Genomic DNA, 54,152 nt, shown 5'->3' on the forward strand with positions numbered 1-54,152 from the left:
GAACTTGATGCCCAGCTGCCGCCCACGGAGGCGCTGCCAGAGCTTGCGTTCGGCGTCGGTCAGGGTTCTTGCGCAGGTGGGTGGCGAAGACCTTGGTGTCGGGGGTGGTTTGGCCGTGCATGAGGGCGCCGGATCAATGCATGGAAATGCGTTACGCATTGTGTTGTCTCCGGCGACCGTAAGTCCAGTAGCGCGCCTGCCTTCAGGCCCCGCTACCCAGCCTCACCCCAGCACATGCTCATACACCAGGCGCAGCACGTCGCGCTCGGTGTCGGGGAGTCCGCGGATCTCGGTGAGGGTGACGAAGCGTCCGTCGGCCGCAGCGACGGCGTCGAAGGGCGGGTCGATGGTGGTGAACTCGCCCAGGCGGACGTCCAGTGTGCCGCCGGGGGCGAGCAGGTCGGCGTGGAATTCACCGTCCACGCGCACCGCGCCGGCCGGCAGGCCGAGGCGGGCAGTGGCCTGGGTGGCGAGCGGGCCGGGGTGGGGCAGCACGTCCCCGCCGTCGCCGGCTGCGAGCCGGGCGGCGAGGACGGTGTTGCCGAAGCGCGCGAAGCGCACCATGCCGCTGGTGGACTGCTTGTGGTACAGGATCAGCGCGAGGTCGTTCATGCGCGCACTGCGCCTCAGGCGGCGACCGGGGCGGCGCCGTGGGTGTGGCAGCTCTTCGGGCACACCCGCGCACAGGCGCCGCAGCCGATACAGTCCAGCGCGTCGGCGAGGGTCATGACCATCATGTTGTCGTCGTCGAGGTCGTCGTCCAGCTCGTCTTCGTCGCGCTCGACGAGGTCGAAGACATTGCGCGGACAGACCTTGTAGCAGCGCCCGCAGCCGATGCACTTCTTGGCGTCGAGTGCGAGGACGAACTGTGGTTCCCAGGTGGCGCCGCCGCGGGTCAGGCCGGTGATGTTGCTCATGATGCGTTCCTTAACTGTTTACGGATGCGGAGAGTTCGTTGAAGCGCTTGTTGGCGTCCGCCCATGCCTTGCAGGCGTCGTAGGTGGACTGGGCGATGGCGGGGATTTCCTCGTAGCCGGCAGGCAGGCGGTCTTCCACCAGGTCGTGCAGCTGCGAGGCCCATTCGCTGGAGATGCGCTTGAGTTTCCTGACTTCCTTCTCGAGCGCCTTGAGTTCTTCTTCGGTCATGGTCGTGTTCCTTGGCTCACCGTTCGCCCTGAGCCTGTCGAAGGGCGATTGTGCGGACCGGGCTTCGACAGGCTCAGCCCGAACGGAGGGGCGTTACAGGCCGGCGACTTCCGGGTACTTGCCGATGATTTCCAGGGCCACGGCGAGGTGCTTGTCGCAGTCGTCCTTCATCTTCGAGTAGCTGTCGAAGCCGAAGCGATGCACGTCGCGCAGGGTGCGGTCCATCACCACCAGCTTGCCGACGGTGATCAGTGCGCGGCCGAAGCCTTCGTGGGTGATGTTGATCAGCGGCACGGCCATCAGCCCGCATTCCTTCTCGATGAGCGCGGCGATGGCGTTGTGGTAGGCCTTGACGCGCGCGAGGATGATGTCGTCGGGGTCGCCGATCACCGGGATCTCGCGGCGCTGTTCCTTGGTGACGATGTAGGGCGCGAGCAGGCGGTCGGTGGGCCAGCCGTCGTAGTTGCCGTAGCTGTCCACGGCGCGGGTCTGGCGCACCATTTCCTTGATGAATTCGGTGCCGGCCAGCTCGGGGCTGATCTCGGGGACGATGGCGGTGGTGCTCATGGGTGGGTCTCCTGGTCAGGTATGGAGGTGCCCGGCTCAAGCAGCGCGGGCTGGAGTTGAAGGCCGGGGCGGCGGGCGATGTGGCGCAGGGCCACGAAGCCGCCACCCAGGCCGGCAAGGCTGGCGAGGACGATGGCGCCGTCGGCAAGCCCGGCGGCGGCGGCGGCGAGCATGGCGAGGACGAAGCCGGCGAGCGGAATCAGGTAGGTGACCAGGGTGGCGCGCAAGGCGGCGTCTTCGGCGACGCCGACTTCGACGAGGTCGCCGGTGCAGTAGCGCGTTCCGGGCGGGTGGGCGAGCACCAGTTCGGCAGACGGTGTGTTGCCGGCGCAGGCCTTGGCGGCGCGGCAGGCGCTGCAGGCGGACTGGCGCTCGAAACGTATGGTGAGGTGGTTGTCGTCCACCTTCACGATGCGTCCGCTGCGCGCAATCATCGGGGTGGCGGTGTTCATTCCTGCCAGCCCTCGGCTTCCATGGCGTCGAAGCGCGTGTTGTCGGCAGAGGCCTTGCTGCGGATGGCCTTGGCCAGCCAGCCGCCGGGGCCGGAGGCGAGTTCGGCCTGGATGTCGGCGATCAGCGCCTCGATGCAGGCGCCTTCTTCCACCCGTACCGGCTGCACTCCGGCGGCGAGCAGCTGCTTGACCGCCGAGGCGCCCACCGCCAGGCAATACACCGCGCCGCAACCGGCCAGGGTGGCGATCTTGCCGGGCAGCTTGTTCTCGTTGCCGTCCTGGGCGGTGTCGATGAATTCGCATACTTCGACGAGCTGCGAGGATTGGGCGCCGACCTCGAAGATGGCAAAGGCCTCGGTGGCGCCGAAGTGCTGGTTCACCGTGCTGCGGTCGGTGCTGGCGAAGGCGATGCGCACGCTTTCCATGGGGCTCTCCGTGCCGTCAGTGCCGGCCACCAGCCGCAGCCTGCGGCTGCGCGGCGTCTTCGCGCACGACGAGGCGTGAGCGATAGGGGGCGATGTGCTCATGGTTGTGCACCACCAGGTTGGCCAGATCGAACAGGGCTTGCCGGGTTCCGCGGTAGCCCACCCAGGTCTTGCAGTGGCCGCCGATGAGGTCGTACTGCGGCATGCCGGCGCGCAGCAGGGGCACGCCCAGGCGCGCGGCGGAGGCGGCAAGGTGCGAGTTGCCGAGCAGCAGCTCGGCGCCGGCCGCGCGGGCGAGGTCTTCGAGGTCTTCGAGGTCGCCCACGTGTACGCTGGCGGCGGGGATGTCGGCCAGCACCGCGGCCTTCACCGGCGCCACCGCGGCGACGATTTCGCTGCCCATGCCGGCCAGCCAGCTCGCCAGCTGGTGCAGCAGGTCGGGGTCGCCGGCAATGCCGACGCGGCGCAGGCCGGTCATGAAGTGGGTGTCCACCATGGCGTCCTGCAACTGGGCGCGGTGGCGTTCGATCTTCTCCGGCACCTTCTGCCCGGAGAGTTCGGCGAGCAAGGCGGTGAAGCGGTCGCAGGCCTCCAGGCCCATCAGGCCGTCGAAGCGCCACTCGGGCACGGCGGTACGTTCGGCGAGCAGGTCGGCGGCGCCATTCAGCGCACGCCCGATGACGACAGTGGCGGCGGCTTCGCCCAAGGTCGCCAGTTCGCCCACCGGGGTGCCGCCCAGGGTGACCGGCAGGAAGTCTTCGGCAACGATGTGGCCGTCCAGCGAGTCGGCCAGGTCCGGCACCGCGACCGGGCGCAGGCCGAAGGCCTCGACCCATTCCTTGATCGCTTCCACGTCGCCCGGGGTGAGGTGGCTGCCGAGCAGCAGATTGACCTGCTTCTTGCGCCGCCCGGCGTGGCGGGTGTGCGGCACGGTGGCCTCCAGGATGCCCTTCACCGTGGCGGCGTAACCGCTTTCCAGGCAGCCGGAAAAGTCCGGGGTGTTCACCGCGGCGACCGGGATGTGGTCGAACTCCGGGTGCTGGGCGCGGAATTCGCGCAGCAGGCGGGCGATGTCGGTGCCCTGGGTCTCGGCCAGCGCGGTGGTGGCGAGCGTCACCAGCGCGGGCTTGCTCTTGCCGCATACCGTGGCAAGCGCCTGGATGACGTTCTCGTCCGCGCTCATCACCGTGGCGACCTGGTCCATCGCCGTGGTCTGCAGCGGGATGGGCTCGCGGAAGTGGCGCACGAAGAACACCTTGGCGAAGGCGGTGCAGCCCTGCGAGCCGTGGAACACGGGCATGCCGCGGTTGATGCCCAGGCAGGCCAGTGCGGCGCCGGCGGGCGCCGAGGATTTCAGCGGATTGACCGCGAGAGCCTTGGGGTGACGGATGATCTCAGCCATGTTCGCGCTCCTCAGGCTGCGGCCAGCGGGTCGAAGGATGAATCGCCTACGGTGGGGGCGGCCGGCTCGTCGTCTTCCGCGTCCGGGCTGTCGCCCATCTCGGGACCGGCCACCACCATGGCCTTGGCCGACCACGGCGCCGGGCGGCGCACCGCCTCCCATACCGGCGATTCGAGGGTCAGCGCGAGCTGGCGGACCAGCTCCTTCATGCCCTCGTAGCCGGCGTAGGCGAATTCGCGTTCCTGGTTGATGTCGAGGAAGGGCAGGCGCGCCTTGAGCGCGGTGTACAGGTTGCGCCCGCCGGCAATCAGCAGGTCCGCCTTGAGCTCATACACCGCGTTGAGCAGGTCGCGCGCGCCTTCGCTCTTCAGCATGATGGCCTTGTCGCCCATCAGTTCGAGGATGCGCGCCTTGTCTTCCTCGGTGGATTTCTTGGTGCCGCTGGCGACCACGTTCATGCCCAGGTCCTGCAGCGCGGAGACGACCGACCAGCTCTTCACGCCGCCGGTGAACAGCAGCACGCGCTTGCCTTCCAGGCGCGGGCGCCACACTTCCAGCTCGGCGCGCACGCGCGCTTCCTCGCGGGCGATGAGGGCCTCGGTGCGTGCGATGAGGTCGGCGTCGCCGATGATGCGGGCGATGTCGCGCAGCGCCTGGCTGGTGTCGGTGATGCCGTAGAAGCTGCCTTCGAACCAGGGCACGCCCCAGCGCTCCTCGATCTTGCGCGCCACGTTGATCATCGCCTTGGCGCACACCAGCATGCTCACTTCGGCGCGGTGCATAGTCTGCACTTCGTGAAAGCGCGCGTCGCCGGACAGCGTACACAGCACGCGGATGCCCAGCTCGTCGAACAGCGGCATGATGTGCCAGAGCTCGCCGGCGATGTTGTATTCGCCGATCAGGTTGATGCTGTGCACGGTGATGCCCGGCGGCACCGCGTCGGCGGGCAGCGGGTCCGGCTCGCGGGTGCCGATGACGTGCTTGAACATCGCCTCGCCGGCGATGCGGTTGCCGAGGTTCTTGGTGCCGTAGAAGCCGGCCGAATCCACCGGCACCACCGGCACGCCCCAGCGTTCGGCGGCGGCCTTGCACACCGCATCGACGTCGTCGCCGATCAGTGCGGGCACGCAGGTGTTGTAGACGAACACGGCGGCCGGGTTGTAGCGGTCAATGGCCTGCTTGATGCCGTGGAACAGGCGCTTCTCGCCGCGCCCCATGATCACGTCCTGCTCGGAGAGGTCGGTGGTCATGCCGATCTTGTACAGCGTGGGCCCCGAGGAGCGGGTGCCGCGGTTGTCCCAGGAGTTGCCCGCACAGGCGATCGGCCCATGCACGATGTGGGCGACGTCGGCGATCGGCAGCAGGGCGATCTGCGCGCCGTCGAAGGCACAGCCGCCGGCCGAGGCGCCGGGCTTGGGGCGCGCGCAGCCGGACTTTTCCTTCTTGTTGTGCGCACAGGCCGGCTCGTCCAGCAGGGCGGCGATGTCGGAGGCTTTCACGGTGGGGCTCCAGGGACGGTTCGCTGGGGGTGGTGCAAGGGTTGTGCCAGCGGGGAGGGTCGGCCTGGAAGCGCCGTGCGCCGCGGTTTCCAAGCGTCGCGCCTATGTACGGAAACCGACAATGTGCGGCAGTGATGTGGGGTTTGTCGCGCGCCCATGGGCGCCGGTTTCGCGTGTGTAGGAGCGGCCTTGGCCGCGATGCGGCGTACGGAAAGCTTGCGGACGTATCGCGGGCAAGCCCGCTCCTACAACTTCATCGCCCGCCGCATCAGCACCGCGGCATGCACCGCGTGCCGCCCCACGCCGTCGTGGATCTGCTGCCGGCACGAGAACCCGTCGGCCACCACCGTGGCTTCCGGTGCCGCGCGCAGCGCCGGCAGTAGCTCGGATTCGGCCATCTGCAGGCTCAGCGCGTGGTGTTCGGCCTCGTGGCCGAAGCTGCCGGCCATGCCGCAACAGCCGGCTTCGATGATCTCCAGGTCGAGCTGCGGGATCAGCGCCAGCGCCTTCTTGAGCGGTTTCATGCCGCCATAGGCCTTCTGGTGGCAGTGGCCGTGGACCAGCACTTTCTCGCCCGCTAGCGGCCCGAAGGCGAGCTTGAAGCGGTCGGCGGCGTGCTCCCTGGCGACGAATTCCTCGAACAGGAAGGCCTGTTTGGCAAGCTTGTCCACCTCCGCGCCCAGCCCGAGGCTGTAGTACTCGTCCTTGAGCATGTAGAGACAGGAGGGCTCCAGGCCGACCACCGGGATGCCGGCGACAATCGCCGGGGCGAGCGCGGCCACCAGGCGTTGCGCCTCGGCGCGGGCCTCGTCGATCAGTCCGTTGGACAGCAGGCTGCGCCCGCAGCACAGCGCGCGCTGCGGCGTGGCATCGTCCGCAACCGGTGCGATGACATCGACCGCGTAGCCGGCGGCGGTCAGCACCTCGATGGCGGCGGTGGCGTTGCCCGGCTCGAAGTGGCGGGTGAAGCTGTCCACCAGCAGGGCGACGCGCGGACGCTCGGTCTCGGCGGCTGGTGCCGGCGGCGCGGTGAACGGCTGCGCTGCGGGTTCCGGCAGGCGGCGTGCAGCGGCCAGTCCCAGCCAGCGCTCGCCGAGCGCGGCGGCCAGCGGCAGGCGGTTGCGCAGGCGGATCAGGCGGCCCAGCCACGGCCAGCGCGCCAGCCAGCGCGTGCTGCGGGCGAACACGCGCTCGCGCGGCGCGAGACCGTGTTTCTGCGCGCGCTGGGCCAGCCATTCGGTGCGCAGCAGGGCCATGTCCACGCCGTTGGGGCACTCGCGCTTGCAGCCCTTGCAGCCCACGCACAGCGCCATGGCGGCGGCCAGCTCGGGGCTGTCGAAATCGATCTCGGTGCCGTCGGCGTTGAGCACCGCCTTGAGCGCTTCCACGCGCCCGCGGGTCGAATGCTGGGCCTCGCCGGTGAGGCGGAAGCTCGGGCACATCACGCCCTTGCGCTCGGTGCGCTGGCACTGGCGATTGCCGATGCACACCGCCACCGCGCGGGCGTAATGCCCGCCGCGCGCCGGGATGCCGGCGTAGGCGTCGCCTTGGCCATAGCTGGCGTAGGCGGACCAGTCCAGTGCCGCGCTCATGCCGTCGGCCGCCGGGTCGGGGGCGGGCGGGGTTGCAGGGGCGGCGCTGGCACCGGGATTGAATCCGAAGGCGTCGATGGAGAAGTCGGGCGTCTGGCGATGGTCGGACATGGTCGTCAAGCCTGGTGAGCAATGGATGAGGCATAGCAAATTTGGCGCCAGCAGGTTGGCATCGTGTTTGCTTGGAAGCCTGCAGCGATCACGCGCTGATCAGTGCTTCCGACAATTCCCTTCCTGGAGTGCGACATGCTCAAGCCGAAGAAACACGTTCTCGTCTGCGTACAGGGCCGCCCGCCCGGCCATCCGCGCGGTTCCTGTCAGCAGAAAGGTTGCAACGAGGTCTACCAGGGTTTCCTGGAAGCCTTTCAGGCACGCAACCTGTGGAACGACTACGCGGTGACCAATACCGGCTGTCTTGGCCCCTGTTCGGCCGGCCCCAGCGTGCTGGTGTACCCGGAAGGGATCATGTACACCGGCGTTGCGGCGGCCGACGTGAGCGCCATCATCGACGAGCACCTGATCGGCGATACGCCCGTGGAGCGCCTCAAGGCGCCCGCGGATCTCTGGTAAGCAGGAGAAGACCATGGACGGTGCAACTTACGGTCTGGGCGAAGTGGTCTTTGCCAGTGAGGACCTGTACAACGACGGCAGCCTGCCCGAAATCGAGGACGGTGCGCTGGTGGCGGCGGCGGGCACGCGCGGGGTGGTGGTGAAGGCTGGCCACCTTGATGGTCAGCCGCAGATGGAGATCTTCGCGGTGCGCTTCGAAGGCGCGGATGACGTGCTCGGCCCGCCGGTGGGTTGCCTCACCGACGAGCTCACCCAGGAATACACCCCGGCGCCGCGTGCATGAAGATCGCCGTGGCCTCCCGCGACGGCTGCTGCCTTGACGGCCATGCCGGCAAGGCGGCGCACTGGCTGGTGTTCGAGTGGGATGAGAACGATCCCGACCGGCCGCTGACCGCGCCGCAAAGCGTGCGTCTGGAAAAGGACCAGATCTTTCACTACTTTGACGATGGCGGGCCGCATCCGCTCGACGGTGTGGCCTTGATCATCGCCGCCAGCGCCGGCGACGGTTTCCGTCGCCATATGGGCAAGCGCGGCGCCGAGGTGCTGCTCACCGGCGAGCGTGAGGCGCGCGTCGCGGTGGAGAAGCTCGTTGCCGGCGAGGCGCTCGACGGCGTGCGCTTCGACCCGTTGCGCCTGGTGTGCAGCGTGCGGGATCTGTTTGCGCGGCATTGAGGCGGTATTGCTGCGGTCTGTCTAAAGTTGGCGGTGCGGTCGTTCATGGCGACTGCTCACCGGCAAGTCGTCGGCCAATCCAGACATCGGCAGTAGCCGAGACTTTACCGCTTCAACAAGTCTCCCTGCAGGGTTATTTGTCTACGCAACTTTTATCCCTACCGGGATATTATAAATATCTGCATATAGCCATTTATGGATAATTTGAGTTCTCAGAAATATCCCTGTGTGGCGTATTCAGTGTTGTATTATTAACCCTGCAGGGATAATATATAGCCAGATATGTCGCCCTGCAGGGAGATTATGATGGACAAGTCCTACCGCTGGCTGCAACTGCACCAAGCCGATAAGCAGCTGAAGCCCTGGATCAAGAAGACCTTCCCGCCGCGGCCGTCCTGCGGCTGGATACGGACCATCCGGGAAGCCCTTGGCATGACTGCTGTGTCGCTCGCTCAGCGCCTGCACGTGAGGAACTCCACGGTGCATAAGCTTGAGAAGAGCGAGGCCGACGACGGCATCTCACTGGCCTCTCTGCGCAAGGTTGCCGCGGCGCTCGACTGCGAACTGCACTATGTCCTCGTGCCGAAGACGCCCCTGGAGACCAAGCTGAAGGACCAGGCCAAGGCCGTGGCTCGGAAGCACATGCTCCCCGTGGTGCATACCATGTCGCTTGAGGATCAGGCCGTTGGCAGCAAGGCGCAGCAGGCCCAATTGGAGCTCATAGCGAAAGAGCTGCTCGACGGCAACTGGCGCGAATTGTGGTGATGGAGTTCACGTACCAGCCCGGGCAGACACCGCTCGACCCGGATGAAAAAGAGGGCCTGAAGCCCAAGCACGTGTCGACGCAGGGCGAGCTCAATGAGTGGGAACAGCTCAACATCATCAAGGGCGCCCGGTGGGCTCAGCGCCAGCTCAAGCACGACATCCTGGATGATGTGTTCCTGCGCGAGTTGCACAAGCGGATGTTCAGCGAAACATGGACATGGGCCGGCACGTACCGCAAGAGTGACAAGAATATCGGCTGCGATTGGCGTCAGGTTTCCACGCGCGTCCGGAACTTACTGGAGAACACCAGGTATCAGGTCGAACTCCAGGTCATGCCCCCGGATGAGCTGGCGGCACGGTTTCACCACCAGCTGGTGCTCATCCACCCGTTTCCGAACGGCAATGGGAGGTGCTGTCGCTTGATAACCGACCTCATGCTCAGGAAGATGGGCCAGGAGCCATTTTCATGGGGCGGCGGGGGATACGCTTCCCTCCTGAGTCAGAGCGAGCTGCGTGCTGAATACCTGGCCGCCCTGCGAGCAGCTGACCAAGGCGACATCGCGCCACTTCTTGCCTTCGCGCGCAAGTAACTCAATCCTCGCAACGACGCTAGCATGCATGTGCTACGACAAGCAGGATTGGATCGGTGGGTAAAAGGATGACAGGTACCTGAAGGGGCACTTTTCGTATTGCTGACTGAACTCACAGCTGGCGGCGCGAGCGAGCACGGCGTGCCACGGCGAGCGTACTTCGCTCAGCCCGAACGGTATTTGTATTTGTTGCCGGGTTAATGGTCAGATGCTGTAGGGCGTTTCCACCCAGGCCTTGACCAGTTCGATGTCGCGCTGCGGCAGGTAGGCGAGGTCTTCCTGGAGGTCGGCGTAGACCTTGCCCGGGAGGGTGCGCGGGACGCGGCGGCCGCTGACCATGTGGAAGTACCACGCAAAGCCGTAGCCGGCGGCGCGGTCGAAGTCGTGCAGCTGCTGCGCCAGGTCGGTGCCGCGGGCGTCCTCGCTGCCTTGCCAGGTCGGTGCGTGGGCCGCCACCGGCACGGCGCCGTAGCGGGTCTGGCGGTAGCGGTCGAGATGCTCGGAGAGCGCCAGCACCCAGTGGTCGCTGAAGTGGCGGTGCTGGCCGGCGCTGGAACGCGCCCAGTCGTCGAGGAAGCGCATCACCGGGGCGGGGTTGCCGGCCTGGTTGGCGATGCGGGCGATGTGGGCGGAGACGTCGGTGAGGCGGCGGCAGCTGTAGCGCGGTTTGCCCAGGCGCTGCGGCGGCGGCAGGCCTTCGGGGCGTTCGAGCAGGGCTTCGACGGATTCGGCGGACATGTTGCGGCAGCCCAGCGGGTGGCTGATCACCTCCTGCAGTTCTTCCACTTCCAGTTGCAGGTAGTCGGCCGGGGCCTTGCCGCGGATGGCGACCAGGTAGTGGGTGATGCCCTGCTCGCGGGTGAGGCTGTAGCCGCACGCGCAGAGGCGCTCGGCAAGCACTTCGCCGTCTTCCCCGGCCTCTTCCCAGGCGGCCTCGAGCCAGCCGAGGGCGTCTTCGGCCACGCAGCGGCCGTCGCGGTCGATGATGCGCCCCGGGCGGAACCAGCCGCCGCGCGACAGGCGCGGGGCGAAGTCCGGCCCGCCTTCGCGACGCAGGGCGTCGAGGAGGGGCGCATGGCCGGGCACCGGCGCGGTGGACACGCAGAGGCGGAAGGCCAGTTCGGCGAGGTCGGCGGGGCTGAGCAGGGTCATCAGGGCGTCCTTGGCGGCGGAGGGGCGGCGATACCCAGGCGTTCGGCGGCGAGTGCGCGCACGTCGGGTTCGGGGTCGTCGAGCACGGCGTGCAGGGCTTCCAGTGGCGCCTGCGCGACGGCGGCGGCGCGTACTGTCCATTCGGGGTCGGCGAGCAGGGCTGCGGCGGCCTCGGGCAGCATGCGGGCGGCTGCGATGGCGCGCACCTGAGGGTCGGGGTCGGTGGCCATGCGGGCGAGCGCGAAGGCCGGCAGGCGGCGGGCGACTTCCTTGCGCACTACGGCGTCGGGGTCATCAGCCATGCGCGGCAGGCGGCCATGGGGCAGGCGGCGGGCGACCTGCAGGCGGACGGCGTAATCGGCGTCGCGCATCATGCGTTCGAGCAGTTCCGGCGGCAGGCGGCTGGCAACGGTGATGCGCACCTCGCGGTCCTCGTCGCGGGCCATGCCGAGCAGGGCTTCGCCATCGAGGCGGGTGGCCACCGAACGGCGCACTGTCTCGTCGGCATCGCGGGCGAGGCGGCCAACGCGTTCGGCGGGCGCCCACTTGACGGCGATGGCGCGGCGTTCCCAGAACGGGTCGTCGAGGCAGCGTTCGGCCCACTCGCGGTTGCGCGCCATGAAGCGGTCGATCTGGCGGCCGCTGTGGGCCACCAGACAGGCGTCGCCGGGAGCGCAGGTGCCGCGCGCGAGGGTGTCGTTGCGCAGCGCACACTGGGTACAGGGGTTGGGCGCTGGCGTCGGCGGGAGCTCCGCGGCCGGCTCAGTCTTCGTCGTCACTGTCACGCCGGGGCACCTGGGTGGGGTCGCAGATGATCGCGCGATAGACCTCCACGCGATCGCCGGGCTGCAGTGCGGTGTCGAGCTGAACCACCTTGCCGAACACGCCCACCTTCTGTGTTTCGAGGTCTATCGTCGGGTACATGTCGAGCAGGCCGGAGCGTTCGATGGCGTCCAGCGCGGTGGCGCCGTCGGCGACGTCCACGCGCAGCCAGACCTGACGACCGCCGTCGGCGTAGGCCACACCCACTCTCATTGCAGCGTCCTCCGCGGTGTCATGCCGATGCCCCCGCGCCCGCCGCCGCGCTGCGCTGGCGGGCGCTCTGGCGGGTGTCCCAGACGCGCTTGCCGGCGATCAGGAAACCCAGGGCGAGGAAGCCGCCAGGGGGCAGGATCATCAACAGGAAACCCTTGTAGTCGCGGATCAGGGTCAGTTCCATGAAGTGGAAGGGTTCGCCGAGGAGCAGGCTGGCGCCGGCGAACAGGGTGCCGGCGCCGAGGATCTCGCGCACCGCGCCGAGCACCACCAGGGCGATGGTGAAGCCCAGGCCCATTGCCAGGCCATCGACCGCCGCGGCGCCGACCGGGTTCTTCGACGCGAAGGCCTCGGCGCGCCCGAGGATGCCGCAGTTGCAGACGATGAGGGCGATGAACAGGCCCAGCACCTTGTAGAGGTCGTGCAGCCAGGCGTTGATGCTCATGTCCACCAGAGTCACCAGCGAGGCGATCAGCACCACGAATACCGGGATGCGCACGCTGGGGCTGACCCAGTTGCGAATCAGCGCCACGCCAACGTTGGCCAGCAGCAGCACGGCGGTGGAGGCCAGCCCCATGCCGAGGCCGTTGGTGGCGGTACCGGTGACCGCCAGCAGCGGGCACAAGGCCAGCATCTGGGCGAACACCATGTTCTCCGACCACAGCCCGCGGCCGACGATGCCGCGGTAGTCGATGGCCGGCGGCGGCGCGGCGGGGGCGCTGTCGGCGGGCAGGGTGGCGTCGGCGGCGGTGCTCATTGGGCGGCTTCCTCGGTGGTGGCGGCCGATGCTGCGCGAGCTGGCGCCGCCGGTGCGTCGTCGCCGAGCATCGCGCTGCGTTGCGTGGCGTACAGTTCCAGCCCCTGCCTGACGGCGGCGACCACCGCGCGCGGGGTGATGGTGGCGCCGGCGAACTGGTCGAACTCGCCGCCGTCCTTCTTCACTGCCCAGCGCGCGGGCAGCGGCTCTTCGAGCGACTTGCCGGCGAAGGCGAGCACCCAGGGGTGGCGGGCGACTTCGATCTTGTCGCCCAGTCCGGGGGTTTCGCCATGGCCGGTGACGCGCACGCCGGTGACCGTGCCGCTGCGGTCCACCCCCATCACCAGGCGGATCGGCCCGGCGTAGCCCTTGCCGGTCATCTGGTAGATCACCGCCACCACGGCTTCGCCCTGGCGGGCGCGGTGCACGGTGAGCGGGCGGCCATCGGGTCCGGCGATGCTGACGGTGTCGGCGAGGAGATCGTTGTCGTGGAAGTTCTCCGGCAGCACCTGGGCCAGCGAGGCGGCGACGTCGCGCGCCTCGGCGGCGGCAATGGCCGGGCCGGTGGCGGTGTGGGCGAGGGCGAGGGCGGCGCCGGCGAGCAGGGTGACCGTTCCCAGCGAGACGGTCTGGTACCACAGGGCGTCGAGGTGTTTGGCGGCTGACGTGCTCATCGCTCAGTTGCCCTTCGGTGCGGCCGGGACCATGCTGCGGCCGGCGCGGGTGCGGCCGAAGATGCGCGGGCGGGTGTAGTGGTCGATCAGCGGGGTGGCAGCGTTCATCAGCAGGATGGCGAAGGCCACGCCCTCGGGGTAGGCGCCCCAGGTGCGGATGATCCAGGTCAGCAGCCCGCAGCCGATGCCGAACAGCCACTGCCCGAGCGGGGTCGACGGCGAGGTGACGTAGTCGGTGGCTATGAAGAAGGCGCCCAGCATCACCCCGCCGGCGAGCAGGTGGGCGAGCGGCGGCAGGTAGCGGTCGGGGGCGATGAAGTGGGCGATCGCGGCCGGTATGGCGATGCCGAGGATGAAGGCGAGCGGGATGCGCATGCCGATGACGCGCATGAAGATCAGGAACACTCCGCCGGCGGCGAGCAGGAGCGCGGTGGTTTCGCCCAGACTGCCGGCACGGTCGCCGGCGCCCAGGGCGAGCGGATCGAACTGGCCGGTGAGGCTGGCCGACAGCGGCACCCCCTGGGTGGCTTCGGCACGCACGTGATCGAGCAGCGAGGCGCTGGTCATGCCGTCGGGCAGGCCGGCGCCGAAGGTGATCGCCAGCGCCCCGAGGGCGTCCGGCGCGCCGGCCGAGCCCAGCGGCAGCGGGGCCAGCCACTGCGTCATCTCCACCGGGAAGGAGATCAGCAGCATCACCCGTGCGGCCATCGCCGGGTTGAAGAGGTTCTGGCCGAGGCCGCCGAAGGCATGCTTGCACACCACCATCGCAAAGGCGCCGCCGACCACGCCGACCCACCACGGTGCCCACGGCGGCAGGGACAGCGCCAGCAGCCAGCCGGTGAGCACCGCCGAGCCGTCGGCCAGTGCCGGGCGGGCGGGGCGGCCGGCGAGGCGCACGCAGAGCACCTCGGTGAGCGCACAGGCGAGCACGGTGACCAGCCAGAGGTAGATCGCCGGCCAGCCGAAGCGCCAGAAGCCGGCCAGGGTGGCGGGCAGCAGCGCGACCATCACCAGCAGCATCACCTGCCCGACCGGGCGGGCGCCGTGGGCGTGGGGGGAGGAGACGATGTTCATGCCGCGCTTTCCTCGCTGGCGGGTTGTGCGGCGGCTTTGGCGGCGGCCTCGGCCTTGGCGCGTTCGCGCTCGGCCTTGCGGCGCGCGGCGGCTTCGGCCTTTTCACGCGCTTCGCGTTCCATGCGGGCGTTGCGGGCTTCGACCAGTTCGCGGATGGCATCCTGCTTGAGCTTGTTGCGGTCGCGCGCGGCCAGTTCGCCCTTGGCGTGGTTGAAGTACTGCACCAGGGGGATCTTCGACGGACAGACGAAGGAACAGGTGCCGCAGCCGATGCAGTCCTTGAGGCCCAGGTCCACCGAGGCGGCGAGGTCGCCGGCACGGATGCGCGCGGCCATCTCCAGCGGCAACAGTCCGATCGGACAGGCGCCGACGCAGGACGCGCAGCGGATGCACGGCCCTTCGCTGGGCTGGCTGGCGCCGATCTCCGCGGCGGTGAGCGCGAGCACGCCGCCGGAGCCCTTCATGATCGGCAGTTCGAGGGTATTGACCGCCATTCCCATCATCGGCCCGCCCATCACCAGGCGTGCCGGGGTGGCGGTGAGGCCGCCGCAGAACTCGACCAGCGCGCTGGCCGGGGTGCCGATGCGGACTTCGAGATTGCGCGGGGTGCGCACGGCACCGCCGGCGACGGTGACGATGCGCCGGGTGAGCGGTTCGCCATGGCGGATGGCGCGGTGGATGGCGGCCGCGGTGGCGACGTTGTGCACCATCACGCCGATGTCGGCGGAGCGCCCTTGCGAGGGCACCTCGCGGCCGGTGAGCCAGGCGATGAGCTGCTTTTCCGAACCCATGGGGTAGCGGCTGGGGACCGCGACGACGGCGACCTCGTCGTGCGCGGCGGCGGCCGCACGCAGCGCGGCGATGGCTTCGGGCTTGTTGGTTTCGACGCCGATCAGCGCGCGTTCGCCGCCGATCGCCCGCAGGATGATGCGTGCGCCATCCACCACCTCGGCAGCGCGCTCCTGCATCAGGCGGTCGTCACAGCACAGATAGGGTTCGCACTCGCCGCCGTTGAGGATCAGGGTCGGGATCGGCGCACGCACGCCGAGGCCGAGCTTGACCGCCGCAGGGAAGGTGGCGCCCCCCATGCCGACGATGCCGGCGGCGGAGACGCGGCGGGCGATCTCCGCCGGTTCGAGGGTGAAGGGGTCGGCGCCGTCGAATTCCACTGCCTCGTCGGCGCCGTCGCTCTCCAGCATGATCGCCGGGCCGCCGAGTCCGGAGGGGTGCGGTACCTGCACCTCGCCGATGCCGGCGATGATGCCGGAGGTCGGGGCGTGGATGGGGGCGGAGACCGGACCCGCCGCCTCGGCGAGCAACTGTCCGCGCAGCACGCGCTCGCCGGCCTGCACCAGCGGGCGCGCGGGAGCGCCGATGTGCTGGGTGAGCGGCAGGGTGAACAGCGGCGGCAGCGGGATGGGGGCGATTGCAGTGCCCGCGGCGGGCTGCTTGCGGCCATCAGGGTGTGCGCCCCAGCGCTTCAGCGCGCGGGTGAGCTTCAACAGCAGGGAGGTGTCGGCGGCGCCCATGCTTGCGTTCTCAGGCTGCTTTTGCGGCGGCCGTGGCCGGCACTGCCGCGGGGTAGGGCTGGGCGGCCGGCTTGGGCCATACCCAGGTCTGCAGGGTCATCGGCACCGGGGTGAGGGTGATCGCCCCGGTGGGGCACAGCGGCTCGCACTTCGCGCACCCGGTACAGGCTTCGCGGATCACCGCGTGGATCTGCTTCATCGCCCCCATCACCGCATCGGTGGGGCAGGCGCGGAAGCACTTCGTGCAGCCGATGCAGATTTCCTCGCGCACGCCGGCGACCAGCGGCACCTCGTCGGCCACCGCGCTGGCGTCCAGGCTCAGCCCCAGGCGCGCGGCGAGCGCCTCGGCGAGCGCCTTGCCGCCCGGCGGGCAGCAGGTGGCGGCGGCTTCGCCGCGCGCCAGTGCGGCGGCGGCGCCGGCACAGCCGGGGTAGCCGCACTGGCCGCAGTTGGTGCCCGGCAGCATGGCTTCCAGCTCGGCCTCGATGCCGCTGGCCTCGACGCGGAAGGCGCGCGCGGCGACGCCGAGGATGAGCCCGAAACATACGCCCAGCAGGGCGAGACTGAGGATGGCGCTGACCATGGGGTTGTCCTCCGTCAGTGGTTGGTGAGGCCGGCGAAGCCCATGAAGGCGAGCGACAGCAGGCCGGCGGTGACGAAACCGATGGGCGCGCCGGCGAAGGCGGCCGGCACGCGGGCCAGCGCGAGGCGTTCGCGCAGGCCGGCAAACATGATCAGCACGAGGGTGAAGCCGGCCGCCGAGCCGAGCGCGTAGAGCACGCTGGTGACGAAGCCGGCGCCTTCCTGGATGTTGAGCAGGGCGACACCGAGCACCGCGCAGTTGGTGGTGATCAGCGGCAGATAGATGCCCAGTACCTGGTAGAGCTCGGGGGCGTTCTTCTTTACCGCCATCTCGACGAACTGCACCGTGGCGGCGATCACCAGGATGAAGCCGAGGATGCGCAGGTAGCCGAGCTCCAGCGGCACCAGCAGCCAGTGTTCCAGCATCCAGGTCAGCGCGCTGGTCAGCACCAGCACGAAGGTGGTGGCCAGCCCCATGCCCACCGCGCTGTCGACCTTGCGCGACACGCCCATGAAGGGACACAGGCCAAGGAACTTGACCAGCACCACGTTATTGACCAGCGCGGTGCCCAGCAGCAGCATCACCCATTCGTTCATTGCATCGTTCTCCACGCGTACGGGCTACCGGCAGCAGAACCCGTGCCACGCCGTGTGCTGCGTCTAAGCAGATGATTTTTATGGATTGGTGCGCCGCGACGAGGGTGTTGCGCTGTTTCGATTGCGCCATCCGCAAAGGGATTGTCATGAACGCGACAGTCGGTGCGCGGCGCTAGCCGGGGTCCTGCCCGGCACCTCCGTGGCACATCGCTTGCTTTGCTTTGTCCGACTACGCCGCGAGACAATCATGATGGCCATACCCGCTTCCGCCCCCGCACAGCCGGGCCCCTTTCCGGCCCACATCACCGATGCGCTGTTTCACCATGCCATCGACCAGTCCGCGATCGCGGTGTCGATCACCGATTCCGCTGCCAACATCCTGTACGTCAATCAGGCCTTCTGTGCGATCACCGGCTACAGCGCCGCGGAAGTGGTGGGGCGCAACCAGTCGCTGCTGTCCTACCGCTCCACGCCCAGGGCGGTGTATCAGGAGCTATGGCGGGCGCTGACCGCCGGGCGGCCGTGGAGCGGGCGCCTGCTCAACCGCCGCAAGGACGGCCGGCCGTATGTGGCCGAACTCACCGTCACGCCACTGGCGCCCCAATCTGGTGCGGAAGGGGGCAGTCATTACCTCGGCATGCACTGGGATGCCACCGAGGAGCACCGCCTGGCGCGCCAGCTTGCCAACCACAAGCAGCTCATCGAGTCGGTGATTTCGGTGGCGCCGGTGGCAGTGGCACTGCTCAACAGCGACGGTCAGGTGGTTCTCGACAACCCCGCCTACCGGCGCATCTCGGAGGAGATGCGCGTCGTCGAGCCGGCCCATGAGGTCATGACCGCGCTGCAGCAGAGCCTCGGCGAGGCCTTCCACCATGCCGTCACCCATCGCCGTGCGCTGAGCAACCACGAACTGCGCTTCGAGCGCGCCGGCGGCGGCGAGGCGCGCTGGTACTCCTGTTCGCTGACCTGGTTCGAGGAGCGCTCGACGCTCCCGGATGCCTTCTACGGCGACGACTGCACCGACTACCAGTTGCTGGTGATGCACGATATCAGTGCATCGAAGCGCCAGGAGGAGGCCCTGCGCCTGGCGGCGATGCGCGCCATGCTCTCCGAAGGGGAGCTCAACCAGAGTCTGCGCGAGACCCTCGCCGGTGCGGTGTTCCAGCTCCAGGGCCCGGTCAACCTGATCGCTGCCGCAGCCACGCTGCAGCGTCGCCGGGCCGGCCAGTCCGCTGCTTTCGACCCGCTGGCGCAGGCACTCGCCGACGCCCAGAATGCCGGCGAACAGGCCATCGCCACGCTGCAGGCGGCGATGCCGCCGGCCCCCGAGGAGCCCAGCGGCCCGGTCAACCTCAACGAAGTCCTGCGCGACGTGCTGATGCTGGAAACCGAAGCCCTGCTCAGTGCCGGGATCACCGTCGATTGGCGGCCGGCCCATGTGTTGCCTTCGGTGCAGGGCGATCCCGCGGCGCTGCGCAACCTCTTCCGCCAGCTCGTCAGCAATGCCGTCGAGGCGATGAACGTGCGTGGCTGGAACGAGCGTGGCCTGTTCCTCGGCACCGTCGCGCGCGACGGCCAGGTCGAGGTCGAGATCGTCGATACCGGCCCCGGCATTCCCGAGGCGCTGCGCCTGAAGATCTTCGAGCCTTTCTTCTCCACCAAGCCCTCGCGCGGCGGTGCGCGCGGCGTCGGCCTGTCGCTGGCGCAGGAAATCGTCAGCCGCCACCGCGGCGTGCTGGAGATCGACCCCCGCCATCTCGGCGGCTGTCGCCTGCTGGTCAGCTTCCCGGCCTCGCGGGTGGCGGCCAATGGCGCGGAGGGACGCGGATGACTGCGGCCCTGCCCCCCGATGCCGGTGAGGCCCGTGCGGCCTGGCTGGAGTCCGCCCTCGAATCGCTCTACCGCGTCAGCCGCGTGCTGTCGCGTTCGCTGGAGCTGCGCGAGACCCTGGCCGAGGTGTTGCGGGTGCTCGACGAGGAATGCGGCTTCAACCGTGCCCTGGTGACCCTTGCCGAACCCGACGGCGAGGTCATGGCGCTGTCGGCGCTGCATGGCGTCGATGCGCCCTGTAGCCCGGATCTGCGCTGGCGTTCCGGCGAAGGCGTGATCGGCCTGGTCCTGCAGCGCGGTCGTGCGCAGGTGCTCGAACGTCTTGCCGACGACCCACGCTACCTTGCCCAGCGCGGCCTCTTCGACGGTGAGGCGCCGTTCATCGGCGTACCCATCCGCGTCGGCCACGAAACCGTCGGCGTGCTCGCCCTGCAGCCGCCGCCAGTGGCGCGCGAACGCCTGGAAGATGACGCCCACCTCGCCGAGATGGTCGCCAACCTGATCGGCCAGACCGTCCGCCTCGCCCAGCAGGTGCGCCAGGAGCGCCGCGACCTCGCCGAGGAGCGCGATACCCTGCGCCGCGCGGTGCGCAACCGCTACGGCTTCGACAATGTCGTCGGCCATACCATGAAGATGAAGCAGATCTTCGAGCAGGTGCGTCAGGTCGCGAAGTGGAACACCACTGTGCTGGTGCGCGGCGAGACCGGCACCGGCAAGGAGCTCATCGCCCAGTCCATCCACTACAACTCGCCGCGCGCCGCCGGGCCCTTCGTCAAGCTCAACTGTGCGGCGCTGCCGGAGAACCTGCTCGAATCCGAACTCTTCGGCCATGAGAAGGGCGCGTTCACCGGCGCCATGGCGCAGCGCAAGGGGCGCTTCGAGATGGCCGATGGCGGCACCCTGTTCCTCGACGAGATCGGCGAGATCTCCGCCTCCTTCCAGGCCAAGCTGCTGCGCGTGCTGCAGGAGGGCGAGCTGGAGCGGGTCGGCGGCGTGCGCACGCTGAAGGTGGACGTGAGGGTGATCGCCGCCACCAACCGCGACCTGGAAAACGAGGTCGAGCAGGGCAAGTTCCGCGAGGATCTCTACTACCGCCTCAACGTCATGCCCATCATGCTGCCGCCGCTGCGCGAGCGCGTCGAGGACATTCCCGAGATCGCCCGCCACCTGGTGGACAAGATCGGCGCCAGTCAGGGGCGTCCGCTGAACATCACCGACGCCGCCCTGCGCGTGCTCCTCCACCATGCCTGGCCGGGCAATGTGCGCGAACTGGAGAACTGCATCGAACGTGCGGCGGTAATGAGCGACAACGGCACCATCGACCGCGATCTCATCCTCATCTCCGGGATCGAGGAGCGCGTCACCCCGCTGCGTGGCGGTGCCGCGGCGATCGATCTCAACGATCCCGAGCTCGACGAACGCGAACGCGTCATCGCCGCGCTCGAGCAGGCCGGCTGGGTGCAGGCCAAGGCCGCTCGCCTGCTCAACATGACGCCGCGACAGATCGCTTACCGCATCCAGACGCTGAACATCAAGGTGCGCCAGATCTGAGCGCAGACGAGGTGTTTCGGCGTGTAAAGCTGCCCCCGCGGCGCGGAACTCGCAGCGCGCGGGCACACTCACTGCTCCCGTGACCCCGGACAGCAGTGGAGACTTCGAAATGAGCAACAAGAACACCATCGCCAGCTTTCTGCTGGCCAGCGCCGCCTTTTTCGCCGCCCCGCTGGGCGCCAGCGAGCGCCTGCCGTCCGACGCCCGCCCGCTGTCGCAGATCGTCGCCGAGCTGGAGCGCCAGGGCTACGCCCCCATCGTCGAGGTCGATCTGGACGACGGCCGCTGGGAGGTCGAGGCCTACCGCGAGGGCCGCAAGGTCGAACTGAAGGTGGATCCCCGCAGCGGCGCCGTGCTCTCCGAACGCGCGGATGATTGACTGTGCCCTCCGGCGTGCAGCCCGCACCGCGAGCCGGATCGCCTGACCGAGCGCCTCCTGCCGGGCCGAAGCGTGCATACTGAGGTCCGGACAACCCACCTCAGGAGGCCCCCGTGCAGCTCATCGGCATGCTCGATTCGCCCTATGTCCGCCGTGTGGCGGTATCGCTCCAGCTCCTTGGTCTGCCCTTCGAACACCGTCCGGTATCGGTGTTCCGCCATTTTGACGAGTTCCGCCGCATCAATCCGACCGTCAAGGCGCCTTCGCTGATCTGCGATGACGGCATGGTGCTGATGGATTCCTCGCTGATCCTTGAGTACGCCGAGAGTTTCCCCACCCGCCGGCGCAGCCTGGTGCCCGCCGACGGCGCGGGCCTGCAGCGCGATCTGCAGCGGGTCGGACTGGCCCTGGCGGCCTGCGAGAAGAGCGTGCAGATCGTCTATGAGCGCCAGTTGCGTCCGGCCGAGAAGGTGCATGCGCCGTGGGTGGAACGCGTCAGCGGTCAGTTGCGCGCCGCCTGCGCCGGGCTGGAGGCGGCCTATGCGGCGCAGCCGGTGACCGTGGCGGAGGACAGGCTGAGCCGTGGCGACGTCGCCAGTGCGGTAGCGTGGTATTTCATCCAGGACATGGTGCCCGATGCGGTGCCGGCGGCGGACTATCCGGCGTTGGGGGCGCTTTCCGCCCAGGCCGAAAGCCTGCCCGCCTTTCGCGCCGCAGCGCATGGCTCCGGTACCGTGCGCACGCAGACTTGAGGCAGCTCTGCGCGGGCGGCGGCAGGAGCATGGGGACCGCGGTCCGGCACTGAACCATGTCAAAATGCCGTCCGTCGCAACTGCAGATGGAACCGCCCGCAATGTCGCCCACGCTGGTCCGTATTGCCTTCATCGTGCTGCATCTGGTGCAGTATGTCGTCGTTGCCCTCGCCGGCTGGAACGTTTCCGCCATCGTTGCCGCGCTGTTGCTCGGCGCGCAGTTGCTGCCGGTGGCGCACTTCGAGAAGAACTTCAAGGTTTCGCCCAAGCTGGTCAGCCAGATCGGCAGCCTGGTGTGGCTGGCGGTGGCCTTCGTGGAGATGCGCCTGGCCGGGGGCTGAGCCGGTATGGGTGCCTCCGCGCCGTACCCTCTGACCCTGCGGAGCGCTTGTTGCGAGTGCCACACAGGCCTCGCCGGGCACTGTGACATATCCGACAATGCCCCCTCCGTGTGTGCCCTGGATGCTGTGGATTCAATGACTTGAAGCACTGAGCGGGCTGGCATGCCCCTTGCGATGCTGAAGCATCAGAGCACGCAAGGGGAAGCACGATGGAACTCCCGGTCATCAGCAACGCCGCGCCCGCCGCCGCCAGCGGCTGTAGTTCCAGTGGCTGTGGCAGCGCGCCGGATGCGCTCGCGCATCTGCCCGACCACATCCGCGCCAAGGTGCAGGACCATCCCTGTTATTCGGAGGAGGCCCACCACCACTTTGCCCGCATGCACGTGGCGGTGGCGCCGGCCTGCAACATCCAGTGCAACTACTGCAACCGCAAGTACGACTGTTCCAACGAGTCGCGCCCGGGGGTGGTGTCGGAGTTGATGACGCCCACGCAGGCGGTGAAGAAGACGCTCGCGGTGGCTGCCGCCATCCCGCAGATGAGCGTGCTGGGCATTGCCGGCCCCGGGGACCCCCTGGCCAACCCGGAGCGCACCTTCGAGACCTTCCGCATGCTCTCGGAGCAGGCCCCGGACATCAAGCTGTGCGTGTCCACCAACGGCCTGTCGTTGCCGGACTGCGTCGATGAACTCGCCAAGCACAACATCGACCACGTCACCATCACCATCAACTGCGTCGATCCCGAGATCGGCGCGCAGATCTATCCGTGGATCTTCTGGAACAACCGCCGCATCCGTGGCGTGGAAGGTGCGCGCATCCTCATCGAGCAGCAGCAGAAGGGCCTCGAGATGCTCACCGCGCGCGGCATCCTGGTGAAGGTCAACTCGGTGATGATCCCCGGCGTGAACGACCAGCACCTCCAGGAGGTGTCGAAGATCGTCAAGGCCAAGGGCGCCTTCCTGCACAACGTCATGCCGCTGATCGCCGAGGCCGAGCACGGCACCTACTACGGCATCATGGGCCAGCGCGAACCCACCGCGCTGGAGCTGGAAGCCCTGCAGGACGCCTGTGCCGGCGACATGTCGATGATGCGCCACTGCCGCCAGTGCCGTGCCGACGCGGTCGGCATGCTGGGCGAGGACCGCGGCGACGAATTCACCCTCGACAAGATCGACACCATGGAGGTCGACTACGCCACGGCGATGGTCGAGCGTGCCAAGGTTCATGAGCAGATCAGCGCCGAGCTGGAGATGAAGCGCCAGTTGCGCGCCGCGCCGCGCTTCCAGCCCGAGCTGGTCGCCATCGAAGCCGCCGCGCCGGCGTTGCGCAACGTGCGCATCGCCGTTGCCACCAAGGGTGGCGGAGTGATCAACGAGCACTTCGGCCACGCCCACGAGTTCCTGGTGTATGAAGTCGGCCCGCAGTCGGCGCGCTTCCTCGGCCACCGCAAGTGCACGCCCTACTGCATGGGCGACACCTCCTGTGGCGACGGCGAAACCGTGCTCGCCGGCATCATCCGCTCGCTCGAAGGCGTCGAAGTGCTGCTCGCCAGCAAGATCGGCTTCGAACCCTGGGGTGATCTGGAGAAGGCCGGCATCCAGCCCAATGGTGAACACGCCATGGAGCCGATCGACGAAGCCCTGCGCGCGGTGTACGACGAGCTGGCCGCTGCCGGCAAGCTTGCCGCCGCCCCTGTCACCGCCGGCGCCCGCGCCGCAGCCTGAGGAGCCCCGCCATGAGCCTCGTCATCAACGACCTCTGCGTGGGCTGCTACGCCTGCGAACCGCTGTGCCCCAACAAGGCCATCAGTGCCCCGCTGGAGCGTGGCCGTCCGGTGTTCTTCATCAACCCGGACAAGTGTACCGAGTGCCTGGGCGACCACGACCTGCCGCAGTGCGCCGAAATCTGCCCGATCGAAGGGGCGATCATCGACGAGTACGGCGAGCCGCTGAATCCGCCCGGCTCGCTCACCGGCATCCCGCTGCACTTGCTGGATCTCGCGCGAGAAGGCGAATGTCGCATGTGACCTTCTGGTGGAAGCCCGGCTGCGCCACCAACACCCGCCAGATCCGCCTGCTGGAAGCGGCCGGCTGCACGGTGACGGTGCGCGATCTGCTCAGCGAGGTGTGGACGCCGGAGCGCCTGGCCGGCTTCTTCGGCGCGCTGCCGGTGGCGCAGTGGTTCAACCCGGCCGCCCCGGCGGTGAAGTCCGGCGCCGTGGTGCCGGGTGCCTTCAGCCCTGAGGCGGCACTGCTGCGCATGGTGGAAGAGCCGCTGCTGATCCGCCGCCCGCTGATCGAGGTCGGCGGCCTGCGCCGCGCCGGCTTCGACCCCGGCTGGCTGGCGCTGCGCGGCGTGGTGCTGACCGACGCCGAGGTGCCGCAAGGCTGCAGTCATGGCGAACATGCCCATACGGCCTCCTGCCCGCCGCCCGCTGCAGTGGCGGCTACTCATCCGGCAGCCGAGCACGCGACACCGTTCGCCCTGAGCTTGTCGAAGGGCATTGGTTCCGAACGGGCTTCGACAGGCTCAGCCCGAACGGAATCCGATAAGGCGCCGGGATGAGCGCCCCGGTCGCGGTCGTGCCCGGCCAGCCCGTTGCCATCGCCGCCGATGTGCACTGGGTGGGTGCGCTCGACCCCGACCTGCGCCAGTTCGACATCATCCTGCGCACCGCCAACGGCACCAGCTACAACGCCTATGCGGTGCGCGGCAGCGCCGGCGTGGCGGTCATCGACACCGTCAAGGCCGAGTTCGCCGCCGACTTTTTCGCCCGCTTGTGGGCGTGCTGCCGGCCGGACGAGATCCGCGCCATCGTCCTCAACCACCTCGAACCGGATCACACCGGCGCGCTGCCCGAGCTGCTGCTCGCCGCACCGCAGGCGCGGGTCTATCTGTCCGCCGCGGCGCTCAAGATGCTCAAGGGCATCGTCAAGGACGGCGTGGATGAATCCCGCCTGGTGGTCGTGGATGAGGACACCCGGGTGGATCTCGGCGGGCGCAGCCTGCGCTTCCTGTACACCCCCTATCTGCACTGGCCGGACACCCAATGCACCTGGGTGGAGGAAGACGGCCTGCTGTTCTCCGGCGACGTGTTCGGCTGCCACTTCTGCGATGCACGCCTGTTCAACGACCGCGTCGGCGACTTCCGCTTCTCCTTCGATTACTACTACCAGCACATCATGCGGCCCTTCCGCGAGCATGTGCTCTCCGCCCTCGACCAGATCGAGCCGCTGCCCATCCGCCTTGTCGCCCCGGCCCACGGCCCGGTGCTGCGCGATGCGCCGCTGAGCTATGTGCGCCGCTACCGTCAGCTCGCCACCCCGCAACTGGCCAACGAGGCCGGCGAACGCGAGAAGACCCTGCTGGTGTTCTACATCAGCGCCTACGGCAACACCGCGCGCATGGCCCAGGCGGTGCGTGACGGCGCCGAAGGCGTGGACGGCGTGCGGGTGTCGCTGTACGACCTCGCCGGGGGGGATGCCGCGCCCTTCGTCGACCTCATCGAAGAGGCCGACGGCCTAGTGTTCGGCTCACCCACCATCAACGGCGACGCCGTCAAGCCGGTGTGGGAGCTGCTCTCCTCGCTCACCCTGGTCAAGGTCAAGGGCAAGTTCGGCGCCGCCTTCGGTTCCTACGGCTGGAGCGGCGAGGCCGTCGGCCTCATCGAGGACCGCCTGCGCGGGCTCAAGCTGCGCGTGCCGCGCCCCGGCGTGAAGGTCAAGCTCATCCCCACCGACGAGGAACTGGCCGCCTGCACCACCCTGGGCCGCGAACTGGCCGAACACCTGGTCGGCCGCGCCGCCCCCCGTCACATCGACTTCACTGCGCCTGGCGCGCTCGTTGCGTAAGAGGAATCCACCATGCCCAAGGCCCAGGTCACCTTCGAAGACATCGGCGTCACCGTCACCGTGCCCGCCGGCACCCGCCTCATCGAGGTCTCGGAAAAGGTCGGCGCCGGTCTCACCTACGGCTGCCGCGAAGGCGAATGCGGCACCTGCATGATGAAGATCGTCTCCGGCAGCGAACACCTCGCCGCCCCCTCGGTGCTCGAAGACCAGGTGCTGAAGGACATCTATGCCGGCGCCTCGAATCGTCTGGCCTGTCAGGCGCAGGTGCTTGGCGGGCACGTCGTGGTGCGCCCCGGCTGAGCCGGAACGCACTTTTTCATCCATCCATCCATCTGCGGAGCTCGCAATGCCCAACGTCACATTCTCCAGCCCGATCCACAAGGACAAGACCGTCTATGCCGTGGCCGGTTCGCACACCCAGACCATCCTCAAGATCGCCAAGGACAACCATATCCCGATCGATTTCTCCTGTGAGGACGGCGAATGCGCCACCTGCATGGTCAAGGTCACCGTGCTGTCGAAGAAGGGCGCCATGGCCGGCCCGCTGACCGACAAGGAAGTTCTCGTCCTCAAGGAGCACAAGAAGATCAGCGCCGAGCAGATCGAAGCCATGCGCGTCGACGACGTCGTGCACACCCCCTGGCGGCTGGCCTGTCAGCTCATCCTGCGCGACGAAGACCTGCTGGTCGAATACTGATTCACCCGCATTGCGTCGCGCTGCATCCGGACGGCCCGGCGTTCTGCCGCAGTCCGGATGCAGCCAGGGCGCCTGCCGGGAGGCAGGCATCCGCGACGGCGCAGCCGCAACTGGAACGTCATGGGAGTCACCGCCATGCTTGCACCACTCACCCACCGCCCGTCTCCGGCCCGCGTGGCCCTGCACGCGCATCTCATGGCGCATGCCGCCGGCACTCCCAGTGACGAATTGCTTGCTCATCTGGTCGCCGGCTGGACGCTGGGCGAAGGCATGCTTCCCGCCGACCTCGGCCTTGGTGCGGAGCGCTTTGCCGCACTCATGGCCCGCCACTTCCCCGGCCTCACCTGGCGCCCCAGTGCCGACCTGGCGCCGCGCCCGGAACTGTTTCCGGAGTTCGACGACCTGCTGCGCTTCCTCGCCGCCGAGGCCGACCCCGCCGTTCCCGGTGCCGGCGATCTGGCGCTGATCGTCGCCACCGGCTGCATGGGCGCCGAGCACCTCTGGCAGGACCTCGGCCTGCCATCGCGGCGTGAGCTCTCGCAGCTCTTCGCGCTCGGCTTTCCCGCCCTCGCGCGTGCCAACGACCGCGACATGAAGTGGAAGAAGTTTCTCTATCGCGAGCTCTGCCAGCGTGACGGCATCTACGTCTGCAGCTCGCCCAGCTGCGAGGCCTGCAGCGACTTCAAGCTCTGCTTCGGCCCCGAGGTCTGAGTGAGCAACCGCTGCGCCGGGTCCGCGCCGGCCGACCTCGGGAGCGCCTGATGAGCGCCGACGACGGCCTGCCGCCAGACCCTGCGCGCGTCCTCGACCGCGCCTGCGGCGCCATGCTCGGTCTGGCCATCGGCGATGCGCTGGGTGCTACCGTCGAGTTCATGACCCCGCGCGAGATCGTCGCCCAGTACGGGGTGCACGACCGCATCCGCGGCGGTGGCTGGCTGCGCCTGCCCGCCGGCGAGGTGACCGACGACACCACCATGACTTTCGCCCTCGCCCAGGCCTGGCTCGGCGCTGCCGGCGCTCCGAGCGCAGCACAGTGCGCCGCCGCCTTCGACGCCTGGATGCGCGCCAAGCCGGTGGATATCGGCAACACCGTGCGCCGCGGCATCATCCGCTGGCGTCTGCACGGCAGCGTCGAGGCTCCGCTTTCCAGTGATGCCGGCAACGGCGGCGCCATGCGCTGCGCGGCCGTCGCGCTGGCCACCTTCGGTTGCGCGGACGAGGACATCGCCAGCGCGGCGCTCACCCAGGCCCGTGTCACCCACCACAACCCCCTCACCGACGCCGCCACCGTCGCCCTGGTGCGCATGGTGCACGCCGCACTCGCCGGCCGCGGCCTTGGCGGCGTACTCAACATCGCCCACGCCCTGGCCGACGAACATCCCGACTTCGCCTTCCGGGGCAAACGCTGTGACAACCCCACCGGCTACATCGTCGACACGATGTGCGCAGTCATGCAGGCCATCGATGACAACGACGGCTTCGCCGCGGTGCTCACCGACGTCGTCAACCGCGGCGGCGACGCCGACACCACCGGCGCCATCGCCGGCATGGTGATGGGCGCACTGGTGGGGGAGTCCGGCCTGCCGGTCGACTGGCGGCGGGCGGTGAAGGTGGAAGTACGGCGGGAAGCGGTGCGGCTGGCCTGCGGGCTGATCGAACTGGCGCCATATTGCATCGCAAATGCGTTGCACGAGGCGTCCGGCTATTAACCCGGCAATCAAATACCGTTCGGGCTGAGCCTGTCGAAGCCCAGTCGGCACGAACGCCCTTCGACAAGGCTCTCCTGAGCGTAGCCGAAGGGCTCAGGGCGAACGGAATAGGGTATTTCGTTGCCGGGTTAATAATAGCCGCAACCCTTCCTCCCTTGCGGGTCGCCCGGGAACTGCGTCGTTCCGCCGTCACCTCTTCTTTGGGCCTGTCGTGGCGGAATCTGGCAAGAAAGGGGAAATTTGGGTATATTTCCCCCAATCCTCTCGCGGAGCTGCGTACATGACTCAAGCCCACAAAACGGATGCGATCGACAGCCTGTCCCGCACCCCGGCTTCGGACGTCAAGCGCCTCGGCTGGCGCGGCGTAATGAAGGCGGTGGGCAGCAAGGGCAAGATCGTCGTCACCAACCACAACGAACCTGAAGCGGTGATCCTGTCGATCGCCGAGTACACCGCGCTGGCCAACGCACAGACGACACCCGACGATGCCCAGGCGCTGGAAGTGCTGCGCCGACGCTTCGACGAACGCCTCAGCGCCCTGCATACCGACGATGCCAGCGACCGGCTGCGTGCGCTGATCCGCAGCCCCGCCAAACTGCAAGGCAAGCTCAAGGCCGGCAGCGACTGCTGATGGCGCGTCCGGTCGTCTTCGTGCTGGCCGGCGTCAACGGTGCCGGCAAGAGCTCGGTCGGCGGCTACCTGCTGGCGCAGGCCGGTCTGAACTGGTTCAACCCCGACCAGTACGCCCGCGAATTGCGCGCTGCGACGAACTGCCCACAGACCCAGGCCAATGCGGATGCCTGGCAGGAGGGCATGCGCCGCCTCGACGAAGCCCTGGCCCGTGGGCAGGCATACGCTTTCGAGACCACCCTCGGCGGCAACACCGTTCCCGCACGCCTGCGGGCAGCGGCCGCAACCCATGACCTGATCGTCTGGTACTGCGGTCTGAGTTCGCCCGAACTGCATCTCGCCCGGGTCAGGGCGCGCGTTGCTGCAGGCGGTCACGACATTGCAGAAGCCCGTATCCGGGAACGCTGGAACACCTCGCGCGCCAACCTGATCGCGCTGATGCCCCACCTTGCCGGCCTGTGCGTCTTCGACAACAGTGCGGACGCCGCTGCCGACGGCACCATCCCCGATCCCGTCCGGGTGCTGGAGATGGGCGAGGGACGCATCCTGTGGCCGAGTACACCGGGTGATCTGCGTGCTACGCCGGAGTGGGCGAAACCGCTGCTTGAGGCCGCGTTCTTGATGAGTCACTTAGACGAGCCGACATGACCAGCTGGTGGTGACTGGAAGATCTTAGGAAATCGACAACTGTGTCATCAATGCATGGGCGAGGCCGACAGCCTGACCTCAAGCGCATGAAGCGGTTTGAGGGTTCTGTCATGCCAAGGCTTCGCGTCCGGCGGGATGGATAGGCGTCAGGCATGGCCAATGCGGGATATCGCCAGCGCTGAGAGCTGATCCTCAGTTGCTGCAAGGCGGCGGGGCAGTGCGCTGCGGTTGGAACGCACGGCCCCGTTCAGGAAGAGGCCGGTCTCAGGCCATTGCCGCCTTGCGCCGGCGCGCCACCGCGCCCAGTACGCCGAGGCCGGCGAGCATCATCGCGTAGGTGCCGGGTTCGGGTACCGCGGGAATCACATCCACGCCGCTGAAGTTGTAGGCCTGCAGGTAGGTGCCGTCAGTGTATCCACCTGAATTGAAGACGACCGTGTCGACGCCCAGGAAATCGAGATCTACGGTGACGGGCACGCCGAACTGCACCGAAAACTCAAGGAAGTAAACAGCGATGTTGCCGCGATAGCCAGTGGCAGTAGCGAAGTTGTCCCAGACTGGTTCGGTGGTCTCCCCCCAAGGGTTGAACTCAACCATTGTGGCGCTGAGAAGATCAAAGTGGCTGCCGTCGGCTGACCAGACGATCGTGTCCGCGTGGTAGAAGTCAGTACCCAGGGGCGTGGTGGCGTAGTTGCTCCAGAATGGCTCGTAGTATGGATGGACCCAGTTGGACTGGTAGCCATCACCCAGTTCGGTCACAGCATGGTGTGGGTAGCCTGAGGCGACGACGTCCCAGTCGCCTGGGGCGGGATTGGAGTAGATGACGTAAACATCGGAGGCCATGGCGCTGACAGGCGCGGCAGCGCAACTCAGGGCGACGGTGGCGGCGGTCAGCCAGTTCTTTGCTTTCATCGATTCTTCCGCGTGTTGTGGTTGACGTTGAAATGTGAAGGCAGGCTTGCAGGGATCTGAAGACCAGCTTGTGCTGCACAATGCCTGAGGCATTATCTTGTCTGATTAGGGGGCGCCTTGCAATTTGCATTTATCGAACGGGCCCGCCGCGGTGACGGACGGCGCTGCCGTCAAGCTGTGAAGGCAGGTCGCCCGACGCACCTCGGCAGGTGCGTCGCGAGCCGAGCGACAGGGGGTACCGTCTGACGATACTCACGCATAATCGGCTGTAAATAAGTTATGGATGCAATATCCTGCATGCATCTTCAATACGCAGCCCCGCCATCATGAGCACATCCGCCGATCTCGTTGCCGTTCTCAAGTCCGAATTGCGCGACGCCCGCATTACCTACGCCGAACTGGCCGGCCGCATTGGCCTTGCCGAATCCTCCGTGAAGCGCATGTTCGCCCGCGATGGCGACATGCCGCTGTCGCGCGTCGATGAAATCTGCCGCGTGCTCGGGCTGGATTTCGTCGACCTCGCCCGCCGCGTTGCCGACCGCCAGCCGCTGCTCGCCGAGCTGACGCTGGAGCAGGAGCAGGCGGTGGTGGCCGACCGCCGCCTGCTGCTGGTGGCGATCTGCTGCATGAGCCAGTGGAGCGCGGAACAGATCGTCGCCACCTACCGCATGGATGCGGCCGAATGCACCGGCCATCTGCTGCGCCTGGACCGACTCGGCATCATCGAACTGCGCCCGCTCAACCGCTACCGCCTGCGCGTGGCCAAGGGTTTCCGCTGGCGCGCAAACGGACCGGTGATGAGCTACTTCCGCACGGAGGTGCTGGATGACTACTTCGCCGGCGGCTTCGACGGTGAGGCGGAGATGCTCACCGTAGTACACGGGCAGATCGGTGCCGGGCTGGCGAACAGCTTTCGCGAGCGGCTGGCGCGGGTGGGGGAAGATTTTGCGCGCCAGCACATCGTGGATCAGAAGCTGCCTGCCACACAGCGGCGGCCCTACACGCTGGTGATCGCCATGCGGTCGTGGCTGATGGCGGCGTTTCGGGACATGAAACGTGAGGAAGTGGCGTGGCCGGATGCGTCTTAGGGCGGGTTCCTCCCCCTTCAAGGGGGAGGTTAGGAGGGGGATGGGTTTCGGTTCAGCGCTGAGATGGACCCATCCCCACCCCAGCCCGGGAGTCTCCGCTTCGCTCCGCCGCTCCGGCGGCGCAGAGCAGTGCTCTGCGAAACCCCGCCTCCGCCCCCTTGAAGGGGAGGGGGCGGGCCTTGCCTGTCTGAATCGAAGTCGAACTTCTTACGAATACCTACGAATCTGACCCGGAGCCCCATATGTTCCGCACCCTCATCAAATCCCTCCTGCGCGGCGTCGCCCGCGTGCTCTTCCGCGTGCGCCTCGAAGGCCGCATGCCGGCGCCCACCGGGCGACTGCTGGTCATCGCCAACCACGAGTCCTTTCTCGACGGCCTGCTGCTGGGCCTCTTCCTGCCGCTCAATCCGGTGTTCGTCGTGCATACCACGGTGGTGAAGAACTTCTGGTTCCGTCTGGTGCTGATGCTGGTTGACCACCTCGCGGTCGACCCCACCAGCCCGATGGCGATGAAGCGCGTCGTGCGCCTGATCGAATCCGGCCGCCCGGTGGTGATCTTCCCGGAAGGGCGCATCACCACCACCGGCAGCCTGATGAAGACCTACGACGGTCCGGCCTTCGTCGCCGCGCGCACCGGGGCGACGCTGCTGCCGGTGCGCATCGATGGCGCCGCGCGTACCTACTTCTCGCGCCTCGGCGGGCGCTATCCGCGCCATCTGCTGCCGCAGATCAGCCTCTTCATCCAGCCCACCACGCACATCGCCATGCCCGCTGCGCCTACCGCGCGTGAGCGCCGCCGCAAGGCGGGGGAGGCGATGCGCCGGGTGATGCAGGAAATGATCTTTGCCACCCGCCCGCAGCAGACCCTGTTCGAGGCCCTGCTCGACGCCGCCGCCATCCACGGCACCCAGCGCCGCCTGGTGGAGGACCTCAAGCAGCAGGAGTATTCCTACGGTGAGCTGCTGCGCATGGCGCTCGGCCTCGGCCGCCTGGTGTCGCGCCACACCCGGGTGGGGGAGAACGTCGGCGTGATGTTGCCCAATCTGGCGCCGACGCTGGCGCTGGTGTTCGGCCTCAGCGCGCAGCGCCGGGTGCCGGCGATGCTCAACTACACCGCCGGCGTCGATGGCCTGCAGGCCGCGTGCACCGCGGCGCAGATCCGTACCGTGCTGACTTCGCGTGCCTTCGTCGAACAGGCCAAGCTGGCGGGCAAGCTCGCCGCGCTGGAGGGTGTCGAACTGCTCTACCTGGAAGACCTTCGCGCAGCCATGACGCTGGCCGACAAGCTGTGGCTGGTGCTGTGGGCGGCGCGCTTCCCGCGGGCGGCCACCCACATCGGCCACGCCGAAGACCCGGCGGTGATCCTGTTCACCTCCGGCTCCGAGGGCAAGCCCAAGGGCGTGGTGCTCTCGCACCGTGCGCTGCTCGCCAACATTGCGCAGATCCGCGCGGTGGTGGATTTCTCCGTCGATGACAAGGTGCTCAATGCGCTGCCGCTGTTCCACTCCTTCGGCCTCACCGCCGGCGGTCTGCTGCCGGTACTGTGCGGCGCCAACGTCTTCCTCTACCCCAGCCCGCTGCACTACCGGGTGATCCCGGAGCTGGCCTACGACCGCGGCTGCACCGTGCTGTTCGGCACCTCGACCTTCCTCGGCAACTACGCCAAACACGCCCACCCCTACGACTTCCACCGCCTGCGCTACGTCATCGCCGGGGCCGAGAAGCTCGCCGAGCCGGTGCGCGAGCTGTGGTTCGACAAGTTCGGCATCCGCATCTTCGAAGGCTACGGCGCCACCGAAACTGCTCCGGTGATTGCGGTGAACACTCCGATGGCCTTCCGCCGCGGCACCGTCGGCCAGGTGCTGCCCGGTCTGCACGCCCGCCTGGAGGCGGTGCCGGGCATCGATGACAAGGGCGGGCACTGCGGCATGCTGCACGTGAGTGGCCCCAACCTGATGAGCGGCTATCTCAAGGTCGATCAGCCGGGCGTGCTGCAGGCGCCGGTCTCCGGCATGGGCGAAGGCTGGTACGAAACCGGCGACGTGGTGGAGATCGACGACGACGGCTTCGTGCGCATCGTCGGGCGGGTGAAGCGTTTCGCCAAGATTGCCGGCGAGATGGTCAGCCTGGAGGTGGTGGAGAAGATCGCCGCGGCGGCGTCGCCGGCCGGCCAGCATGCCGCCAGCAGCCGCGCGGATGCGGCCAAGGGTGAGGCACTGGTGCTGTTCACCACCGATGGCGCCCTGAGCCGCGACGCCTTGTTGGCTGCAGTGCAATCCGCCGGTGCGCCAGAACTTGCAGTGCCAAGGATCATCGTACGTCTGGATGCGCTGCCGCTGCTCGGCACCGGCAAGATCGACCATGTCACGCTCAAGCAACGTGCGGAGGCTGCCTGATGAACATCCGTGCCGGCAATTTCTCCCCCGCCCGCCGCCGCTGGCTGCGTGCCGGGCTGGCCGCCGGCACTCTGGTGGCGGGCGGCAGTGCGGCGATGCTGTTCGCCCAGCCCAGGCTCTTCAATCCCTGCCTGTCCGATCTGCCCGACGAGCTGGCGCATCACCCGCTGGTGGCCGCCGCGTGGGCGGAGCTGGACCCGGCCCTGGTGTGGGATTGCCATGCCCATCTGGCCGGCACCGGCGATGGCGGGCATGGCATCGAGATGTCGCCGGAGATGCTCAGCCCGCTCAATCCGCTGCAGTACCTGCAGCGTCTGTTCTACCTCAACGCCGGTTGTGTGCACGAGGCGCCGGGGCGGGTCGATGACAGCTATGTGGAGCGCCTGCACAACCTCAGCGCGGGCATGGCGCCGGGCTACAAGACCATGCTGTTCGCCTTTGACCGCGCCCATGCGGAGGATGGTACGCCCCTGCCCGAGCACAGCGCGCTATACGTGCCGGATGCCTATGCTCGCGATGTGGCGCGTGCGGCGCCCGAACGCTTCGAGTGGGTGTGCTCCATCCACCCCTGGCGTGCCGACGCGCTCGACGCGCTGGCGCAGGCCGCCGCCGAGGGCGCGCGGGCGGTGAAGTGGCTGCCGCCGGCGCAGGGCATCGACCCCGACACCCCGGCCTGCGAGCGCTACTACCGCAAGCTGGCCGAACTCGACCTGCCGCTGATCACCCATGTCGGCGAGGAGCGCGCGATGCACGGCGCCGGGCGGCCCGAGTGGGGCAACCCGCTGCGCCTGCGGCGCGCGCTCGACCAGGGCGTGCGGGTGGTGATGGCGCATTGCGCGACCATCGGCGAAGACGTTGACACCGATCAGGGCGAGGCCGGTCCGCGGGTGCCCAGCTTCACCCTGTTCGACCGCATGATGGGCGAAGAAAGGCACAAGAAGCTGCTCTTTGGCGACATTTCCGCCATCATCCTGCGCAACCGCCGCCTGGACGTGCTGCGCACCGTGATCGAGCGCAGCGACTGGCATCCGCGCCTGCTCTACGGCACCGACTACCCGCTGCCCGGCATCCTGCCGCTGATCTCGCCGGCCGCGCTGGCGCGCGCGCAGATGCTGGACGAATCGGCGGTGGCGGTGCTGGAGGCCATCCGCGCGCATAATCCGCTGCTGTTTACCTTCGTGCTCAAACGCCACCTGACGAGCAACGGCCGCCGCCTGCCGGCGACCGTGTTCGAGACCCGCCGCTTCTTCGACCGGACGACCGCATGAGCTCCCAGTTCAAACTGCTGCAGGAACGCCGCTTCCTGCCCTTCTTCCTGACCCAGTTCCTCGGCGCCTTCAACGACAACTTCTACAAGAACGCGCTGGTGGTGCTGGTCACCTTCCAGGCCGCGCGGCTTACGGACTTGTCGCCCGGCGTGCTGGTGAACATCGCCGCGGGGCTGTTCATCCTGCCCTTCTTCCTCTTCTCCGCCACCGCCGGGCAGTTTGCCGACAAGTTCGAGAAGAGCCGGCTGATCCGTTTCACCAAGCTGCTGGAAATCGCCATCATGGTGCTGGCCACGGTGGCCTTTGCGCTCTCCTCGGTCAAGCTGATGCTCGCCACCCTGTTCCTGATGGGCACCCAGTCGGCCATCTTCGGCCCGGTGAAGTACGCCATTCTCCCCCAGGTGCTGGACGAGACCGAACTGGTGGGCGGCAACGCGCTGGTGGAGTCGGGCACCTTCGTCGCCATCCTCCTCGGTACCCTCGTCGGTGGCCTGTTGATCGTGGTGCCGGCCGGCAGCGTGTGGGTGTCGGCCGGAGTGGTGGCCACCGCGCTGCTGGGCTATCTCGCCAGCCGTTCGATCCCGCCGGTGGCCGCCGCCGATCCGGCGATGAAGGTCGCCTGGAATCCGTTCGTCCAGACCTGGCAGATGGTCGGTTTCGCGCGCGAGAACCGCACGGTGTTCCTCTCCATCCTCGGCATCTCGTGGTTCTGGTTCTACGGCGCGGTGTTCCTGTCGCAGTTCCCCGGCTTCGCCTCCGAGGTGCTGGGCGGCGACGAGAAGGCGGTGACCCTGCTGCTGGCGGTGTTCTCGGTGGGCATCGCGATCGGCTCGCTGCTGTGCGAGCGCCTCTCCGGCAAGCATGTGGAGATCGGCCTGGTGCCCTTCGGCTCCATCGGCCTCACCGTCTTCGGCCTCGATCTGTGGTGGGCGAGCAGCGCGCTGGAGGCCGGTGCGGCGATGCGCCCGCTTTCCGAACTGCTGGCCGAGCCGGTGACCTGGCGCATCCTCTTCGATCTGGTGATGATCGCGCTGTGCGGCGGCTTCTACATCGTGCCGCTGTACGCCCTGGTGCAGAGCCGCTCCGCGCCCTCGCACCGCTCGCGCATCATCGCCGCCAACAACATCCTCAACGCCGCCTTCATGGTGGTGGCCGCGGCCATGGGTGCCGGGCTGCTCGCCGCCGGTGCCAGCGTCCAGCAGCTCTTCCTGATCACCGCGCTGCTCAACGCCGTGGTGGCGATCTACATCTACACCCTGGTGCCGGAGTTCCTGCTGCGCTTCATCGTCTGGCTGCTGGTGCACACCGTGTACCGCCTGCGTGTGCAAGGCATGGAGCATGTGCCGGAGGAAGGCGGCGCGGTGATCGTCGCCAACCACGTCAGCTTCGTCGATGCGCTGATCATCATGGCCGCCTCGCGCCGCCCGGTGCGCTTCGTCATGGACCACCGCATCTTCCGCTGGCCCATCCTGTCCTTCGTGTTCCGCACCAGCCGGGCGATTCCCATCGCCTCGGCAAAGGAAGACCCGGCAATGATGGAGCGCGCCTTCGACGAGGTCGCGCGCGCCCTGGAAGCCGGCGAGCTGGTCGGCATCTTCCCGGAAGGGCGGATCACCGACAGCGGCGAGCTCTACCCCTTCCGTCCCGGCATCGCGCGGATCGTCGAGCGCACCCCGGTACCCGTGGTGCCGCTGGCGCTGCGCGGCCTGTGGGGCAGCTTCTTCAGCCGCAAGGACGGCCCGGCGATGAGCCGCCCCTTCCGTCGCGGCGCCTTCAACCGCATCGAACTGGTCGCCGCGGCGCCGGTGCCCCCCGCAGCGGTGACGCCCGAAGGGCTGCAGGAACAGGTCGCCGCGCTGCGTGGCGAGCGGCGCTGAGCAGGGCGACTGGGGAAGCCCGGCAAGCAAATACCGCTTGCCATGAGAGAAGCAAGCCCTGCCCCAGGCGTTGCAGTTGAGTTGCCGCTGCCGACCCTAAAGAGCCGCTCAGGTTTTTTCAGCCAACGTCGGCAGTGCAGCGGTTGAAGCCGTTTGACAGCATGAATTGGTGGAGCGCTGATCGATGGCTTAATGTGTTCAAACGGTCATACGAACCGCCCACGTCATACCCGCGAATCGGCCCGAGTTGACGGCCAGGTTTTGCCGATTAGCGAGCAGCATGCGAAGGTGGCGTGGCGCCTCAATACCGAAGTCGTCTCCGGTGGCGCCAAGGTAGTTTGCTCTAACGTACCAATAACGGTACAGTTCAAATCATGAAGACCCCGATCCTGGACGTGCGTTTTTTCGCCACAGAAAGTGGTAACGAGCCTGTACGAGATTGGCTGAAAGCGCTACCTGCCTCCGAGCGCCGCAAGATTGGCGAAGACATCAAGACGGTGCAGTTCGGCTGGCCGCTCGGAATGCCATTGGTGCGCAAACTGGCAAAGGATCTATGGGAAGTCCGAATTCATCTCGCGGACAGGATTGCACGGGTGCTGTTTACTGTGGTCGGGCACACGATGATGTTGCTTCATGCCTTCATCAAGAAATCACAGGCCACACCAGCCGATGAACTGGAAGTGGGCAAGCGTCGTTTGCAACAACTCAGGAGTAGCGCATGAACACCCACATTGGCAGTAGTTTTGATGACTTCCTGGCTGAAGAAGCCGTGCTTGAGGAAACCACTGCTGTGGCTATCAAGCGTGTTGTGGCCTGGCAGATCGCGCAGGAAATGAAAGCGCAGCATCTGACCAAGACCGCTCTAGCCGCAAAGATGCACACGAGCCGGGCCGCACTCAATCGTCTGCTCGATGAGGCTGACACCAGCTTGACGCTGACAACGCTCTCCAGTGCGGCGAAGGCGCTTGGCAAAAACCTCCGCATCGAGTTGGCCTGACACGCGGTCCTTTGGACGGTGTACTCTGTCCAAGCCAAGCCCTGTGTCTGTGACATTCGCAAGATCCGGGTGGAGCGAGTGACAAGCCACAATCTGGATGACGGTCTGACGAGAGACGCCGCCATTTGGCCAGACAGGCACTGAGTGGCCAAATGGCTACCGCACTGCTGTCGCTAAGTCGGCGAAGCTGAGCTGCCGTTCAGGCCGAGGCTCTCGGCTTGACTATCTGGTAGCTTTCAAAGCGAACCCGCCACGGGATATCTGTTTGTCAGCAGGCAGCAATCAGGCTGTTCCTGATATTCAGTCGGCAAAGTCGAGTGGCAGCTCTTGGCCGAAGGCAGTCGGTCTACGCTGCATCGAAGGTGGGCGAGCGCCATGTTCTTTGACCGTCTAGCAACCGACCTGTGAGCTGTGCACTGCGCGCTGGCTGATGATCTGTCCAACAAACGCGTTCTCCCCAGAACTAGCCATCACCAGATACTTCCGCGCCCGCGTCATGCCCACGTAGATGATCCGTGCAGACTGCGCGCGCTCCTCCTCGCTGTCGTCCATCTGCCCGATGCCTATCATCACCACGCGCTCGAATTCCAGCCCCTTGCTGCTGTGGATGGTCATCAGCGCCATGCTGTCGGCTTCGCTGTCGTAGCTCATCTTGTGCTGCCGGGTGCCGAGCCACTGGTGGGGGATGCCTTCCTTCTGCAGGCGGCGGCTGAGTTTGGCGCCCTGGGCGTTGGTGGCGTAGAGGACGGCGATGTCCTTCATGGACACCTTGTTCGCGCGCCACTTGCGGATGCAGGCGACGGTGTATTCGAGCTCTTCGTCGAAGGAGCCGAGTTGCTTGACCACCGGGGGCGGGCCGCTGATGCCGGCGGCTTCGGGTTCGACCAGGGGGATGTGGTCTTCGTCGGTGGCCTGCGGGTTCAGGTACTGGCGGGCGAAGCTGTAGGCGAAGGCGAGGATCTCGCGGGTGTTGCGGTAGTTGAGGCGCAGGATGGTGGTGCGGCCCTGGGCCTGGATGCCGACGCTCGACAGGGTGAAGCCCAGGCCGGCCTTTTTCTTGTAGATGGACTGGGCGTCGTCGTAGAGCAGCAGCAGGGCGTTGGTTTCCGGATCGACCATCTGCACGACCAGCTTGAGCCAGTCTGCCTGCATGTCGTGGCCTTCGTCGATGAGCACGGCGCCGTACTGCGCGCGCGGGATGAGGCCGCGGTCGGCGGCGTGGATGACGGTTTCCACCTGGCGCTCGAAGAGCGGCGCGTCGCCGGGTTGGGGTTCGACGTTGTAGGTCTTGAGTTGCTGGCTGCACCAGTCGTGGAAGTGATAGACCTGCACCTGCGCACCGATGCCCTTGGCCGAGATGAAGGCGCGCAGGCGGGCGGCCAGGGTGATGTTGAAGCACAGCACCAGGATGGGTTTCTGCAGGGTTTGCGCCAGATACAGGCAGCGGTAGCCCAGGATCATGGTCTTGCCGGAGCCGGCCACGCCGTGGATCACGCGATGCCCTTCGCCCAGGCTGCGCGCGAGCTGTTCCTGCTGGATGTCCATGATGCGGATGACGTCGGGCAGGGGGTCTTCCGCCTTGGTGTCCGTTTGCAGCGGGTCGGCGAAGAGCTCGGTCTGTTCCGGCGCGTCGATGCGCAGTTCCGGGAAGAGGTGCCAGCGGATGCGGTCGATCTGCGGCAGGCTCAGCGGCTGGCCGAAGCGGTAGTTGAACATGTTCCACAGCCGCTGCTGGAATTCCTCTGCGTCCGTGCTGGCGCTGAACTCGCCCTTGTAGAGGGTCAGGTGGTCGGGCAGCAGGATTTCGCGGCCCTCATCCGGCATGGCGGCGGCGAACTGTTCGCGGCCGATGTTGGTGAGCACCACGCCCCAGCCGTAGGGCATGACCAGCTTGCCCTGGTAGGGGCCGGACTGATGGCAGAGCTGCGGGTCGCGCGACAGGCGCTCGATGACTGCGTAGGCGTACTGGCGGGCCTGCTCCAGCGGGTGGACCTCGATGACCTGGCCGCGCTCGGTGTGCAGCGTGACTTCGCTCTTGGTGATGCGCTTGAGGGTGGTCGGCTTCCAGTCCTTCACTTCCAGGAACAGCAGGCCGCGCGCGGGATGCAGGATGATGAAGTCGGGGTAGCGGCGATGCTTGCCGACCGGGATGTCGTACCAGACGAGGTAGTCGTCCTCCAGCAACTTCCCCAATGCCTCGGCAAGCCGTTTCTCACCCGACGTCATGCGGGCCAGGGTGTGGCGGTTGAGGCTGGGGATGATCTTCGCCATGTCAGGCTGTCGGCATGGTGGGTGCGGGCGGTGGGGCCTTGCGCGGCATGACCGCATGGTATGCCAAAAACCAGGTTCATGCGACGGCGCCGCTGTCCACGCCGGTCTCGTCGCGCAGACGCGGCAGATCCCAGCCCCGGCCGAGCAGGGTCATGCGGGTGTGCAGGTCGTCGCGGGTGGCCGGGGTGACTTGCGGGCCGAGGTAGCGGATGCGCTTGGCGCGGATGTCGAGGTAGCCGCAGGCCGCTCAGCGCCGCAGTGCGCCGCAATCGGCAGCCACCCAGCGTGCCTCGGTCTCGCCGCTGATCTGGCCTTCGGCAGAGCTCATCGTCATCTTCGAGGTAAACGCACGGCGCCCTTGCAGACGGGTTTCGAAGCTGCCCTGGGCGCGCGGTTCGGTGCAGCTGATGCGGCCCTTGATCGTGGTTGCGGTGCTCACTACGTCGCTATAGGTACAGTCGCCCTCGGTCTGGCCGGAAAGCACGGCCTCGGATCTGGCGTCCTCGGGGGTGATGCACACCCGGATGGCGCCGCCGGGGCCAAGCCCCATCCCCATCGCTGCCATCTGCTCCTGCAGCATCGCCCGCGCCTCCGGCGGCAGGCTGTCGAGCTGGCGCTGCATCTCAGCCATCTGCGCCGCCATGTCGCCCATGCCCGGCATGTTCATCTTCGACTTGAATTCCCACAGGCCGGGGTCGACCTCCTGAGCCGTGGCCAGAGGCGGGAGGGCAAGCAGGGAAATGCCGAGCAGCAGCGCAGGAGCCTTCATGGGATCTCTCCAGTGATGGGGGAGCCGCCGTGCCGCAGGTGCGGGCAGCGGGGTCGATGTGGGGTCATGGTATGGACACTGCCGCCATCCATGCAAGGCCCCGTGTCCCCGGTCAGGCCGAAATTCGCCCCAGGCCGGCAAAGAACGGCTCGCCGCCGTCGCCGTCCATGCGCATGAAGAACTGCGCGTTGTTATGGGCGATGCGCTCACGCACCAGGGCCGCCTGCGCCGCCGGGTTGCCCTGCAGGCGCTCGTAAGCACCGACGAACTCGTCGTAACCCGTCACCGCACGCTGCAACTGATGCGCGGCGGACAGTTCGGCAAAGCGGTCGCGCAAGGCCGGTGTGTCCTGGAACAACTGCTCGATGCGCGCCTTGTCGGGGTGTTCGTTGGCGACCACCACCTTGCCCATGCGATCCATGCCCAGCACCGGCTCCGGCGGGATGGCGATGCCCGCGGCGCGGAACTGTCTGCCTGCCTCGGCGGCAAATTCCGCCGTCGCGCGCGGCAATTCCGCCCCCTGCAGCAGGCGCAGCGGCGGCAACTCGATGGGCGCGGTGGCGGGGGCAGAGGCGTCCTGAACAGTCTCGTTCCCTGTGCTGGCGTGGCTCGCGGCGGGCTTGGACGGCGGAACGTAAAGGCTGGACAGGGCACTGATCTGCATGATGGCGGCCTCGGGAGATGCCCGGGTGTCGCAGGGATCATGCCAGCGCGCTCCGGGTCGTTCCCCGGGCCGGAGCGCGCCTCAGCCCGGGCGGCTGTGTGCGCGGCAGCTGCTGGGGAGGAACTCGGCTGGAACGTCGGTCTTGTTGTCACCGACCGCGGACATGCCGCTGACCGGCTCGTCGTAGCCGCACAGCCAGGAAATGGGGCTGCTCGGGCTGCCGTCCACCGTAGCCGGGCGGAAGCTGAGGATCTTGCCCTGCAGGGGGACGGGAACCTTGTTGCCGAGGGTGACATGCACCGCCCCGCCCTCGACGGCGATGCCGGTCACCCGGTTGCCGATCAGCTGCTCCGGCCGCGGCAACCCGGCCTGCAGGTTGTCCGCCGGAAAGGCGAGTTGTTCGCGCTGGTAGTGGGTGACCCGGGCGCGGGCCTCCTCGCCCAGGGAGAGGGCTTCGACGACCTCGGCGCGGCGCATGTACTGCTGATAGTTGGGCAGGGCGATGGAGGCGAGGATGCCGATGATGGAGACGACGACCATCAGTTCGATCAGGGTGAAGCCTGCGGAGCGGTTCATACCAGGGACTCCATGATGAAGAGCGGGGCATAGGCGCTGCTGACATAGAAGGAGATGGTCAGCAGGATGATCACGGCGGCAGCGGCGAGCAGTACGTTGAGGTAGCGCTGGGCGCCCTGGGCAAAGCCGGTCCACTGGTGCTGGATCATGCGCGGGAGTTCGTCGGCGAGGTCGATACCCTCGCCCGCGAGCGCATCCAGGCGGCTCGCCAGCGGGTTGTCCGCAGGGCTGAGGCTGACCGGGTAGGTGGCGAGATGGACGATATTGGCGTAGCGCCGCCGGATGAACGGCGGCAGCACCCGGATCAGCCCGCTGCCGGGATCGGAGAGGTCGAGTGTGCAGCAGCGGTGCAGGGTGTAGAGGGTGAGACCGGCAATGGGCGCAATCGCCACCGTCAGCAACAGCGGCAGCGTGGGCAGGCCGAAGGCGCCGTATCCCGGTGGCGTGGCGCCAAGGTCGGTAAACAGGGGAGCGATGCTGGGCATCACGTACAGCGCGTACACCGAAGTCATCCCCCCGAAGACCAGGCTCAGGATGATCAGGTAGGCGACCGAGCGCAGCACCTTGCGCGGCAGGGGCGCGGCGCCGGTGAAATCCATCTGCGCATAGAGTGCGATGGCACGGTTGCGCTGTTCATCCGGCAAGGCCGCGAGGCGCGCCATGATCCGCTCGGGCAGCGCCTTGGGCGACGGCGGCGGACCGATCAGGTCGGCGTCCTGATCGGAACGGAAGTAGCGCAGGGTGTCGGCGAAGTCGGCCTGCGGGGCGCGCAACTGGCGGCGGCAGGCGAAATGGAAGCGGTCCCAGGTCATCTGACGGGTCCTGGCAGTGGTGACGGTTCAGCTGTATAGCATATGCCCGCGGAGCGTGCTCGCCCGCGCGGCGTCGACGCAGGCTTGCCGGCCTAGCGGGGCAGCGCATCGGGCTGGGCAAGGACGTAGTCGGCACCGTAGATCTCGCATAGCTGCAGGAGATCCTGACTCTGCGGAAGGACGATGCGCCCCTGGCGGTCCAGGAATGTGCAGGTGGTATCGTCATCGGCGTCAGCACGTATCGACATCCCGACAATGACGCGGTACTCCATCTCCGACTCCTCTACGGGCTCGAAAGCGGAGTGCGGGCGGAAGACATGATGCTCCCATGAACAGCAGCTTGAGCGTCCGGACTCGACAAGATGGCCGTCGATGTAGGCGAGTCGGGCGTAGCCGCCGGAGAAGAACAGGAACATGTCTGCCCGGTCCCGGTTGAGCCGGTATATCGAACCTTCGCAGTTCGGACCCGCTCCGCACATCCCGCGCAACTCCATCTCGTGCTCCCCGTCGCCGTCCACGTCGAGCAGTGCAGCGCCGCCCAGCGGGGCCTCAGCGGTGTCCTGGCCGATCTCCAGCACGCGCCGGTATGGCTCCAGGGCGCTGCCACGGTAGTGCACGGAAATGGTCCGCGTGCTGTCGCCGTCACAGTGCCCGACCGCCAGCAGCATCTCCGAGCCATCGGCATTCCTTGCGGTGCTTGTGTCCACAGCACACTGCGCTGACGCGGGCGGGTGGAAGAGGGCGAGTCCAAGGCTGAGGATTCCTGCGCAAATTCGCATTGTGAGGATTGACTCCGTGTCAGATGGTTTGCGGGCCGCCGCGGGCTGTTGGCGCTCGCCCGGACAGTCAGCCATCGCTGCTGCCCAAGAGCAGCAGGGCCAACCCGGCCAGTTGCAGCAAGAAGGGGTTCTTTGCAGCATCCCAGTGGAGCACCAGGAAGAGCAGTGACAGCGGCGCAAGCAGCAAGCAGCCGAGTCCCCACCAGATGTTCGTCCTGAATGCGGCGATCAATATGCCGAGGCCGCCGATGAAGAAAACACCAACGCCGAGAATGGTCAGAGCGTTCATCAGGTCCTTCAGTGGTCCCGCGCTTGAGATGAGGAGGGGTGGCTGGCGAGGCGTCCAGTCAGGTGCTGCGGGCACTGCCGGTGATGCCTGGTTGGTATGCCGGATACTCAGTTGCGCCACGCATTCTGCATGAAGGAGGCTTGCCCTCGCAATGCGCCGATCAGTGTCCGATGGACTTCGAGAAGACGTTGATGACGATGACGCCGGTGATGATGAAGCCGAGACCGATGAGGGCGGCGAGGTCGAGGGTCTGACGGAAGATGAGCCAGCCGATGGTGGAGATGAGGACGATGCCGAGGCCGCTCCAGATCGCGTAGGCGATGCCGACCGGGATGGTGCGCAGGGCGAGGGAGAGGAAGTAGAAGGAGCCGAGGTAGCACACCGCCATGGCGAGGGTGGGGGCAAGGCGGGTGAACTGTTCGGACTTGTGCAGGAAGGAGGTGCCGATCACCTCCAGGACGATGGCAGCGCCGAGAACGCCGTAGGCCGGCAGGAGGGGATGCATGACGGGAGTCCTCGCTGGTGGAAGCGGGGCAGTTTAGCGCCTCGCGCCTGCACTGCTATTGCCGGTGTTTCACAGCGGCCAGACGCAGACGCGGTTGCGGCCCTGGCCCTTGGCTTCGTAGAGGGCTTCGTCGGCGTGGCGGAGCAGGCGGGCGGCGTTGTCGCCGTCGAGCATCGCGAGGCCGATGCTGGTGGTCACGCGGATGGCGCCGGCGTTGCTGATCGCCGGGGTCTGCGCAAGGGTGGTGCGCAGGCGTTCGGCCAGGGCGAGGGCGCCGTCGGCGTCGACGCCGCGCAGCAGGATGGCGAACTCTTCGCCGCCGAGGCGGCCGGCGCTGTCGTGGTGGCGCAGTTCGTGGCGGATGACCTGGGCGACATGCTGGAGCACGAAGTCGCCGATGGCGTGGCCGTAGGTGTCGTTGACGCGCTTGAAGTGGTCGATGTCGAGCATCAGCAGGGCGCTGCTGCGCCCGCGGTGGTGATGGCTGTCGGCGATGACGGCGTCGAGGCCGGCCATGAAGCTGCGCCGGTTGGGCAGGCCGGTGAGGGCGTCGGTGGCCGCGAGGGTGGCGAGGTGGGCTTCGTGCTGTTTGCGCTCGGTGATGTCGCGCAGCAGCCAGACGTGGCCGAGCGCGGTGCCGTTGCGTTCGATGGTGAGCCAGTCGATCTCCAGTTCGCGCCCGTTGCTGTGGCGGATCTCCACGCTGCGGCGTTTTTCGGCGCCCTTGCCGTCGGCGCTCAGCTGCAGCCAGGTGCTGCGGCTGTCGCCGCCGAGACGCGCGCTGAAGGCGCGGTGGTCGAGGCCGACGAGGGTTTCCGGGGTGTCGGGGAGGTCGAGCAGCTCGCACAGGCGCTGGTTGGCCATGGCGACGACACCACTGGCGTCTTCCATCAGCACGCCGCCGGGGAAGCGTTCGATGAGGGCGGTGAGGCGCAGGCGTTCGGTGGCGAGGGCGGCCTCTGCGTGGTGCTTCTCGGAGATGTCGACCAGGGTCCACACGATCTCGCTGGCGGGGCTGTCGGGATCACGCAGCACGGCGTGGAGATCGAACCAGCGCTGGCTGCCGTGAACATCTACCAGGGGGTACTCGAAGCGCACACTGCCGTTGGCGTAGAGGCTGCGGTAGTGCTGCAGCATGGTCCCGTAGTGGGCGTCGCTGAGGTGCAGGCGGCGCATGTCGAGGGCGGCGGCGTCCTCGCCGGGGCGCAGGAAGATCTCGCGGGCGCGCTGGTTGACTTCAAGTACCTTGCGGTCGCGGCTGACCACGGCGATGGCCGCTGCGCTCTGGTCGAGCAGGGCGCGGCGCAGTTGGGTTTCGGCGACCCGTGCGCTGACGTCGAGGAGGGTGCCGACCATGCGCAGCACGCTGCCGTCGGGACGGCGCTGCATGGCGCGGCCGCGGTCAAGTACCCAGATCTGGCTGCCGTCGCAGCGCTGCATGCGGTACTCGGCTTCGTACTGGTCAACGGCGCCGTCGATGTGGGCCTGCAGGAGGGCGCGCACGCGCGGGAAGTCGTCGGGATGGACGTGCCGGACCCAGGTTTCGAGGTTGGGCGGCGGGGCGTCGCGGTAGGCGAGCATGTCGGCCCAGCGCTGGTTGAAGCGGCAGGCGTTGGTGACGCAGTCCCAGTCCCAGGTGCCGAGGTTGCCGCCGCGCAGGGCGAGGTCGAGGCGCTCGCTGGTGGTGGAGAGGACGGCGGCCTGACGCACCTGCACCAGCCACAACCAGGTGATGGCGCCTGCGGCGAGGAGCAGCAGGGCGCTGCCGATGAGGCTTTGCTGGCGCCCGTCCTGCAGGGCGCTGCGCACCGGGCCGAGGGCGCGTTCGCGGTCGAGGCCGAGGCTGACCACTACCGGGTAGTCGGCAACGCGATGCCAGGCGTAGTGGCGCTCGGTCTCGTCGATGCTGGCGCGTGCTTCGTAGAAGCCGGAGCGCGCGGCGGGATCGACGACGAAGGGGCGCGAGGGCGGCACGGCGCTGCCGAGTACCTGGGCGAGGAGGTGCGAGCGTGCGAGATAGGCGCCGTCGTCACGAACGACAAAGGCGACGTCGCCGCTGCCGGGGAAGATGTCGCGCAGTGCTGCGGAGAGGTAGTGCGCGGACATTGACAGCACGATGACGCCGCAGAAATCGCCCGAATCGTGCAGCGGGCGGGAGAACTGCACCGTCCATTGCTGCGAGATGCGTCCGAACACCGGCTGGCTGATGAACAGCCGCGGCGGGGCGCCGTCGAGGTGGGCGCGGAAGTGCTCGCGGTCGGCAATGCTGATGCGCATCGGCGCGCCATTGGCCGGCGGCTCGGTGGCGAGGTTGGAATAGACGATCTGGCCGTCGCGGTCGGCAATGGCGACCTGCACCAGCGCACCGTCGGGCAGGGCCGTGCGCGCGACCGCGATGGCATGCGCGAAGCCGTGGCTGTCGGGTTCCAGCCAGTGTTCGCCGAGATGGCGGGCGAGGTAGTCGAGCTTGTGGAACTGGGTGCCGGTCTGCAGCGCCAGTGCATGGGCGGCCTGAGCGGCGCGCAGGCGGGTCTGGGCCTCGGCGTTGGCGAGCTGGCCGAGCTGGGACTGGTGGAGGAGTGCCCAGTACAGCGCCATGCCGAGCAGCAGCGCTACCCAGGCAAGGGCAACCTGCAGCAGTGCCTTGCGCGTGCTGCTGCCGGAGTGGGCGGGGTGAGATTCAGGGGCTGCGAGCGGCAAGGAAGCGGGGTGCGGAGGATGTAGTCGTATTTACGACGAATGATAGTGCAACTCGCCTACCTGATGTCGCCTGCAGGGCGCTCTGTTGAGGCCGTATGCGGTACGAGACTGCCCATTTTGGGAGGTTTGCGATGAACGCGTGTCTGTCGACGGGCGGCAGGGCGATGCCTCAGGCGCCGCAAACGGTTACGCCGAAGGGCCTATCAATGCGCTGCGCCGTTGCGTGCGCACAGGTCTCAGGCGCCGGTCCGCCTCAGATGTGCCGCCAGCGCGGCGTCCATGGTCGCCAGATGGAGATCGAACCAGCCCGGCAGGCTTTCGCGCACGTAGGCGCGCGCCAGTTGCAGGCGGCCGGCCTGTACGGAGCGGTTGAAGGCGGTGAGTTCGCCGATCACGCGCTGGTGTTCGTTGAGGTGTTCGCCGATGGCCGGGAAGCGGGTGGCGCGCATGCGCGCGTCCTCGGCGGCGAAGTGCTCGCGGGTGTGGGCAAGCAGTTCGCCGTAGAGTGTCGGGAAGGTGGCGTTGTCGGCCTCGGCAAGGGCAGCGGCGAGGGTGACGAAGGCGCGGTGGGTGGCGTCCATCTCCGCCACACCGAGGGTGTGGCGGGCGTCATCGAAGGCGATTGCGGCGGGTTTCACGCCGCAGCGGCTTCCGCCAGCCCGGCGAGCTCGTGCACGTCGGCCTCGACCAGTTCGAGCCCGAGGCGGGCACAGAAGCGGCGCTCCTTGTCGTTGGGTTCGGCGATCATCACCCAGCCGGCGGGCTGGGCGGCGCCGAAGATGAACTCGGCGAGGATCATGCGCACGGTGTCGCGGTTGAGGCGGGTGCCGGCAACCAGGTAGCGCAGCCCCTTGCGGCGCTCCTTGAGGAAGGGGGGGATGGCAAAGCCGCCCATCAGCTCGGTGATGTAATCGACGTAGTCGGCGTCGGAGGCGATCCAGCTTGGTTCCGGCCACGGCGTGCCACAGGGCTTGAAGAGCACCGCGGCGGCGGGATCGATGGCGTCGTCGGCGACGGCGGGACCGTAGGCCTGGCCGTCGTGGCGGTAGAGTTTGTAGCGCAGGCCGCTGGCGATGCGCGCGGTGCCGACGATGAGGGTGTGCGGGCGGCTGGCGTAGAGTTTCTGCAGGCCGGTATCGCGGTTGAGGTCGATGAGGTAGGGCAGTTCCAGCCCGGCCAGCCAGCGGTGCAGCGGTGCTTCCTGCCAGGCGGTGTCGCCGTAGGTCTGCTCCATGAAGCGGTTGACCGCGCTGCGCCCACGCTTGAGCTCGACGTTCATCGCCGCACGCGGGAATTCGTACATCAACCGCGGTGCCATCGGCTGGCCGTTGTTGAGGGCGAGGATGAGTTCGTCGCTGGTGGCCGGGATCTTGCGGCCGTCGGCGCCGTGGGTGACGGTGGCGAGGGCGTCGGCGCCGATGAAGGGTGCGACGGTGCCGCTGGCGAGGGCGGTGCGGATTTCGGCGAGCTTGGCATCCATGGGCGTGTCCTGTAGGGCGATGGCCGGAGAGAGGTGCGAGAACGTATCCCTGCTTCCGGTGCAAGAACGGTGCCATGCGCGCAGTGCCGCCAATGCTGGCAAGCGGGCGCGGTGCGCAGGTGGGATGTGGGCGGGGCGTGGCCGGCTTGTTGTCTTTGTGACAATGCCCATTCTGGGGCTAAATTATCGCTTTCGACAGTCGTTAACCGGCTGGTCAAACGGCTTTCCGGCTTCTCGGGGCCATACGGAGCGCAGCCATGAAGAATCGCCAGATCGTGCCCACCGGGCGCGAGATCGAGCTCGATGCCACGCAGCAGATCGTCACCAAGACCGACCTCAGCGGGCGCATCACCTATGCCAACCGGGCGTTCATGCAGATATCCGACTATGCCGAACCCGATCTGCTCGGCGTGCAGCACAACATCGTGCGCCACCCGGAGATGCCGCGCGGGGTGTATCACCTGATGTGGGAAACCTTGCAGGGCGGGCGCGAGTTCTTCGGCTTCGTCAAGAACCTTACCGCCAATGGCGATCACTACTGGGTGTTCGCCAACGTCACACCGGATCGCGAACCGGGAGGCAAGGTGGTGGGCTTCTTCTCGGTGCGCCGCCGCCCCGCTGCTGCGGGGGTGAAGGCCATGCAGGCCCTTTATGCGGAAATGCTCGCGGCAGAGCGCAAGGCCGGGCCGGCGCGTGCCATCGAGGCTTCGCGCGCGCTGCTGGCCGCGCGCCTGGCCGGAACCGACTACGAACGCCACGTACTGGCCCTGCAACTGGGCTGAGGAGTGTGTCATGCCACACGGCATTGATCTGAATCATCACCATCACCAGAGCCATCACGCGCTCTTCCTCGGACGCCGCTTCACCGTGCTGTGCGGGGTGTTCTGCGCCATCACCACGGCGATGGCGGTGGTGGAGGCGGTGCGCAGCGGCTTCAACTACACCCATGTGGTGTTTCCGCTGCTCTCACTGGCCTTTGCGGTGTATGCGTCGCGCCAGTTCGCCCGCCCCCTGCGCACGCTTGCCTACATGCGTGCGGTGCTTGCCGAGGCGCGCCGCGGCCGTCTGCACATGCGCATCACCCGTACCGCCAGGCTCGGGGAGGTGGGGCAGGTGGCCTGGGAGCTGAACGAGATGCTCGATCTGGTGGAGACCTACTTCAAGGAAGTGTCCACCTGCTTCGCCCGCGCCGGGCGCGGCGAGTATCACCGCCATGCCCTCGATGCCGGCATGCCGGGGCAGTTCTCGGAGTCGCTGCAGAGCGTCAACCAGGCCCTGCGGGCAATGCAGGACAACGCCCACTACATTGCCCGCAATCGCCTCGGATCGGGGATGCACGAGATCAACATGGGCCAGTTGCTCGGCAAGCTGCAGGGCAATCAGGCCGATCTCAGCGAGGTGGCGCGCGAAATGGACGAGGTCACCGGCATTGCCGACGCCAACCTCAGCGCGGCGCGCGACAGCCGCCAGACCACCGAGGCCATCGGCAGCGCACTGGAAGGCATCGGTTCCCGCATGAGCGAGATGCGCGGCGCAGCCGAGGAACTCGGCGAAGCCAGCCGCCACATCGACCGCACCATCCTGATCATTGCCGAGATCTCCGACCAGACCAACCTGCTGGCCCTCAACGCCGCCATCGAGGCGGCGCGTGCCGGTGAGCACGGGCGCGGCTTTGCGGTGGTTGCCGACGAGGTGCGCAAGCTCGCCGAACGCACCAAGAACGCCGCCGGCGAGGTCAGCGGCATCATCGAAGGGCTGCGCCAGCGTGTCGAGCAGATGGTCGGCCAGACCGGGCAGGCCAGCGAGGTGTCGACCGCCGCCGCTGCGCGCGTCACCGAGTTCCGCAACCGCTTTGCGGTCTTTGCGGAGTCCTCCGAGCGCACCCTGGCCTTGCTCGATCGCGCCAAGGATCTCTCCAATGCGTCCTTGGCCAAGCTCGACCACGTGCTCTACCTGCAGAACGCCTACATGGCGATCGAACGGGGGGGCGACGGCGCCGAGGCCGCGGTGGCCGCGCAGGGCGCCGCCGAGGCCGAACTGGGGCGCTGGTACGGCGATGGCAAGGGGCGCGAGCGCTTTGCCGCCACCTCCGCCTATGCGCGCATGGCCAAGCCCAACGAGCAGGTGCACGCGCGCGTCCACGAAGTGCTGGAACTGCTCGGCCAAGACTGGGAGAACGATCCCGCGGTGTGCGAGCGCATGGTGCAGCGCATGCGCGAAGCCGAGGCGGCCAGCCAGCAGGTGCTCGCCGCGATTGCCGCGATGGTGGCCGAGAAGCACGGCCGGCGGTGATTGCAGCGCAGTCGGCGGGGAGCTGGCAGGCAAACTTCGGTGACGCAATAAAACGGCGGAAAATCAATAGGGTAAGATAGTGCTTTCGGATGCTTTCGGGATCGTCCCTCACAAGGGGAGCGGGCCCGCAACGGATGCACGCTATGACTTTGGAAGAAGCACGCGGAGAGCCCGCGGCGCAGCTTTGTGACGAGTTCCTGCAGGTCCTCGAAGCCATCGGCGTGCACGGCGAGGCCTTGCCGGCCCGTCACCGCCGCCTCGTCGATTGTGTCGAGCACATGCTCGCTGGCGGTGTGGAGGACGGCCGCTGCAACGCGGTGGTGGCCGAACTGGTGGCCGAGAAGGTGCCCTTCGTGCTGTTTTCCTACGAGCTCGCCTGCCTGCGCGGCGCAGCCCTGAAGACCGCCATCGACGCCGGCGAGGTCGCTACCATCCGCGCCGTGCAGGGCGCCTTCGACATTCTCGAGGAGCGTTGCGCGGGGCTCTACGTGGATCACTACCTGCCCGTGCTGGCGCGTCGCAACCACCTGCGCCTGGCGCATATCGACGGCCTCAGCGACAAGAACCTGCTGGTCCATTTCGAGGCCCATCTGCGCTGGATGCAGGCCGTCCTCGCCGCGGTTGCCGGCAACAATGCTGCCGAGCTGCCCGAACGCGATCCCACGCAATGCGGCTTCGGGCGCTGGCTGCACAGCGAGGGCAGCCTGCTGATCCGCGACCGCAGCCATCGCCATGAAGTCGCCGCGCTGCATGCCGACCTGCACGGCCTCCTCGGCGAACTGGCGGCGAGCATCGGCGAGCGCCGCCGCAACCGCCATCTGTACGCGCTGCTCAAGCGCGCGGAGCTGATCTCGCTCGACCTCGGCAACGAGATCGCCCTGATCAACAACATCGTCATCATGAGCAGCTACAACAAGGATCCGCTCACCGGCCTGCTGTCGCGCCGCTCGCTCGACAAGGTGCTGATCAACCAGCTCGAGATCGCCCGCGCCACCGAGCTGACCTTCTGCGTGGTGATGTGCGACCTCGACCACTTCAAGGTCGTCAACGATACCTACGGCCATCTCGCCGGCGACGAGGCGCTGCGCCACTTTGCCGAGCTGGCGCGCGCCCGGCTGCGCCAGTCGGACCTCATCTTCCGCCACGGCGGCGAGGAATTCCTCATCGTCCTGCCGTCGTCCTCCCGCGAACAGGGCCTGGGCCTGGCCGAGCGCATGCGCGCCGATCTGGTCGCCGCGCCGTTGCGCCACGATGGCCAGGAGATTGCCCTGAGCGCCAGCTTCGGGGTGCTGGAGGTGCATCCGGGCAGCTACCCCTTCATCGATGCCGAGGTGGTGCGCGACATCCTGCGCGAGGCCGACAGCCGTCTCTACATGGCCAAGAACAAGGGGCGCAACTGCGTGGTGTGAGGGCGGCAGCGCTGTTCAGCGCACACTGCCCGCGGGCAGCCAGCGTGCGGCACAGACGCCGCCGATGACGAGGTGCTCGTCCTCGCCCTGCAGGCGCCCGGGGAGGAGATGGGAGAAGGCCAGGATCTTGGTGAGCGGCACTGCGCATTCGAGTACGCGGTCGCCGAACTCGTCGGCGCGCTCGCGGCTGGCGGAAAATGAACTGAGGTTGTTGAGCAGTACCAGCACGTGACCGTCGGCCAGGGTGTCGAGGACGGGCAGCGCGTCGCGTCCGCTGATGCCGCGGTACAGGGTAAGGTGGCTGGCGCCGCGGTGGCGGCGGGTCAGTTCGTGCTGGGCGTAGGTGTACAGCAGGTCGATCTGTGCCTCCAGTGCGCCGGTGGCATACAGGCCGAGCGCGCGTTCACGCTCGAAATCCCGCCGCGCCGGGCAGTCGCCGTCGCCCAGGGGGCGGCGGTGGAAGCTGGTCAGCAGGCCGAAGCGCGACTCCACCCAGCTCTTCAGCACCGCGCCCTCGCGCCCCTCGGAGTCGAACAGCCAGCCGCGCAGCAGGCGCAGGTAGTCCAGCCGGCTGCGGTCGATGCGGGCGGCGCTGCTGAGCCCCTGGGCGGGGGCGTCGTCGAGCAGGAAGTGCGCACACATGTGGCGCTGGAACAGCGCGGCGCGCTCTGTCGCATCTTCGACAAGCGACAGACAATCGAACAAGGGGCCGTGCAGCGGCCGCACGCCATCCACCTCCAGGGCCACCGGGGAGAGCTGGAAGGCCAGACTGGCGAGGGCTTCGGCGGGCAGGTTGCAGCGATTGACGGGCAGGCGCAGGGTCGCCGGGGCGCTCAGGCGCGCGCGTACCGGGTCAATGTCCGTGGCCCTACAAATTGTAGGGGTGTTGTCGTACGCGGGCTTGCTGCCGGAGGCCGGCGCTTGGGGTAGAAGTTCTGGCATTTCAATGGCTTGGCGAGTTCTTGCGGGATTGGCACAGTCCTTGCGGAATGGGGGTCGTGGTCCAGTGCTACACGATCGATTACCGAATCCCGTTTCGACAAGGAGTAACGCATCATGGCAAAACTTCGTCAAGCCGCCATCTATGGCAAGGGTGGCATCGGCAAGTCCACCACCACCCAGAACCTGGTCGCCGCGCTCGCTGAAGCCGGCAAGAAGGTGATGATCGTCGGCTGCGACCCGAAGGCCGACTCCACCCGCCTGATCCTGCACAGCAAGGCGCAGAACTCGGTCATGGAACTCGCCGCTGAAGCCGGCAGCGTGGAAGACCTCGAACTCGAGGACGTGATGTCCGTCGGTTTCGGTGGCGTCAAGTGCGTCGAGTCCGGTGGCCCGGAACCCGGCGTGGGCTGCGCCGGCCGTGGCGTGATCACCGCGATCAACTTCCTCGAAGAGGAAGGCGCCTACGACGAAGACCTCGACTTCGTCTTCTACGACGTGCTCGGTGACGTGGTCTGTGGCGGTTTCGCCATGCCCATCCGCGAGAACAAGGCGCAGGAAATCTACATCGTGTGCTCCGGCGAGATGATGGCCATGTACGCTGCCAACAACATCTCCAAGGGCATCGTGAAGTACGCCAACTCGGGTGGTGTGCGTCTGGCCG

General features: G+C 67.6%; 61 protein-coding genes and 1 pseudogene (2 of these 62 only partly in view). 30 read left to right on the forward strand and 32 right to left on the reverse strand.

Annotated elements, in window-relative coordinates; all coding sequences use genetic code 11:
* The 10 genes and pseudogenes from C8261_RS17840 to C8261_RS03030 all read right to left on the reverse strand — a co-directional run.
* Positions 1–159 (reverse strand): annotated as a pseudogene (locus tag C8261_RS17840) (endonuclease domain-containing protein) (its annotated part extends 159 nt beyond the left edge of the window); the annotation flags it as partial.
* 63 nt (positions 160–222) lie between these two features.
* Positions 223–612, reverse strand: a complete 390-nt coding sequence (locus C8261_RS02990; RefSeq protein ID WP_107492177.1) for a hypothetical protein — start codon at positions 610–612, stop codon at positions 223–225.
* A gap of 14 nt (positions 613–626) precedes the next feature.
* Positions 627–917 carry a ferredoxin III, nif-specific gene (fdxB, locus tag C8261_RS02995; RefSeq protein WP_107492178.1) on the reverse strand — a complete coding sequence of 97 codons (291 nt, stop codon included), beginning with the start codon at positions 915–917 and terminating at the stop codon, positions 627–629.
* Between the two features lie 10 nt (positions 918–927).
* On the reverse strand, positions 928–1,146 hold the full coding sequence (locus tag C8261_RS03000; RefSeq protein WP_107492179.1) for a CCE_0567 family metalloprotein: 219 nt from the start codon (positions 1,144–1,146) through the stop codon (positions 928–930).
* Between the two features lie 93 nt (positions 1,147–1,239).
* On the reverse strand, positions 1,240–1,713 hold the full coding sequence (locus C8261_RS03005; RefSeq protein WP_107492180.1) for a NifX-associated nitrogen fixation protein: 474 nt from the start codon (positions 1,711–1,713) through the stop codon (positions 1,240–1,242).
* Positions 1,710–2,165, reverse strand: a complete 456-nt coding sequence (locus C8261_RS03010) for a SoxR reducing system RseC family protein (protein ID WP_107492181.1) — start codon at positions 2,163–2,165, stop codon at positions 1,710–1,712. The genes C8261_RS03005 and C8261_RS03010 overlap by 4 nt, the downstream gene beginning before the upstream one ends.
* Complete coding sequence (locus C8261_RS03015) at positions 2,162–2,590, reverse strand: NifB/NifX family molybdenum-iron cluster-binding protein (RefSeq protein WP_107492182.1); 429 nt, start codon at positions 2,588–2,590, stop codon at positions 2,162–2,164. Before C8261_RS03015 ends, C8261_RS03010 begins: the two co-directional genes overlap by 4 nt.
* A gap of 16 nt (positions 2,591–2,606) precedes the next feature.
* Positions 2,607–3,992 carry a nitrogenase iron-molybdenum cofactor biosynthesis protein NifN gene (gene nifN / locus C8261_RS03020; RefSeq protein ID WP_107492183.1) on the reverse strand — a complete coding sequence of 462 codons (1,386 nt, stop codon included), beginning with the start codon at positions 3,990–3,992 and terminating at the stop codon, positions 2,607–2,609.
* 11 nt (positions 3,993–4,003) lie between these two features.
* The gene (gene nifE, locus C8261_RS03025; protein ID WP_107492184.1) at positions 4,004–5,491 is read right to left on the reverse strand and encodes a nitrogenase iron-molybdenum cofactor biosynthesis protein NifE; all 1,488 of its coding nucleotides are present in this window, start codon (positions 5,489–5,491) and stop codon (positions 4,004–4,006) included.
* A gap of 245 nt (positions 5,492–5,736) precedes the next feature.
* Positions 5,737–7,194 carry a (Fe-S)-binding protein gene (locus C8261_RS03030; RefSeq protein ID WP_235864815.1) on the reverse strand — a complete coding sequence of 486 codons (1,458 nt, stop codon included), beginning with the start codon at positions 7,192–7,194 and terminating at the stop codon, positions 5,737–5,739.
* A 135-nt stretch (positions 7,195–7,329) separates the two neighbouring features.
* Here C8261_RS03030 and C8261_RS03035 point away from each other — a divergent pair, with 135 nt between their 5' ends.
* From C8261_RS03035 to C8261_RS03055, 5 genes are all read left to right on the forward strand, one after another.
* Positions 7,330–7,653, forward strand: a complete 324-nt coding sequence (locus C8261_RS03035; protein ID WP_107492185.1) for a (2Fe-2S) ferredoxin domain-containing protein — start codon at positions 7,330–7,332, stop codon at positions 7,651–7,653.
* A gap of 13 nt (positions 7,654–7,666) precedes the next feature.
* Positions 7,667–7,936 carry a nitrogen fixation protein NifZ gene (locus C8261_RS03040; RefSeq protein WP_107492186.1) on the forward strand — a complete coding sequence of 90 codons (270 nt, stop codon included), beginning with the start codon at positions 7,667–7,669 and terminating at the stop codon, positions 7,934–7,936.
* Positions 7,933–8,325 (forward strand): NifB/NifX family molybdenum-iron cluster-binding protein, encoded by a 393-nt coding sequence (locus C8261_RS03045; protein WP_107492187.1) that lies wholly within the window; start codon positions 7,933–7,935, stop codon positions 8,323–8,325. Before C8261_RS03040 ends, C8261_RS03045 begins: the two co-directional genes overlap by 4 nt.
* Positions 8,326–8,631: 306 nt before the next feature.
* A complete protein-coding gene (locus C8261_RS03050; protein WP_107492361.1) occupies positions 8,632–9,090 on the forward strand; it encodes a mobile mystery protein A in 459 nt (152 codons plus the stop codon).
* Complete coding sequence (locus C8261_RS03055; protein WP_107492188.1) at positions 9,090–9,680, forward strand: mobile mystery protein B; 591 nt, start codon at positions 9,090–9,092, stop codon at positions 9,678–9,680. The genes C8261_RS03050 and C8261_RS03055 overlap by 1 nt, the downstream gene beginning before the upstream one ends.
* Positions 9,681–9,884: 204 nt before the next feature.
* Here the strand turns inward: C8261_RS03055 and C8261_RS03060 are convergent, their stop codons facing one another.
* Genes C8261_RS03060 through rsxA form a run of 9 tightly spaced genes read right to left on the reverse strand, consistent with a single transcriptional unit; the run spans position 9,885 to position 17,080 of the window.
* Positions 9,885–10,832, reverse strand: a complete 948-nt coding sequence (locus C8261_RS03060; protein ID WP_107492189.1) for a hypothetical protein — start codon at positions 10,830–10,832, stop codon at positions 9,885–9,887.
* Positions 10,832–11,611: a 4Fe4S-binding leucine-rich repeat protein gene (locus tag C8261_RS03065; RefSeq protein ID WP_107492190.1), complete on the reverse strand. Its 780-nt coding sequence runs from the start codon at positions 11,609–11,611 to the stop codon at positions 10,832–10,834. Before C8261_RS03065 ends, C8261_RS03060 begins: the two co-directional genes overlap by 1 nt.
* Complete coding sequence (locus C8261_RS03070; protein ID WP_107492191.1) at positions 11,595–11,867, reverse strand: RnfH family protein; 273 nt, start codon at positions 11,865–11,867, stop codon at positions 11,595–11,597. Before C8261_RS03070 ends, C8261_RS03065 begins: the two co-directional genes overlap by 17 nt.
* Before the next feature lie 19 nt (positions 11,868–11,886).
* Entirely contained in the window at positions 11,887–12,624 is a 738-nt protein-coding gene (locus tag C8261_RS03075; protein WP_107492192.1) for an electron transport complex subunit E, read from the reverse strand.
* A complete protein-coding gene (gene rsxG / locus C8261_RS03080) occupies positions 12,621–13,298 on the reverse strand; it encodes an electron transport complex subunit RsxG (RefSeq protein WP_107492193.1) in 678 nt (225 codons plus the stop codon). The genes C8261_RS03075 and rsxG overlap by 4 nt, the downstream gene beginning before the upstream one ends.
* A 3-nt stretch (positions 13,299–13,301) precedes the next feature.
* Positions 13,302–14,372 (reverse strand): RnfABCDGE type electron transport complex subunit D, encoded by a 1,071-nt coding sequence (locus C8261_RS03085; protein WP_107492194.1) that lies wholly within the window; start codon positions 14,370–14,372, stop codon positions 13,302–13,304.
* A complete protein-coding gene (gene rsxC, locus C8261_RS03090) occupies positions 14,369–15,901 on the reverse strand; it encodes an electron transport complex subunit RsxC (protein WP_107492195.1) in 1,533 nt (510 codons plus the stop codon). Before rsxC ends, C8261_RS03085 begins: the two co-directional genes overlap by 4 nt.
* Positions 15,902–15,911: 10 nt before the next feature.
* Positions 15,912–16,484, reverse strand: coding sequence for an RnfABCDGE type electron transport complex subunit B (locus tag C8261_RS03095; protein WP_107492196.1), 573 nt, complete (start codon positions 16,482–16,484; stop codon positions 15,912–15,914).
* 14 nt (positions 16,485–16,498) lie between these two features.
* Positions 16,499–17,080, reverse strand: a complete 582-nt coding sequence (gene rsxA, locus C8261_RS03100; RefSeq protein ID WP_107492197.1) for an electron transport complex subunit RsxA — start codon at positions 17,078–17,080, stop codon at positions 16,499–16,501.
* 247 nt (positions 17,081–17,327) lie between these two features.
* On the opposite strand from rsxA, the gene nifL reads away from it, so the two are divergent.
* From nifL to C8261_RS03175, 15 genes are all read left to right on the forward strand, one after another.
* Entirely contained in the window at positions 17,328–18,911 is a 1,584-nt protein-coding gene (gene nifL, locus C8261_RS03105) for a nitrogen fixation negative regulator NifL (protein WP_107492198.1), read from the forward strand.
* Positions 18,908–20,461 carry a nif-specific transcriptional activator NifA gene (nifA, locus tag C8261_RS03110; protein WP_107492199.1) on the forward strand — a complete coding sequence of 518 codons (1,554 nt, stop codon included), beginning with the start codon at positions 18,908–18,910 and terminating at the stop codon, positions 20,459–20,461. The genes nifL and nifA overlap by 4 nt, the downstream gene beginning before the upstream one ends.
* Before the next feature lie 109 nt (positions 20,462–20,570).
* Positions 20,571–20,840, forward strand: a complete 270-nt coding sequence (locus tag C8261_RS03115) for a PepSY domain-containing protein (RefSeq protein ID WP_107492200.1) — start codon at positions 20,571–20,573, stop codon at positions 20,838–20,840.
* A 113-nt stretch (positions 20,841–20,953) separates the two neighbouring features.
* Complete coding sequence (locus C8261_RS03120; RefSeq protein ID WP_107492201.1) at positions 20,954–21,592, forward strand: glutathione S-transferase family protein; 639 nt, start codon at positions 20,954–20,956, stop codon at positions 21,590–21,592.
* 86 nt (positions 21,593–21,678) lie between these two features.
* Complete coding sequence (locus C8261_RS03125; protein WP_181358827.1) at positions 21,679–21,933, forward strand: hypothetical protein; 255 nt, start codon at positions 21,679–21,681, stop codon at positions 21,931–21,933.
* Between the two features lie 209 nt (positions 21,934–22,142).
* Positions 22,143–23,654, forward strand: a complete 1,512-nt coding sequence (gene nifB / locus C8261_RS03130) for a nitrogenase cofactor biosynthesis protein NifB (RefSeq protein WP_107492203.1) — start codon at positions 22,143–22,145, stop codon at positions 23,652–23,654.
* An 11-nt stretch (positions 23,655–23,665) separates the two neighbouring features.
* A complete protein-coding gene (locus C8261_RS03135; RefSeq protein ID WP_107492204.1) occupies positions 23,666–23,956 on the forward strand; it encodes a 4Fe-4S binding protein in 291 nt (96 codons plus the stop codon).
* The gene (locus tag C8261_RS03140; RefSeq protein ID WP_107492205.1) at positions 23,944–24,495 is read left to right on the forward strand and encodes a thioredoxin domain-containing protein; all 552 of its coding nucleotides are present in this window, start codon (positions 23,944–23,946) and stop codon (positions 24,493–24,495) included. The genes C8261_RS03135 and C8261_RS03140 overlap by 13 nt, the downstream gene beginning before the upstream one ends.
* Positions 24,492–25,781 (forward strand): FprA family A-type flavoprotein, encoded by a 1,290-nt coding sequence (locus C8261_RS03145; protein WP_107492206.1) that lies wholly within the window; start codon positions 24,492–24,494, stop codon positions 25,779–25,781. The genes C8261_RS03140 and C8261_RS03145 overlap by 4 nt, the downstream gene beginning before the upstream one ends.
* Before the next feature lie 12 nt (positions 25,782–25,793).
* On the forward strand, positions 25,794–26,081 hold the full coding sequence (locus C8261_RS03150; RefSeq protein ID WP_107492207.1) for a 2Fe-2S iron-sulfur cluster-binding protein: 288 nt from the start codon (positions 25,794–25,796) through the stop codon (positions 26,079–26,081).
* Between the two features lie 46 nt (positions 26,082–26,127).
* Complete coding sequence (locus tag C8261_RS03155) at positions 26,128–26,478, forward strand: 2Fe-2S iron-sulfur cluster-binding protein (RefSeq protein ID WP_107492208.1); 351 nt, start codon at positions 26,128–26,130, stop codon at positions 26,476–26,478.
* Between the two features lie 135 nt (positions 26,479–26,613).
* Positions 26,614–27,189 carry a nitrogen fixation protein NifQ gene (locus C8261_RS03160; RefSeq protein WP_181358828.1) on the forward strand — a complete coding sequence of 192 codons (576 nt, stop codon included), beginning with the start codon at positions 26,614–26,616 and terminating at the stop codon, positions 27,187–27,189.
* Between the two features lie 50 nt (positions 27,190–27,239).
* Positions 27,240–28,187 (forward strand): ADP-ribosylglycohydrolase family protein, encoded by a 948-nt coding sequence (locus tag C8261_RS03165; RefSeq protein WP_107492210.1) that lies wholly within the window; start codon positions 27,240–27,242, stop codon positions 28,185–28,187.
* Positions 28,188–28,467: 280 nt separating this feature from the next.
* Positions 28,468–28,818, forward strand: a complete 351-nt coding sequence (locus tag C8261_RS03170) for a type II toxin-antitoxin system prevent-host-death family antitoxin (RefSeq protein ID WP_107492211.1) — start codon at positions 28,468–28,470, stop codon at positions 28,816–28,818.
* Positions 28,818–29,465, forward strand: a complete 648-nt coding sequence (locus C8261_RS03175; protein WP_107492212.1) for an AAA family ATPase — start codon at positions 28,818–28,820, stop codon at positions 29,463–29,465. The genes C8261_RS03170 and C8261_RS03175 overlap by 1 nt, the downstream gene beginning before the upstream one ends.
* A gap of 264 nt (positions 29,466–29,729) precedes the next feature.
* Here C8261_RS03175 and C8261_RS17440 read toward each other — a convergent pair whose 3' ends face one another.
* Entirely contained in the window at positions 29,730–30,377 is a 648-nt protein-coding gene (locus C8261_RS17440) for a PEP-CTERM sorting domain-containing protein (RefSeq protein WP_219905122.1), read from the reverse strand.
* A gap of 326 nt (positions 30,378–30,703) precedes the next feature.
* On the opposite strand from C8261_RS17440, the gene C8261_RS03185 reads away from it, so the two are divergent.
* From C8261_RS03185 to C8261_RS03210, 6 genes are all read left to right on the forward strand, one after another.
* On the forward strand, positions 30,704–31,465 hold the full coding sequence (locus tag C8261_RS03185; protein WP_107492213.1) for a helix-turn-helix domain-containing protein: 762 nt from the start codon (positions 30,704–30,706) through the stop codon (positions 31,463–31,465).
* A 242-nt stretch (positions 31,466–31,707) separates the two neighbouring features.
* Positions 31,708–33,861, forward strand: coding sequence for a bifunctional acyl-ACP--phospholipid O-acyltransferase/long-chain-fatty-acid--ACP ligase (gene aas / locus C8261_RS03190; protein WP_107492214.1), 2,154 nt, complete (start codon positions 31,708–31,710; stop codon positions 33,859–33,861).
* The gene (locus C8261_RS03195) at positions 33,861–35,129 is read left to right on the forward strand and encodes an amidohydrolase family protein (RefSeq protein WP_107492215.1); all 1,269 of its coding nucleotides are present in this window, start codon (positions 33,861–33,863) and stop codon (positions 35,127–35,129) included. Before aas ends, C8261_RS03195 begins: the two co-directional genes overlap by 1 nt.
* Complete coding sequence (locus C8261_RS03200) at positions 35,126–37,006, forward strand: MFS transporter (RefSeq protein ID WP_107492216.1); 1,881 nt, start codon at positions 35,126–35,128, stop codon at positions 37,004–37,006. Before C8261_RS03195 ends, C8261_RS03200 begins: the two co-directional genes overlap by 4 nt.
* A 374-nt stretch (positions 37,007–37,380) precedes the next feature.
* Positions 37,381–37,728, forward strand: coding sequence for a type II toxin-antitoxin system RelE/ParE family toxin (locus C8261_RS03205; protein WP_107492217.1), 348 nt, complete (start codon positions 37,381–37,383; stop codon positions 37,726–37,728).
* The gene (locus C8261_RS03210) at positions 37,725–38,003 is read left to right on the forward strand and encodes an XRE family transcriptional regulator (RefSeq protein ID WP_107492218.1); all 279 of its coding nucleotides are present in this window, start codon (positions 37,725–37,727) and stop codon (positions 38,001–38,003) included. The genes C8261_RS03205 and C8261_RS03210 overlap by 4 nt, the downstream gene beginning before the upstream one ends.
* 390 nt (positions 38,004–38,393) lie before the next feature.
* Here the strand turns inward: C8261_RS03210 and C8261_RS03215 are convergent, their stop codons facing one another.
* From C8261_RS03215 to C8261_RS03265, 11 genes are all read right to left on the reverse strand, one after another.
* Positions 38,394–40,274: a 3'-5' exonuclease gene (locus C8261_RS03215; protein ID WP_107492219.1), complete on the reverse strand. Its 1,881-nt coding sequence runs from the start codon at positions 40,272–40,274 to the stop codon at positions 38,394–38,396.
* 247 nt (positions 40,275–40,521) lie between these two features.
* On the reverse strand, positions 40,522–41,043 hold the full coding sequence (locus tag C8261_RS03220; protein ID WP_107492220.1) for a DUF3617 domain-containing protein: 522 nt from the start codon (positions 41,041–41,043) through the stop codon (positions 40,522–40,524).
* A gap of 112 nt (positions 41,044–41,155) precedes the next feature.
* Entirely contained in the window at positions 41,156–41,707 is a 552-nt protein-coding gene (locus C8261_RS03225) for a hypothetical protein (protein WP_107492221.1), read from the reverse strand.
* Positions 41,708–41,788: 81 nt separating this feature from the next.
* Positions 41,789–42,283, reverse strand: a complete 495-nt coding sequence (locus tag C8261_RS03230) for a pilin (protein ID WP_107492222.1) — start codon at positions 42,281–42,283, stop codon at positions 41,789–41,791.
* Complete coding sequence (locus C8261_RS03235; protein ID WP_107492223.1) at positions 42,280–43,095, reverse strand: hypothetical protein; 816 nt, start codon at positions 43,093–43,095, stop codon at positions 42,280–42,282. Before C8261_RS03235 ends, C8261_RS03230 begins: the two co-directional genes overlap by 4 nt.
* Positions 43,096–43,187: 92 nt before the next feature.
* The gene (locus tag C8261_RS03240; protein WP_146161636.1) at positions 43,188–43,802 is read right to left on the reverse strand and encodes a hypothetical protein; all 615 of its coding nucleotides are present in this window, start codon (positions 43,800–43,802) and stop codon (positions 43,188–43,190) included.
* A 139-nt stretch (positions 43,803–43,941) separates the two neighbouring features.
* Entirely contained in the window at positions 43,942–44,163 is a 222-nt protein-coding gene (locus C8261_RS03245; protein WP_107492225.1) for a hypothetical protein, read from the reverse strand.
* Positions 44,164–44,323: 160 nt separating this feature from the next.
* Complete coding sequence (locus C8261_RS03250; protein ID WP_107492226.1) at positions 44,324–44,668, reverse strand: DMT family transporter; 345 nt, start codon at positions 44,666–44,668, stop codon at positions 44,324–44,326.
* A 69-nt stretch (positions 44,669–44,737) separates the two neighbouring features.
* On the reverse strand, positions 44,738–47,368 hold the full coding sequence (locus tag C8261_RS03255) for a diguanylate cyclase (protein WP_107492227.1): 2,631 nt from the start codon (positions 47,366–47,368) through the stop codon (positions 44,738–44,740).
* 236 nt (positions 47,369–47,604) lie between these two features.
* On the reverse strand, positions 47,605–48,006 hold the full coding sequence (locus C8261_RS03260) for a bacteriohemerythrin (RefSeq protein WP_235864816.1): 402 nt from the start codon (positions 48,004–48,006) through the stop codon (positions 47,605–47,607).
* The gene (locus tag C8261_RS03265; RefSeq protein WP_107492228.1) at positions 48,003–48,848 is read right to left on the reverse strand and encodes an SIR2 family protein; all 846 of its coding nucleotides are present in this window, start codon (positions 48,846–48,848) and stop codon (positions 48,003–48,005) included. The genes C8261_RS03260 and C8261_RS03265 overlap by 4 nt, the downstream gene beginning before the upstream one ends.
* Positions 48,849–49,105: 257 nt before the next feature.
* Between C8261_RS03265 and C8261_RS03270 the strand changes: the two genes are divergently transcribed.
* From C8261_RS03270 to C8261_RS03280, 3 genes are all read left to right on the forward strand, one after another.
* The gene (locus tag C8261_RS03270; protein ID WP_107492229.1) at positions 49,106–49,630 is read left to right on the forward strand and encodes a PAS domain-containing protein; all 525 of its coding nucleotides are present in this window, start codon (positions 49,106–49,108) and stop codon (positions 49,628–49,630) included.
* A 10-nt stretch (positions 49,631–49,640) separates the two neighbouring features.
* Positions 49,641–51,140, forward strand: coding sequence for a methyl-accepting chemotaxis protein (locus C8261_RS17795; RefSeq protein ID WP_107492230.1), 1,500 nt, complete (start codon positions 49,641–49,643; stop codon positions 51,138–51,140).
* A 143-nt stretch (positions 51,141–51,283) separates the two neighbouring features.
* Positions 51,284–52,549, forward strand: coding sequence for a GGDEF domain-containing protein (locus C8261_RS03280; RefSeq protein ID WP_107492231.1), 1,266 nt, complete (start codon positions 51,284–51,286; stop codon positions 52,547–52,549).
* A 15-nt stretch (positions 52,550–52,564) separates the two neighbouring features.
* Here the strand turns inward: C8261_RS03280 and C8261_RS03285 are convergent, their stop codons facing one another.
* Positions 52,565–53,491 carry an NAD(+)--dinitrogen-reductase ADP-D-ribosyltransferase gene (locus C8261_RS03285; RefSeq protein ID WP_107492232.1) on the reverse strand — a complete coding sequence of 309 codons (927 nt, stop codon included), beginning with the start codon at positions 53,489–53,491 and terminating at the stop codon, positions 52,565–52,567.
* A gap of 114 nt (positions 53,492–53,605) precedes the next feature.
* Between C8261_RS03285 and nifH the strand changes: the two genes are divergently transcribed.
* A protein-coding gene (nifH, locus tag C8261_RS03290; protein ID WP_107492233.1) for a nitrogenase iron protein crosses the window boundary here: on the forward strand, positions 53,606–54,152 show its 5' portion. 350 nt of this gene lie beyond the right edge of the window; the window shows 547 of its 897 coding nt (coding positions 1–547); the start codon lies at positions 53,606–53,608; its stop codon lies beyond the right edge, outside the window.

Source organism: Pseudothauera lacus, assembly GCF_003034845.1.
GTDB classification, from domain to species: Bacteria; Pseudomonadota; Gammaproteobacteria; order Burkholderiales; family Rhodocyclaceae; genus Pseudothauera; species Pseudothauera lacus.

Excerpts from the sequence above, each read along its gene's own strand:
- C8261_RS03060 (WP_107492189.1), bottom strand. The coding sequence starts at position 10,832 with ATGACCCTGCTCAGCCCCGCCGACCTCGCCGAACTGGCCTTCCGCCTC.
- C8261_RS03165 (WP_107492210.1), top strand. The coding sequence starts at position 27,240 with ATGAGCGCCGACGACGGCCTGCCGCCAGACCCTGCGCGCGTCCTCGAC.
- rsxC (WP_107492195.1), bottom strand. The coding sequence starts at position 15,901 with ATGGGCGCCGCCGACACCTCCCTGCTGTTGAAGCTCACCCGCGCGCTG.
- C8261_RS03210 (WP_107492218.1), top strand. The coding sequence starts at position 37,725 with ATGAACACCCACATTGGCAGTAGTTTTGATGACTTCCTGGCTGAAGAA.
- C8261_RS03075 (WP_107492192.1), bottom strand. The coding sequence starts at position 12,624 with ATGAGCACCGCCGCCGACGCCACCCTGCCCGCCGACAGCGCCCCCGCC.
- C8261_RS03200 (WP_107492216.1), top strand. The coding sequence starts at position 35,126 with ATGAGCTCCCAGTTCAAACTGCTGCAGGAACGCCGCTTCCTGCCCTTC.
- C8261_RS03045 (WP_107492187.1), top strand. The coding sequence starts at position 7,933 with ATGAAGATCGCCGTGGCCTCCCGCGACGGCTGCTGCCTTGACGGCCAT.
- C8261_RS03140 (WP_107492205.1), top strand. The coding sequence starts at position 23,944 with ATGTCGCATGTGACCTTCTGGTGGAAGCCCGGCTGCGCCACCAACACC.
- C8261_RS03205 (WP_107492217.1), top strand. The coding sequence starts at position 37,381 with ATGAAGACCCCGATCCTGGACGTGCGTTTTTTCGCCACAGAAAGTGGT.
- C8261_RS03125 (WP_181358827.1), top strand. The coding sequence starts at position 21,679 with ATGGAACCGCCCGCAATGTCGCCCACGCTGGTCCGTATTGCCTTCATC.
- nifB (WP_107492203.1), top strand. The coding sequence starts at position 22,143 with ATGGAACTCCCGGTCATCAGCAACGCCGCGCCCGCCGCCGCCAGCGGC.
- C8261_RS03280 (WP_107492231.1), top strand. The coding sequence starts at position 51,284 with ATGACTTTGGAAGAAGCACGCGGAGAGCCCGCGGCGCAGCTTTGTGAC.
- C8261_RS03245 (WP_107492225.1), bottom strand. The coding sequence starts at position 44,163 with ATGAACGCTCTGACCATTCTCGGCGTTGGTGTTTTCTTCATCGGCGGC.
- C8261_RS03015 (WP_107492182.1), bottom strand. The coding sequence starts at position 2,590 with ATGGAAAGCGTGCGCATCGCCTTCGCCAGCACCGACCGCAGCACGGTG.
- rsxG (WP_107492193.1), bottom strand. The coding sequence starts at position 13,298 with ATGAGCACGTCAGCCGCCAAACACCTCGACGCCCTGTGGTACCAGACC.
- C8261_RS03185 (WP_107492213.1), top strand. The coding sequence starts at position 30,704 with ATGAGCACATCCGCCGATCTCGTTGCCGTTCTCAAGTCCGAATTGCGC.
- fdxB (WP_107492178.1), bottom strand. The coding sequence starts at position 917 with ATGAGCAACATCACCGGCCTGACCCGCGGCGGCGCCACCTGGGAACCA.
- C8261_RS03005 (WP_107492180.1), bottom strand. The coding sequence starts at position 1,713 with ATGAGCACCACCGCCATCGTCCCCGAGATCAGCCCCGAGCTGGCCGGC.
- C8261_RS03055 (WP_107492188.1), top strand. The coding sequence starts at position 9,090 with ATGGAGTTCACGTACCAGCCCGGGCAGACACCGCTCGACCCGGATGAA.
- aas (WP_107492214.1), top strand. The coding sequence starts at position 31,708 with ATGTTCCGCACCCTCATCAAATCCCTCCTGCGCGGCGTCGCCCGCGTG.
- nifL (WP_107492198.1), top strand. The coding sequence starts at position 17,328 with ATGATGGCCATACCCGCTTCCGCCCCCGCACAGCCGGGCCCCTTTCCG.
- C8261_RS17440 (WP_219905122.1), bottom strand. The coding sequence starts at position 30,377 with ATGAAAGCAAAGAACTGGCTGACCGCCGCCACCGTCGCCCTGAGTTGC.
- C8261_RS17795 (WP_107492230.1), top strand. The coding sequence starts at position 49,641 with ATGCCACACGGCATTGATCTGAATCATCACCATCACCAGAGCCATCAC.
- C8261_RS03235 (WP_107492223.1), bottom strand. The coding sequence starts at position 43,095 with ATGACCTGGGACCGCTTCCATTTCGCCTGCCGCCGCCAGTTGCGCGCC.
- C8261_RS03170 (WP_107492211.1), top strand. The coding sequence starts at position 28,468 with ATGACTCAAGCCCACAAAACGGATGCGATCGACAGCCTGTCCCGCACC.
- C8261_RS03195 (WP_107492215.1), top strand. The coding sequence starts at position 33,861 with ATGAACATCCGTGCCGGCAATTTCTCCCCCGCCCGCCGCCGCTGGCTG.
- C8261_RS03285 (WP_107492232.1), bottom strand. The coding sequence starts at position 53,491 with ATGCCAGAACTTCTACCCCAAGCGCCGGCCTCCGGCAGCAAGCCCGCG.
- C8261_RS03215 (WP_107492219.1), bottom strand. The coding sequence starts at position 40,274 with ATGGCGAAGATCATCCCCAGCCTCAACCGCCACACCCTGGCCCGCATG.
- C8261_RS03175 (WP_107492212.1), top strand. The coding sequence starts at position 28,818 with ATGGCGCGTCCGGTCGTCTTCGTGCTGGCCGGCGTCAACGGTGCCGGC.
- rsxA (WP_107492197.1), bottom strand. The coding sequence starts at position 17,080 with ATGAACGAATGGGTGATGCTGCTGCTGGGCACCGCGCTGGTCAATAAC.
- C8261_RS03270 (WP_107492229.1), top strand. The coding sequence starts at position 49,106 with ATGAAGAATCGCCAGATCGTGCCCACCGGGCGCGAGATCGAGCTCGAT.
- C8261_RS03040 (WP_107492186.1), top strand. The coding sequence starts at position 7,667 with ATGGACGGTGCAACTTACGGTCTGGGCGAAGTGGTCTTTGCCAGTGAG.
- C8261_RS03145 (WP_107492206.1), top strand. The coding sequence starts at position 24,492 with ATGAGCGCCCCGGTCGCGGTCGTGCCCGGCCAGCCCGTTGCCATCGCC.
- C8261_RS03000 (WP_107492179.1), bottom strand. The coding sequence starts at position 1,146 with ATGACCGAAGAAGAACTCAAGGCGCTCGAGAAGGAAGTCAGGAAACTC.
- C8261_RS03265 (WP_107492228.1), bottom strand. The coding sequence starts at position 48,848 with ATGGATGCCAAGCTCGCCGAAATCCGCACCGCCCTCGCCAGCGGCACC.
- nifN (WP_107492183.1), bottom strand. The coding sequence starts at position 3,992 with ATGGCTGAGATCATCCGTCACCCCAAGGCTCTCGCGGTCAATCCGCTG.
- C8261_RS03070 (WP_107492191.1), bottom strand. The coding sequence starts at position 11,867 with ATGAGAGTGGGTGTGGCCTACGCCGACGGCGGTCGTCAGGTCTGGCTG.
- C8261_RS02990 (WP_107492177.1), bottom strand. The coding sequence starts at position 612 with ATGAACGACCTCGCGCTGATCCTGTACCACAAGCAGTCCACCAGCGGC.
- C8261_RS03160 (WP_181358828.1), top strand. The coding sequence starts at position 26,614 with ATGCTTGCACCACTCACCCACCGCCCGTCTCCGGCCCGCGTGGCCCTG.
- nifA (WP_107492199.1), top strand. The coding sequence starts at position 18,908 with ATGACTGCGGCCCTGCCCCCCGATGCCGGTGAGGCCCGTGCGGCCTGG.
- C8261_RS03010 (WP_107492181.1), bottom strand. The coding sequence starts at position 2,165 with ATGAACACCGCCACCCCGATGATTGCGCGCAGCGGACGCATCGTGAAG.
- C8261_RS03225 (WP_107492221.1), bottom strand. The coding sequence starts at position 41,707 with ATGCAGATCAGTGCCCTGTCCAGCCTTTACGTTCCGCCGTCCAAGCCC.
- C8261_RS03155 (WP_107492208.1), top strand. The coding sequence starts at position 26,128 with ATGCCCAACGTCACATTCTCCAGCCCGATCCACAAGGACAAGACCGTC.
- C8261_RS03095 (WP_107492196.1), bottom strand. The coding sequence starts at position 16,484 with ATGGTCAGCGCCATCCTCAGTCTCGCCCTGCTGGGCGTATGTTTCGGG.
- C8261_RS03150 (WP_107492207.1), top strand. The coding sequence starts at position 25,794 with ATGCCCAAGGCCCAGGTCACCTTCGAAGACATCGGCGTCACCGTCACC.
- C8261_RS03035 (WP_107492185.1), top strand. The coding sequence starts at position 7,330 with ATGCTCAAGCCGAAGAAACACGTTCTCGTCTGCGTACAGGGCCGCCCG.
- C8261_RS03050 (WP_107492361.1), top strand. The coding sequence starts at position 8,632 with ATGGACAAGTCCTACCGCTGGCTGCAACTGCACCAAGCCGATAAGCAG.
- C8261_RS03115 (WP_107492200.1), top strand. The coding sequence starts at position 20,571 with ATGAGCAACAAGAACACCATCGCCAGCTTTCTGCTGGCCAGCGCCGCC.
- C8261_RS03135 (WP_107492204.1), top strand. The coding sequence starts at position 23,666 with ATGAGCCTCGTCATCAACGACCTCTGCGTGGGCTGCTACGCCTGCGAA.
- C8261_RS03085 (WP_107492194.1), bottom strand. The coding sequence starts at position 14,372 with ATGAACATCGTCTCCTCCCCCCACGCCCACGGCGCCCGCCCGGTCGGG.
- C8261_RS03250 (WP_107492226.1), bottom strand. The coding sequence starts at position 44,668 with ATGCATCCCCTCCTGCCGGCCTACGGCGTTCTCGGCGCTGCCATCGTC.
- C8261_RS03230 (WP_107492222.1), bottom strand. The coding sequence starts at position 42,283 with ATGAACCGCTCCGCAGGCTTCACCCTGATCGAACTGATGGTCGTCGTC.
- C8261_RS03220 (WP_107492220.1), bottom strand. The coding sequence starts at position 41,043 with ATGAAGGCTCCTGCGCTGCTGCTCGGCATTTCCCTGCTTGCCCTCCCG.
- C8261_RS03030 (WP_235864815.1), bottom strand. The coding sequence starts at position 7,194 with ATGTCCGACCATCGCCAGACGCCCGACTTCTCCATCGACGCCTTCGGA.